Source organism: Pseudidiomarina woesei (assembly GCF_001418345.1).
GTDB lineage: Bacteria > Pseudomonadota > Gammaproteobacteria > Enterobacterales > Alteromonadaceae > Pseudidiomarina > Pseudidiomarina woesei.
Map to the genome: position 1 here is coordinate 115344 of NZ_LIPW01000003.1, position 57671 is coordinate 173014.

At 48.9% G+C, this 57671-nt stretch carries 48 protein-coding genes (2 of these 48 cut by a window edge); 16 read left to right on the top strand and 32 right to left on the bottom strand.

What is annotated here, in order from left to right:
- The 3 genes in view from ubiE to trmH are tightly spaced (at most 43 nt apart) and all read right to left on the bottom strand, a layout consistent with a single transcriptional unit that may run on beyond the window.
- Positions 1–700: the 5' portion of a bifunctional demethylmenaquinone methyltransferase/2-methoxy-6-polyprenyl-1,4-benzoquinol methylase UbiE gene (ubiE, locus tag ASC40_RS06345; RefSeq protein WP_055438952.1), read on the bottom strand. It extends 56 nt beyond the left edge of the window; only the first 700 of its 756 coding nucleotides appear in the window; its start codon is at positions 698–700; its stop codon lies off the left edge, out of view.
- Positions 701–743: 43 nt separating this feature from the next.
- Complete coding sequence (recG, locus tag ASC40_RS06350; RefSeq protein WP_055438953.1) at positions 744–2828, bottom strand: ATP-dependent DNA helicase RecG; 2085 nt, start codon at positions 2826–2828, stop codon at positions 744–746.
- Complete coding sequence (trmH, locus tag ASC40_RS06355) at positions 2825–3511, bottom strand: tRNA (guanosine(18)-2'-O)-methyltransferase TrmH (RefSeq protein ID WP_055438954.1); 687 nt, start codon at positions 3509–3511, stop codon at positions 2825–2827. Before trmH ends, recG begins: the two co-directional genes overlap by 4 nt.
- Before the next feature lie 46 nt (positions 3512–3557).
- On the opposite strand from trmH, the gene ASC40_RS06360 reads away from it, so the two are divergent.
- Entirely contained in the window at positions 3558–4190 is a 633-nt protein-coding gene (locus ASC40_RS06360; RefSeq protein ID WP_055438955.1) for a TIGR01621 family pseudouridine synthase, read from the top strand.
- Positions 4191–4293: 103 nt separating this feature from the next.
- Positions 4294–5586 carry a M20 family metallopeptidase gene (locus tag ASC40_RS06365; protein ID WP_055438956.1) on the top strand — a complete coding sequence of 431 codons (1293 nt, stop codon included), beginning with the start codon at positions 4294–4296 and terminating at the stop codon, positions 5584–5586.
- Here the strand turns inward: ASC40_RS06365 and ASC40_RS06370 are convergent.
- On the bottom strand, positions 5583–7232 hold the full coding sequence (locus tag ASC40_RS06370; protein ID WP_055438957.1) for a fatty acid--CoA ligase: 1650 nt from the start codon (positions 7230–7232) through the stop codon (positions 5583–5585). The two genes, ASC40_RS06365 and ASC40_RS06370, sit on opposite strands and share 4 nt — an antisense overlap.
- A gap of 36 nt (positions 7233–7268) precedes the next feature.
- Entirely contained in the window at positions 7269–8792 is a 1524-nt protein-coding gene (locus ASC40_RS06375) for a carbon-nitrogen hydrolase family protein (protein ID WP_055438958.1), read from the bottom strand.
- 134 nt (positions 8793–8926) lie between these two features.
- Between ASC40_RS06375 and ASC40_RS06380 the strand changes: the two genes are divergently transcribed.
- Positions 8927–10252, top strand: a complete 1326-nt coding sequence (locus tag ASC40_RS06380) for a Na+/H+ antiporter NhaC family protein (RefSeq protein WP_055438959.1) — start codon at positions 8927–8929, stop codon at positions 10250–10252.
- Here ASC40_RS06380 and ASC40_RS06385 read toward each other — a convergent pair.
- From ASC40_RS06385 to gmk, 4 genes are read right to left on the bottom strand one after another with little or no spacing between them, the layout of a single operon-like run.
- Complete coding sequence (locus ASC40_RS06385; RefSeq protein WP_055438960.1) at positions 10249–10641, bottom strand: RidA family protein; 393 nt, start codon at positions 10639–10641, stop codon at positions 10249–10251. The two genes, ASC40_RS06380 and ASC40_RS06385, sit on opposite strands and share 4 nt — an antisense overlap.
- Positions 10642–10657: 16 nt before the next feature.
- On the bottom strand, positions 10658–12772 hold the full coding sequence (gene spoT, locus ASC40_RS06390) for a bifunctional GTP diphosphokinase/guanosine-3',5'-bis pyrophosphate 3'-pyrophosphohydrolase (protein ID WP_055438961.1): 2115 nt from the start codon (positions 12770–12772) through the stop codon (positions 10658–10660).
- Positions 12773–12777: 5 nt separating this feature from the next.
- Entirely contained in the window at positions 12778–13053 is a 276-nt protein-coding gene (gene rpoZ, locus ASC40_RS06395; RefSeq protein WP_055438962.1) for a DNA-directed RNA polymerase subunit omega, read from the bottom strand.
- A 44-nt stretch (positions 13054–13097) separates the two neighbouring features.
- Entirely contained in the window at positions 13098–13739 is a 642-nt protein-coding gene (gene gmk, locus ASC40_RS06400) for a guanylate kinase (protein WP_055438963.1), read from the bottom strand.
- 127 nt (positions 13740–13866) lie between these two features.
- On the opposite strand from gmk, the gene ASC40_RS06405 reads away from it, so the two are divergent.
- Genes ASC40_RS06405 through ASC40_RS06420 form a run of 4 tightly spaced genes read left to right on the top strand, consistent with a single transcriptional unit; the run spans position 13867 to position 18573 of the window.
- Positions 13867–14460, top strand: a complete 594-nt coding sequence (locus ASC40_RS06405) for a LemA family protein (RefSeq protein ID WP_055438964.1) — start codon at positions 13867–13869, stop codon at positions 14458–14460.
- A gap of 15 nt (positions 14461–14475) precedes the next feature.
- The gene (locus ASC40_RS06410) at positions 14476–16122 is read left to right on the top strand and encodes a M48 family metallopeptidase (RefSeq protein ID WP_055438965.1); all 1647 of its coding nucleotides are present in this window, start codon (positions 14476–14478) and stop codon (positions 16120–16122) included.
- Positions 16123–16131: 9 nt separating this feature from the next.
- Positions 16132–17238 carry an NADH:flavin oxidoreductase gene (locus ASC40_RS06415; protein ID WP_055438966.1) on the top strand — a complete coding sequence of 369 codons (1107 nt, stop codon included), beginning with the start codon at positions 16132–16134 and terminating at the stop codon, positions 17236–17238.
- A gap of 3 nt (positions 17239–17241) precedes the next feature.
- A complete protein-coding gene (locus tag ASC40_RS06420) occupies positions 17242–18573 on the top strand; it encodes a DASH family cryptochrome (protein WP_055438967.1) in 1332 nt (443 codons plus the stop codon).
- 1 nt (position 18574) lies between these two features.
- On the opposite strand, the gene ASC40_RS06425 is transcribed toward ASC40_RS06420, so the two are convergent.
- From ASC40_RS06425 to ASC40_RS06450, 6 genes are all read right to left on the bottom strand, one after another.
- Positions 18575–19543, bottom strand: a complete 969-nt coding sequence (locus tag ASC40_RS06425; protein ID WP_055438968.1) for an alpha/beta hydrolase — start codon at positions 19541–19543, stop codon at positions 18575–18577.
- A 110-nt stretch (positions 19544–19653) separates the two neighbouring features.
- Positions 19654–20934 carry an O-acetylhomoserine aminocarboxypropyltransferase/cysteine synthase family protein gene (locus ASC40_RS06430; RefSeq protein WP_055439135.1) on the bottom strand — a complete coding sequence of 427 codons (1281 nt, stop codon included), beginning with the start codon at positions 20932–20934 and terminating at the stop codon, positions 19654–19656.
- A 102-nt stretch (positions 20935–21036) separates the two neighbouring features.
- Positions 21037–22080 carry a hypothetical protein gene (locus ASC40_RS06435; protein ID WP_055438969.1) on the bottom strand — a complete coding sequence of 348 codons (1044 nt, stop codon included), beginning with the start codon at positions 22078–22080 and terminating at the stop codon, positions 21037–21039.
- A complete protein-coding gene (locus ASC40_RS06440; protein ID WP_169782090.1) occupies positions 22071–22976 on the bottom strand; it encodes an alpha/beta fold hydrolase in 906 nt (301 codons plus the stop codon). The genes ASC40_RS06435 and ASC40_RS06440 overlap by 10 nt, the downstream gene beginning before the upstream one ends.
- 88 nt (positions 22977–23064) lie before the next feature.
- On the bottom strand, positions 23065–24513 hold the full coding sequence (locus ASC40_RS06445) for a GAF domain-containing protein (RefSeq protein WP_055438971.1): 1449 nt from the start codon (positions 24511–24513) through the stop codon (positions 23065–23067).
- The gene (locus tag ASC40_RS06450) at positions 24503–29005 is read right to left on the bottom strand and encodes an EAL domain-containing protein (RefSeq protein WP_055438972.1); all 4503 of its coding nucleotides are present in this window, start codon (positions 29003–29005) and stop codon (positions 24503–24505) included. The genes ASC40_RS06445 and ASC40_RS06450 overlap by 11 nt, the downstream gene beginning before the upstream one ends.
- Positions 29006–29114: 109 nt before the next feature.
- Here ASC40_RS06450 and ASC40_RS06455 point away from each other — a divergent pair, with 109 nt between their 5' ends.
- The 3 genes from ASC40_RS06455 to ASC40_RS06465 are packed head-to-tail and all read left to right on the top strand — an operon-like array spanning position 29115 to position 31574.
- Positions 29115–29600 (top strand): YajQ family cyclic di-GMP-binding protein, encoded by a 486-nt coding sequence (locus tag ASC40_RS06455; protein ID WP_055438973.1) that lies wholly within the window; start codon positions 29115–29117, stop codon positions 29598–29600.
- A 60-nt stretch (positions 29601–29660) separates the two neighbouring features.
- Positions 29661–30269: a class I SAM-dependent methyltransferase gene (locus ASC40_RS06460; protein ID WP_055438974.1), complete on the top strand. Its 609-nt coding sequence runs from the start codon at positions 29661–29663 to the stop codon at positions 30267–30269.
- Positions 30270–30284: 15 nt separating this feature from the next.
- Positions 30285–31574 carry an anti-phage deoxyguanosine triphosphatase gene (locus ASC40_RS06465; RefSeq protein WP_055438975.1) on the top strand — a complete coding sequence of 430 codons (1290 nt, stop codon included), beginning with the start codon at positions 30285–30287 and terminating at the stop codon, positions 31572–31574.
- Here ASC40_RS06465 and ASC40_RS06470 read toward each other — a convergent pair.
- From ASC40_RS06470 to ASC40_RS06480, 3 genes are read right to left on the bottom strand one after another with little or no spacing between them, the layout of a single operon-like run.
- The gene (locus ASC40_RS06470; protein ID WP_211256869.1) at positions 31560–34208 is read right to left on the bottom strand and encodes a bifunctional diguanylate cyclase/phosphodiesterase; all 2649 of its coding nucleotides are present in this window, start codon (positions 34206–34208) and stop codon (positions 31560–31562) included. The genes ASC40_RS06465 and ASC40_RS06470 overlap by 15 nt on opposite strands.
- On the bottom strand, positions 34184–34774 hold the full coding sequence (locus ASC40_RS06475) for a biliverdin-producing heme oxygenase (protein WP_055438976.1): 591 nt from the start codon (positions 34772–34774) through the stop codon (positions 34184–34186). Before ASC40_RS06475 ends, ASC40_RS06470 begins: the two co-directional genes overlap by 25 nt.
- A complete protein-coding gene (locus ASC40_RS06480) occupies positions 34764–35771 on the bottom strand; it encodes an MsnO8 family LLM class oxidoreductase (RefSeq protein WP_055438977.1) in 1008 nt (335 codons plus the stop codon). Before ASC40_RS06480 ends, ASC40_RS06475 begins: the two co-directional genes overlap by 11 nt.
- Positions 35772–35898: 127 nt before the next feature.
- On the opposite strand from ASC40_RS06480, the gene ASC40_RS06485 reads away from it, so the two are divergent.
- Positions 35899–36354, top strand: coding sequence for an EVE domain-containing protein (locus ASC40_RS06485; protein WP_055438978.1), 456 nt, complete (start codon positions 35899–35901; stop codon positions 36352–36354).
- Between the two features lie 80 nt (positions 36355–36434).
- Positions 36435–38585: a TonB-dependent receptor family protein gene (locus ASC40_RS06490; RefSeq protein ID WP_055438979.1), complete on the top strand. Its 2151-nt coding sequence runs from the start codon at positions 36435–36437 to the stop codon at positions 38583–38585.
- A 36-nt stretch (positions 38586–38621) separates the two neighbouring features.
- Here the strand turns inward: ASC40_RS06490 and ASC40_RS06495 are convergent, their stop codons facing one another.
- The 10 genes from ASC40_RS06495 to ASC40_RS06540 all read right to left on the bottom strand — a co-directional run bounded on the left by ASC40_RS06495 (position 38622) and on the right by ASC40_RS06540 (position 51261).
- Positions 38622–39917, bottom strand: a complete 1296-nt coding sequence (locus ASC40_RS06495) for an NAD(P)/FAD-dependent oxidoreductase (RefSeq protein ID WP_055438980.1) — start codon at positions 39915–39917, stop codon at positions 38622–38624.
- A 318-nt stretch (positions 39918–40235) separates the two neighbouring features.
- The gene (locus tag ASC40_RS06500) at positions 40236–41159 is read right to left on the bottom strand and encodes an alpha/beta fold hydrolase (RefSeq protein WP_055438981.1); all 924 of its coding nucleotides are present in this window, start codon (positions 41157–41159) and stop codon (positions 40236–40238) included.
- Positions 41156–42637, bottom strand: a complete 1482-nt coding sequence (locus tag ASC40_RS06505) for a flavin-containing monooxygenase (protein WP_055438982.1) — start codon at positions 42635–42637, stop codon at positions 41156–41158. Before ASC40_RS06505 ends, ASC40_RS06500 begins: the two co-directional genes overlap by 4 nt.
- A complete protein-coding gene (locus tag ASC40_RS06510) occupies positions 42638–43255 on the bottom strand; it encodes a glutathione S-transferase family protein (protein ID WP_055438983.1) in 618 nt (205 codons plus the stop codon).
- A 108-nt stretch (positions 43256–43363) separates the two neighbouring features.
- A complete protein-coding gene (locus ASC40_RS06515) occupies positions 43364–44470 on the bottom strand; it encodes a PepSY-associated TM helix domain-containing protein (RefSeq protein ID WP_055438984.1) in 1107 nt (368 codons plus the stop codon).
- A 13-nt stretch (positions 44471–44483) separates the two neighbouring features.
- Positions 44484–46640, bottom strand: coding sequence for a TonB-dependent siderophore receptor (locus ASC40_RS06520; protein WP_055438985.1), 2157 nt, complete (start codon positions 46638–46640; stop codon positions 44484–44486).
- 83 nt (positions 46641–46723) lie between these two features.
- Positions 46724–47599 (bottom strand): LysR family transcriptional regulator, encoded by an 876-nt coding sequence (locus ASC40_RS06525; protein ID WP_055438986.1) that lies wholly within the window; start codon positions 47597–47599, stop codon positions 46724–46726.
- Between the two features lie 60 nt (positions 47600–47659).
- Positions 47660–49822, bottom strand: coding sequence for a catalase/peroxidase HPI (gene katG / locus ASC40_RS06530; RefSeq protein WP_425415065.1), 2163 nt, complete (start codon positions 49820–49822; stop codon positions 47660–47662).
- Positions 49823–50060: 238 nt separating this feature from the next.
- Positions 50061–50534, bottom strand: coding sequence for a c-type cytochrome (locus tag ASC40_RS06535; protein WP_169782091.1), 474 nt, complete (start codon positions 50532–50534; stop codon positions 50061–50063).
- Positions 50497–51261 carry a nuclease-related domain-containing protein gene (locus ASC40_RS06540; protein WP_055438989.1) on the bottom strand — a complete coding sequence of 255 codons (765 nt, stop codon included), beginning with the start codon at positions 51259–51261 and terminating at the stop codon, positions 50497–50499. The genes ASC40_RS06535 and ASC40_RS06540 overlap by 38 nt, the downstream gene beginning before the upstream one ends.
- Before the next feature lie 176 nt (positions 51262–51437).
- Here ASC40_RS06540 and upp point away from each other — a divergent pair, with 176 nt between their 5' ends.
- Positions 51438–52067, top strand: a complete 630-nt coding sequence (gene upp / locus ASC40_RS06545) for a uracil phosphoribosyltransferase (protein ID WP_055438990.1) — start codon at positions 51438–51440, stop codon at positions 52065–52067.
- Here the strand turns inward: upp and yjjJ are convergent.
- Positions 52064–53413, bottom strand: coding sequence for a type II toxin-antitoxin system HipA family toxin YjjJ (gene yjjJ, locus ASC40_RS06550; protein WP_055438991.1), 1350 nt, complete (start codon positions 53411–53413; stop codon positions 52064–52066). The genes upp and yjjJ overlap by 4 nt on opposite strands.
- Positions 53414–53697: 284 nt before the next feature.
- Here yjjJ and mscL point away from each other — a divergent pair, with 284 nt between their 5' ends.
- On the top strand, positions 53698–54153 hold the full coding sequence (mscL, locus tag ASC40_RS06555) for a large-conductance mechanosensitive channel protein MscL (protein WP_281175479.1): 456 nt from the start codon (positions 53698–53700) through the stop codon (positions 54151–54153).
- On the opposite strand, the gene ASC40_RS06560 is transcribed toward mscL, so the two are convergent.
- From ASC40_RS06560 to ASC40_RS06570, 3 genes are all read right to left on the bottom strand, one after another.
- Entirely contained in the window at positions 54150–55373 is a 1224-nt protein-coding gene (locus ASC40_RS06560) for an alkaline phosphatase family protein (protein WP_055438993.1), read from the bottom strand. The two genes, mscL and ASC40_RS06560, sit on opposite strands and share 4 nt — an antisense overlap.
- 61 nt (positions 55374–55434) lie before the next feature.
- Positions 55435–56031: a class I SAM-dependent methyltransferase gene (locus ASC40_RS06565; RefSeq protein WP_055438994.1), complete on the bottom strand. Its 597-nt coding sequence runs from the start codon at positions 56029–56031 to the stop codon at positions 55435–55437.
- Positions 56028–56501: a YbjN domain-containing protein gene (locus tag ASC40_RS06570; protein ID WP_055438995.1), complete on the bottom strand. Its 474-nt coding sequence runs from the start codon at positions 56499–56501 to the stop codon at positions 56028–56030. The genes ASC40_RS06565 and ASC40_RS06570 overlap by 4 nt, the downstream gene beginning before the upstream one ends.
- A 137-nt stretch (positions 56502–56638) precedes the next feature.
- Between ASC40_RS06570 and ASC40_RS06575 the strand changes: the two genes are divergently transcribed.
- Entirely contained in the window at positions 56639–57433 is a 795-nt protein-coding gene (locus tag ASC40_RS06575; protein ID WP_055438996.1) for a DODA-type extradiol aromatic ring-opening family dioxygenase, read from the top strand.
- Positions 57420–57671 carry the 5' portion of a peptidylprolyl isomerase gene (locus ASC40_RS06580; protein WP_483826413.1) on the top strand. 66 nt of this gene lie beyond the right edge of the window, so 252 of the gene's 318 nt are visible here — the first part of the coding sequence; its start codon is at positions 57420–57422; the stop codon falls past the right edge of the window. The genes ASC40_RS06575 and ASC40_RS06580 overlap by 14 nt, the downstream gene beginning before the upstream one ends.

Below are 57671 nucleotides of genomic sequence, written 5' to 3' on the forward strand. Positions count from 1 at the left end.
TCACTTGATCATAACCCGCGTGTTCCATCATGCCTTTGAGCGTTTCTTGGTCTGGGTGCATGCGAATGGACTCGGCCAAATACTGGTAACTCTCGGCATCACCGGCAACCATCTGGCCCATTTTGGGCAAGACATTAAACGAGTAAAAATCATACGCTTGGTTGAGCAACGGCTGCACTGGTTTTGAGAACTCCAAGACTAATAAGCGTCCGCCTGGCTTAAGAACACGAAACATCGACTCAAGTGCTTTTTGCTTATCAGTAACATTACGTAAGCCAAACGCAATGGTAATAATGTCAAAGCTATCATCGGCAAACGGCAGCTCTTCGGCGTTCGCCTGCACATAGCGCACGTTGCCAACAATGCCACGATTACGCAATTTGTCGCGACCAACTTCCAGCATGGCGTCGTTTATATCCGCCAATACCACTTCGCCAGTTGGGCCCACACGTTTCGAAAACTGCGCGGTTAAGTCACCGGTACCGCCGGCAATGTCGAGCACCTTCATGCCCGTACGTACACCACTGCTGTCAATGGTATAACGCTTCCACAAACGGTGAATGCCAAATGACATTAAGTCATTCATGACGTCGTATTTTTGCGCCACTGAGTTAAAAACATTGGCAACGAGGTTTTGCTTTTCGTTTTTAGCAACCTGCTTGTAGCCAAAATCAATGGTGTCTTGGTTGTTATCTTTCATGGTTAAGCCTTTTTGCGCATGTGCGCGCTAGTGTACTACGAAATCATGCTTGGGCGTAGTGGTCTCGCCGCGGCAGCCAACGTTGTATGAGTGCGTCCGTAGTTTGCGGATAACGCTGCCACAATACCTGTGCCATATGCTGTACTTGGTCAACAAGGTGGGCGTGTTTCACTAAATCAGCCACTTTCATTTCTGTTAATCCGGTTTGTTTTTGGCCAAGTAACTCACCCGGCCCGCGCAGCTCCAAATCGCGCTGTGCAATGACAAACCCGTCACTGCTGTCGCGCAATACCGCCAAGCGTTGCGTGGCCGTTTTCGACAGCGGCGAATGGTACAACAACACACAATGGCTTGCTGCAGCACCGCGACCAACCCGACCTCGCAACTGGTGCAATTGCGCTAAACCCAAACGCTCGGGGTTTTCAATAATCATCAGGCTAGCATTAGGTACGTCAACACCCACCTCTATAACCGTGGTTGCCACCAACAAATCAAGTTGGTGCGCTTTGAAGGCGCTCATCACCGCTTCTTTTTCTTGGCTTTTCAAACGCCCATGCACCAAGCCAATGCGTAAATTCGGCAGAGCCTCTTGTAACTGTGTGGCGGTGTCTTCTGCCGCTTGGCACTGCAGTGCTTCTGACTCTTCAATCAAAGTACACACCCAATACGCTTGCAAACCCTGTTTGGTGCACACTTCATGAACCCGCTCAATGACCTGATCACGGCGCGTATCTGGAATCGCCACCGTGGTTACCGGCGTTCGCCCAGGCGGTAATTCGTCAATAATCGACGTAGCTAAGTCGGCATAAGCGGTCATCGCCAAGGTTCGTGGAATTGGCGTGGCCGTCATAATCAACTGGTGCGGCTGAAAGCCTTGGTCAATGCCTTTCTGCCGCAATTCTAAGCGCTGGTGCACACCAAAACGATGCTGTTCATCAATGATCACTAAAACTAAGTTTTTATAAGTCACTTCGGCCTGAAACAACGCGTGCGTGCCAACCACCAGCTGCACTTGCCCGGCAGCTATGGCCGCTAAATTCTCCGCCCGCTCTTTGGCTTTTTGTTTGCCTGCTAACCACCCCACCTGAATACCTAGCGGCTCGAGCCATTGACGAAAGGTTAAGGCGTGCTGTTCGGCCAAAATTTCGGTGGGGGCCATCAGCGCAACTTGGTACCCCTGCCCGATGGCTGTGAGCGCCGAAAGGGCTGCTACTAATGTCTTTCCTGAGCCGACGTCACCTTGTACCAAGCGCATCATAGGCATAGATTGCGCAAGGTCATGCTGAATTTCAGCCACCACCCGCTGCTGCGCGCCCGTAGGCTGAAATGGCAACTGCGCTAAAAACTCTTGCTGCAATTCATTGTTCACGGTTAACGCACGCGCTTGGTGGGCCTGCTTCAATGCACGTAACTTCAACAAGCTGAGTTGATGCGCCAGCAGCTCTTCTGCGGCTAAGCGCGTTTGTGCTAGGTGCGTACCTTCCATCAGCTGCTGCAAACTGACATCAAGCGGCGGCCGGTGCAAGGTACGAATAGCTTGCGCAAGACTAATTCCCCCCGGCTGCAACTCAGTGGGTAAGAGTTCTGGCAACGCTTGCTCATTCAAGTAGGTAAGCGCTTGCTCACTGAGCTTTCTAAGTAGAGCTTGCTGTACGCCTTCAGTGGCTGGGTAAACTGGGGTGAGCGCCTGTTCGCCTAACACCGGCGCCTCGCCCTCAATAATTTTGTATTCGGGGTGAATCATGTCTGGGCCGCTTAGCCCACGACGTGCTTCACCAAATAATTGCAGCCGTGTACCTTGCGCAAATTGCTTGAGCTGCGCTGCAGAAAATTGAAAGAAAACAAGATTAAGCACGCCGCTGGCATCACGCACCCGTACTTTGAGCATGCGCCGCCGACCATAGGCCACTTCGGCTTTCAGCACCTCGGCAATTACGGTGGCACTAGTGCCCGGTTGCAACGCGGCGATAGGGTAAATACGCGAACGGTCTTCATAACGCAGGGGCAGGTGCAGCAATACATCTTGCACATTCGCCAAACCGAGCTTTTCTTCAAGCTTGGTTTGTAGCTTTGGCCCAACACCTTTTAGGGCGCTAAGCGGAATGCGATGAAGGCCGTCCGTTGTCATCTTTTGGCACTCCGAATTTGCTGCCACCAAGTGTCATCAGCAGCAATTTGCCCATCGCTATCTAAGCTGGGGTACGGAATGTTGTTTAACCGGCACAAGCGCGCGAAAATGGGGTGTCCACCTTCAAACAACACGCGTTCACGTTCTTGCGCGCTTAAGGTCGGTTGTTGATACATTCCCGCCGCATCGCGCTGGCGTTGCGCTTCATACAAAATGACCGCCGCCGCAACCGAAACATTCAACGACTCGGCCATACCTACCATGGGAATAATAATTTCGTGATCAGCAGCGGCAATGGCTTCAGGAGTAACCCCACGACGCTCTTGGCCCATGATGATTGCAGTTGGTTTGGTGTAATCAATGGCGCGAAAATCAACGGCTTGGTCAGATAAGTTCGTCACCAAAATCTGCTTACCTTCGCGACGCAACTGCTCAATGCACGGGGTTAAGCCATCGTGATGATGTACTTTCACCCATTTTTCACTGCCTACGGCGGCGCCACGGGTGAGACGAAAATGGCGCTCATACCAAATGGCATGCACATCGTGAATACCCACCGCATCGGCGGTGCGCACCAAAGCAGCAAGGTTATGATTTTTGTGGACACTCTCTAAACACAACGTAAGATCGCTCTGGCGCTGGTCCAGAAGTTTAGAGATACGTGCGAAGCGTTCCGGCGACATGTACTATTCCAATTTAATATCTATCACTTAAGGCAAGTATAACGGCATGCGAGAGTTATCCATAGTGTTTAGCCACCCCGATTTTTATGTGCTGAATAAACCGGCCGGGGCGCCCATGCACGCGAATGATAACGAGCTGGGTGTGGTGCAGCAACTTAGTGAACAGTTTCATGAACCTCTGTGGCCAATACATCGGCTAGACACACCAACCTCGGGCGCTTTGCTTATTGGCCGCAATCAGCAAGCAGCGGCTACGTTAAGTAGCTTATTTGCGCACCGTACTATTCACAAAACATACCTTGCCATTTGTGCCGGTAAGCCGAAGAAAAAACAAGGACTTATTAGCGGAGACATGCAAAAAGTTCGACGCGGCAACTGGCGCTTGCTGCACAGCCAAGAAAACCCAGCGCAAACGCGCTTTACTAGTTCTTCATTAAAACCGGGCTATCGTTACTATGTGCTCAAACCGACCACAGGGCGCACCCACCAGCTACGGGTTGCTTTGAAAAGCATTGGCGTACCTATTTGTGGCGACACCCGCTACGGCGGCGAAAGTGCTGAGCACTTGCATTTGCATGCATGGAAACTACAGTTTGAATACGCCAATGAGCCGTTTGATATCACGGTGCCTTGGCCAACATATGAACACTTCGCCGATTTACCTTCCGACCCGAAATAACAACTAACGACCTTGGTCTAGCTTGGCAAATGGCGAAAAAAAACGGCATACTCAGGCAACAGTCGTTACGTTGTTTATCTATTCACGCAAAAAGGTAATCGCCATGAAATATTCTTTAGTCAGTTTGGCCCTTCTCGCTGCAACTAGTTTAACCACTGGTGCTGCGCAGGCCGAATCAACCGTTCGAATTAACGCCGAGCTAGAACAGAAAGTTATTGAATGGCGCCGCGACTTACACCAACACCCCGAGCTAAGTAATCGTGAATTTCGTACCGCAAAAGTTGTTGCCGAGCACCTTGAAGCGCTTGGCTTAGAAGTACAAACCGGCGTTGCACATACCGGTGTAGTGGGCTTACTTAAAGGCGCTAAACCCGGCCCCACCATTGCCTTGCGCGCTGATATGGATGCCCTGCCGGTAACCGAACTTACCGATGTGCCCTTTGCCTCGAAAGCCGTTTCAGAGTACCGCGGCAAAGAAGTTGGCGTCATGCATGCCTGCGGGCACGATTTGCATGTGGCTATGCTTATGGGCGCAGCGGAGCAGCTAACTGCCATGCGTGATCAACTGGCCGGCAACGTGGTATTTATTTTCCAACCCGCCGAAGAAGGCGCGCCAGCTGGCGAAGAAGGCGGTGCTGAACTCATGCTCAAAGAAGGCTTGTTCAAACAATACCAACCAAAAGCGGTATTCGGTATTCACGTGTGGTCGGCAGGCAATACTGGGCAAATTGGTTACCGCGAAGGCCCGCTCATGGCCTCGTCTGATCGCTTTGAAATTAATGTCAAAGGCCGCCAAACTCACGGCTCTCGCCCGTGGGGCGGAGTTGACCCAATTGTGGCCGCAGGCCAAATTATTAGCAACACGCAAAGCATTGTCTCGCGCCAAGTAGATATTACCAAAGCGCCCGCTGTGGTGAGCTTCGGTATTGTTGAAGGCGGCGTGCGCAACAACATTATTCCCGATGAAGTGTACTTGGAAGGCACCATTCGTAATTTCGACATGGGCAACCGCGCACAAATTTTTGAGAACCTAAAAACCACCGCAGAAATGACCGCCAAAGCTAGCGGCGCGGAAGCCCACGTGCACATTGACGAAGGCTACCCAGTAACCATTAACAACCCCGAGCTAACGCGCCAAATGCTCCCCACCATGCAGCGCGTAGCAGGTGCCGACAATGTGAAAGTAAACGCGCTCGTCACCGGTGCTGAAGACTTTTCATTTTACGCGCTTGAAGTACCCGGCTTGTTTGTGTTCTTAGGTATTACCCCTGAAGGGCAAAACCCAGCCGAAGCGCCAAGCAACCATTCGCCGTACTTTTATGCCGACGAAGATGCCTTAAAAACCGGCACCGAGCTTTATGTGAATTGGGTATTTGATTACGCTAAAGCCCATTAATTGGGCTTTAGCATTTCCCGAATCACTTTCTTATCAATTTTACCAACGCTGGTGCGTGGAATTTCATCCACAACTTTCACGGTGTCTGGCAAGTACCACTTTTCGATAAGGCCTTTGTCAATATACTGCTGCATGTGCGCAACCACGGCGTCGCGGTCCACCGAAGCGCCAGCGCGGGCGGTAACGATGGCGTGCGGGCGCTCGCCCCACTCGTCGTCAGGCAGGCCAATAACGGCAGCAAGTTCAATGTCAGGGTGTTTGCTGATTAAGTTTTCAATGTCGAGTGACGACACCCACTCGCCGCCCGTTTTAATAACGTCTTTAATGCGGTCGCGAATTTGCAGGGTATAGGTGCTATCAATGGTACCAACGTCACCGGTGTGCATCCAACCGTTAGCCCATAACTCTTCGCTTTTCTCAGGCTCGTTTAAGTAGCCCTGCGTTAGCCATGGTGTGCGTACCACTACTTCGCCCATGGCTTCACCGTCATGCGGTAAGAAACGGCCATTGCTGTCGATAATACGCATGTTCACGAATGGCACTGGGCGGCCGGTTTTAATGCGTTCGGCCACTTGTTGGTCGTGCGCGAATTCATCAGCGTTTAACGGCATCCAGGTGGTGCTTAGCAGCGGACAAGTTTCCGACATACCGTAGCCGGTGTAAATTTGAATGCCGCGTTCAAGCGCTGCGCTGGCAAGGCCTGCCGTTAAAGCGCTACCGCCAATAAGCACCTGCCAACCACTAAAATCAATGGCTTTGGCTTTTTCGCTACTGAGCACCATTTGCAATATCGTTGGTACGCAGTGCGAGAAGGTCACTTTCTCGGTCATAAACAACTTCAACAAGGTTGCTGGCTCGTAACGACCTGGGTACACCTGTTTTAAGCCCATCATGGTGGCCACATAAGGCACCCCCCATGCATGCACGTGGAACATTGGCGTAATGGGCATGTACACACTGGAGGCTTGCATTAGCTGCATGTTGTCATTCATTGACGTGGTCGCGGCCAGTGTCATGGTGTGTAGCACTAATTGGCGGTGTGAGAAGTACACGCCTTTTGGGTTGCCCGTGGTGCCGGTGGTGTAGAAGGTGGTGGCAATCGCGTTTTCATCAAAATCAGGGAAATCAAACTCTGGCAGCGCGCCTTTTAACAACGATTCATATTCGCCCATAGTTTTTAACGGCGCTTCTGCTGGGGTGTCACTATCGCTTAATTGCATATATTTTTCTACGGTAACTAGCTCATGTTTAACCTGGGCTAATAACGGCAGAAAATCATCATGAGCCAATACCAATTTGTCTTCGGCATGGTTCATGGTGTAAACAATTTGCTCAGGCGCCAAGCGCACGTTCACAGTGTGTAGTACCGCGCCAATCATGGGTATGGCGAAAAAACATTCCAAATAACGCGGGGTGTCCCAATCAAGCACGGCAACCACGTCACCAGCTTTCACGCCCGCTTCGGTGAGCACGTTAGCAAGCCGGCAAACTCGCTCATTAAACTCTTGGTAGCTATAACGTTTGCCGTTGTTACCGCCAACAATTTCGTTATCGCCGGCGTAGCGCTGGCTAGACAACAGCAATTGTTTAATTAACAGCGGATATTGGTACGCCTCTTCGGTTGGTTTAAGTAGTTTTACCGGCATAATGAATCCTTGTTGTTCTGTATTTTTATTTATTGGTTACCACTTACGCGTCACTTCATAAATATCGGTACGACGGTCTTTTAGGTTCGTTACCGAGCCTTCATGATGTAAATAACGTAGCTCGTCCAAGTTTAGATCGGAGAAAATAAGTTGTTCGGTATTTGGCGTGGTTTCGGCCAAAATTGCATCATAGGGGAAGGCAAAGTCCGACGGAGAAAACACCGCTGACTGCGCATATTGCACATCTAAGCTTTCCACTTGCGGTAAGTTACCCACACTGCCACAGGTGACCACATAACATTCGTTTTCAACCGCACGGGCTTGAGCACAGTGGCGGACGCGCAAATAGGCGTTGCGCGTGTCGGTCCAAAACGGTACGAACAAGATCTCGAGGCCTTCGTCGGCCATAAGGCGGCCCAGCTCTGGAAACTCGACGTCATAACAAATCAAAATACCCACTTTGCCCGCGTCGGTGTCAAACACCTGTACGTGGTCGCCACCTTCAATAACCCAATCGCGCTTTTCGTGCGGGGTGACATGAATTTTACGCTGCTCTTCTATGGTACCGTCGCGACGACACAAGTACGACACGTTATAAATCACATCGTCTTCGTTCAGTGGCATAGAACCGGTAATAATATTGATGTTGTAGCTAACCGCCATTTGTGACATTTCGCGCTTAAAGCGCTCAGTAAAGCCGGCCAAAAAGCGAATCGCGTCTTTTTGTTGGCTTTGGTCGGTGAGGCCCATTAATGGCGCATTGAAAAACTCAGGGAATACTGCAAAGTCGCTTTGATAGTTCGACATGGCGTCGACAAAGTACTCCACTTGGCGCAGCATTTCTTCTACTGAGTCAATTTCGCGCATTTGCCATTGCACAGCACCAATACGTACGTTACGAATGCGCGAGCCAAGAATGTTATCTGAAGGCTCATACAAAAAGTTATCCCACTCAAGCAAGGTAGCAAAGCCGACCGAACGCTTGTCTTCGGGTAGGTATTTACCAAGCAAACGCTTCACGGTGAAGTCGTTAGCTAACTGAAAGGTCAGAATAGGGTCATATATTTCACGGCGGTGTACCGCTTCAATATATTGGCCGGGGGTCATTTCGTCGGCGTATTTGTGAAAGTTCACAATACGCCCACCGGCTAAAATAGCCTTCAAATTAGACTGGCGGCATAGCTCTTTGCGAGCATCGTACAAACGTCGGCCTAAGCGAAAGCCGCGGTAGTCTGGGTGAATCAATACATCTAACCCGTAAATGGCATCGCCTTTGCGGTCATTTAATATATTCTCGCGGGCATCCATTAAGTCGTCATAGGTATGCGGGTTACTAAAGCGGGCGTATTTCACTTTCACCGTCAGCGCCACGCCAACCAACTGGCCATTGTCTTCTAAACAAATTTGGCCCTCTGGAAATTCTTTAATTAATTTTTGAATGGTGTGCTCGCCCCAAGCCCCGCCAATATCGGGGTAAACCTTGTCCATCAAGGCTTTTAATTGCGGGTAATCGTCGGTGCGAAGATTACGTAACTGTAAATGCAGATCATCCGGGCTCATAGACATCCTTTGTGCTTCTGTGTACAACTTGAGTTAAGGGCTTTATTTAAAGTAAGCGTTCTGCGCGGCGCTTGCAACGTCAACATAAGACATATAAACTTCTGGACGTCTAAATATAACTAGCAAGGAATTTTATGACTCAATCAGCCAGTGCCAAGGCGCTTCTGCCGCTTGGTTTATTTCTTACGCTGTTTCTCGGAACCGGGATCTACTTTCAGCTAGCCGGGGTCGATTACGCGTTTTATCAGCTTGCCAGCCCTGTGGCTATATTACCGGCCATTATTTTGGGTGTGCTGTTAAGCAAGCAGGCTTTTGAAGAACGTATTGATACCTTTGTAGCCGGCGTTGGCGAGCGCAATATTGTCACCATGTGCATGATTTACTTGCTGGCTGGGGCGTTCTCGACAGTTGCCGCGGCAACGGGCGGCGTTGATGCCATGGTCGCTTTAGGCTTGAATGTCATTCCGCCGCAATTTTTGCTACCTGGCTTATTTATCATTGCCGCAGTGGTATCAACTGCCATGGGTACATCAATGGGCACCTTGGCGGCATTAGCCCCAGTGGCATTGGGTTTAGGCCAAGCGGCAGAAATCGATCTTGCCCTACTGGCTGGGGTACTGGTGAGTGGCGCCATGTTTGGTGATAACTTGTCATTTATTTCCGATACCACCATTGCCGCGACCCGCACACAAGGTTGTGAAATGAGCGACAAATTCAAAGCCAACTTGAAAATTGCCTTGCCAGCTGCGGCGATAACGTTAATTTGGCTATTTACTTACAATACCGGCGCTGTACCACCTAAAATTCCTGAAGCTAACTTATGGTTAAGCCTGCCGTATTTTTTCATTATTGTGTTGGCTGTTTTGGGCTTGAACGTATTCGCGGTGCTTACGCTGGGTATTATTTTAGCCGCAGCCTTTGGCATGTTTACCGTTGGTTATGAGTGGGTAGCATTTAGCAAAGACATCTACGAAGGCTTTACCAGTATGCAAGAAATTTTCTTGCTGTCGTTACTTATTGGCGGCTTGTCGGCGCTTATTCGCCAGCAAGGCGGCTTGGCCTTCTTGGCCAACACAGTGGCTGGAGCAACCAAGCGTTTATTTAAGCACAAGCAACAGCGTGCCGCATTTGGTGTGGCGGCTCTAACCGGCTTAACTAACTTTGCCGTAGCGAACAACACGGTAACCATTTTGCTCTCTGGCGAAGTGAGTAAACAACTGGCTGAAGACGGTAACTTAGCGCCGCGTCAAAGCGCGAGCTTGCTAGATATTTTTGCTTGTGTGGTGCAAGGTGCGCTGCCTTATGGAGCGCAAGCATTACTTATGGGAGCTAGCTTCGGCTTATCGCCGCTAGATGTCAGTATTCACACTGGGTACTGTTTTATTTTGGCAGGGGTGGCCATTGCCATGATCATCTGGCGCAAGCCTTTAGAGGCCCGCACCAGCGAAGCAACAGCTTAGTTGGTGCTTGGCAGCTCCATAACACCATCAATTTCAATTTGCGCGCCCTTTGGCAACGCTTTCACGCCAATTGCGGCGCGCGCTGGGTATGGCGTACGGAAAAACTCCGCCATCACTTCGTTCACAACAGGAAAGTTGCCTAAATCAGTTAAATAAATCTGCACTTTGATCATGTCTTGCAATTCGCCACCCGCAGCTTCACAAACCGCGCTTAAGTTTTTAAACACTTGCACCGCCTGCGCACGAAACTCTTCACTAACAAATTCCATAGTTTCTGGTACTAACGGAATTTGGCCCGACAAATAAACCGTGGTGCCAATTTTTACCGCTTGTGAATAGGTGCCAATAGCGGCTGGGGCTTTTTCAGTGCTAATAATGACTTTTGACATAATGAATTCCTAAATATTACTTCCTTAGTCGCCAAACGCGTTGCACATTCGGCATTTTGCGAATGTGACGAATAACATCGGCGAGTTGTTTCCTGTCACGCACACTCAGTGCGATATCAATGTAATAAATACTGGCGTCAATCTCTTCGGTTTTCAGACCATGAATATTACACCCAGTTGAAGAAATTGAGGCCGTTAATTTCGCCAAAGCGCCTTGGTGGTTTTCAATTTCCACTCGCACTTCGGTGGTAAACTCTGCATCGGTGTTGGTTTCCCATTGCACGGGGAAATAACGACCTGGTTCGTCTTCGTAACCACGTACGTTTTTGCACTCTTTGCGGTGCACCACTAGGCCCTTACCAGGGCTAACGTGGGCAATAATGTCATCGCCAGGAATTGGCCGACAACACTTGGCAAAGCTCACCAACAAGCCTTCGGCACCTCGAATGGCTAGCGTGGTTTTCGGCGCGTTAACGGCTTGCTCATCTTTAATTTGTGCAAGCTCACCTAATAACCGTTTCGCAATAGCTACCGACATTAAGTTACCTAAGCCAATTTCTCGTAGTAACGTGGGCACGTCTTCTACTTTGACTTCTTTAAGCACGCGCTTAAAGTCGGCTGGTGGTATATCGTCGTAATTAATTGGCCCAAGTGCCGCGCGCAATAAACGCTCGCCTAAATGTTCCGCTTCGCGTGTTTCTTGGCCCTTTAAGTACTGGCGTATTTTCGCACGTGCTTTACCGGTTACCGCAAAATTCAACCAAGCAATATTGGGGCGTGAACCCGGTGCGGTTTTAATTTCAACGGTTTGCCCAGTTTCTAATGGCTTCGACAACGACGACACGCGGTGATTGACCCGCGCGCCAATACAGGTGTTACCAATGTCCGTGTGCACCGCGTAGGCAAAATCAACCGGCGTTGCGCCTTGTGGCAACTCAATAATGCGCCCTTCTGGCGTGAACACATAAATTTCTTCTGGGAACAGTTCTGACTTCACATTTTCAATGAACTCAAAGGCATTGCCGGTACTTTGTTGCAGTTCTAGTAGGCTTTGCATCCAACGGCGGGCGCGCACTTGCGCGGTGGTGCCGGAATTGTCATCGGCTTTATACAGCCAATGCGCCGCAACCCCACGGTCAGCCATTAGGTTCATTTCTTCGGTACGAATTTGCACTTCAACCGGTATACCGTGTGGGCCTTTCAGCGAGGTATGCAACGACTGATAACCGTTTGATTTCGGAATTGCAATATAGTCTTTGAAGCGGGTTTCAATTGGCTTGTACAAATTATGCAGCGCACCAAGTACCCGGTAGCAGGTGTCTAGTTCATCAACAATCACCCGAAACGCGTAAATATCCATCACCTGTTCGAAGCGCAATTCTTTGTGCTTCATTTTTTGGTAAATACTGTACAAGTGCTTTTCACGCCCAATTACTCGAGCTTTAATGCCAACTTCGTGCAAACGTTTTTCAATTTCTTGCTGCACTCGCTCAACCAACTCGCGACGGTTGCCGCGCGCCCGCTTCACCTCAGACTCGAGTAACTTCGCGCGCCATGGGTGCAAGGCATGAAAACCAAGCAGTTCCAGCTCGTTTTTAATGTCATGAATACCTAAACGGTGCGCCAAGGGTGCATAAATTTCGAGCGTCTCACGCGCAATGCGGCGTTTTTTATCGGGCCGCAAGTGACTAATGGTGCGCATGTTATGCGTGCGGTCGGCCAATTTAATCAAAATAACGCGAATATCCTGCACCATCGCCATAATCATTTTGCGATAGTTTTCAGTTTGCAGTTCTTCTTTGGAATTAAATTGCAGTTTGTCGAGTTTAGACACGCCTTCCACCAACTCGGCTACGGTCGAGCCAAATTGTTCAGCCAGATCTTCTTGGGTGTATTCGGTGTCTTCAATTACATCATGCAGCAAGGCTGCCATGATGGTTTCATGATCAAGGCGCATGTCGGCCAGCAAGCCGGCGACAGCGACAGGGTGGGTAATATAAGGTTCGCCGCTATGGCGCTTTTGATGTTTGTGGCCATCGGCGGCCAATTTGAAGGCCGCAGCAGCTCGCTCCACCTGTTCGGGTGGCAAATACTCAGCTAGCTGTTGCCGAAGGCCTTCAAACAAATACACCCGATTTACTCAAGCCCACGAATTGCGTCAACAGCCGCCATTTCTTCAGCGTCTCTTTGCGCCATTTCAGTACGCTCTTCAGCGTCAAGGCGCTTCGCATCAATGTGACCACCTTCAATTTCGCGTAAAGCGACAACGGTTGCCTTTTCATTGTTTTTCCAAGGCACCAATGAATCTTTACCTTGCGTGGCCAATTGACGAGCACGACGTGCTGCAACAAGCACTAAATCAAAACGGTTGCCGATACGATCAACAGCATCTTCTACGGTTACGCGAGCCATGTTTACTCCAACTATGTGCAAAACGGGTCAGGAATTATACGGATTTACCCGTCATTCGCCAAGAGATCTTTGATTTTTGCGGCGTGCCGCACTTGTTGTAATCCTACCTTAAGGCGCTGGGCAAACACAATATGCTCTAGTTGAGCCAAGGTTTGCTCAAATTTATCGTTCACCAGCAGGTAGTTAAACTCATGATAATGCGACATTTCGGCTTGCGCTTTAGCCATACGGCTGGCAATGACTTCTTCGCTGTCTTGGCCGCGGGCACGCAAACGTTGCTCTAAAGCCTCAAGGCTTGGCGGGACAATAAAAATTGACTGAGTTTGTGGGTTCGCTTCGCGTACTTGCCGCGCGCCTTGCCAATCAATGTCTAAAAATACGTCTATGCCCTGGGCAAGGGTTTGCTCAATGTAGACGCGTGAGGTGCCATAGTAATTACCAAACACGTGAGCCCACTCATAAAACTCATTGTTTTCAATTTTTGCTTTAAATTCAGCTTCACTTAAAAAGTGATAATGCACACCATCAATTTCACCTGGGCGCGGGGCACGGGTGGTACATGAAACCGACACTTGCATGCTGTCATTGCTATGGCGCTCAAGCAAAGCTCGGATTAAACTGGATTTACCGGCCCCACTGGGCGCGGCCAATATAAATAAATTGCCACTGGCGATTGGTGCTGTCATGAATGCTTACATTGATTGGCTTGCTAATAACGCGCAAGCATAGCATGTTGAACAACTAAATAACTAGATCGAATACGCCATACCGGCCGTCAGCACACTATAAATAGAACACACATGGAGAAACGCGATGACTACTAGCTGGATTATTATCATTGTTATTGCCGTATTGCTTGTTTACTTGATCAGTATTTACAACAAACTGGTTCGTTTACGGAATCAATTTCAGAATGCTTTTGCGCAAATTGAGGTTCAGCTAAAACGTCGCTATGACCTCATTCCCAACTTAGTAGAAACCGCTAAAGCCTACTTAAAACACGAGCGCGAAACTCTTGAGGCTGTTATTGCGGCACGTAATCAAGCTGCCGCAGCGTTACCAGCGGCCGCGCAAGACCCAACTAATGCCGGCGCCATGCAACAGCTGGGCGGCGCTGAGTCTGCTCTAGGTAGCGCGCTAGGCCGTTTAAATGTGGTTATGGAAGCCTATCCAGACTTAAAGGGTAATCAAAACATGATGCAGGTAAGCGAAGAGCTCACCAGCACCGAGAACCGCGTGGCGTTTTCACGCCAAGCCTTCAACGACGCAGTCATGACCTACAATACCTATAAGCAGTCGTTCCCACCGGTCATGTTTGCGAGCTTTTTTGGTCACAGCAAAGACGCTTCATTGCTAGAATTTGCCGACAGCGCTGAAATTCAGGCAGCTCCGAAAGTTAATTTTTAACGCAGGTTAACAACCATGGTTAACTTTTTTGAACACCAACAGCAGGCCAAGCGCAATACCGGCCTGTTGGTGGTGCTATTTAGCATTGCCTTCTTGTTAATTGTCGGGTTGGTTGGCGCCATAGCGGCTGCCGTGTTTGGCGGTATTTCGGTGAGTCAAAACGGCAGCTATGTGTTTAGCTGGCAACCTATTTTATGGGTAGCGGCTTTCGTTGGCGGCGGCATTCTCATGGCCATGTTCGTGAAATGGCTAAGCCTTAAACCAGGTGGCCATGTGGTGGCTGAAAGTTTAGGCGGCGTGCGCATTGCACCCGACTCAACTGACCCGCTTGAACGCCGCATATTAAATGTGGTGGAAGAAATGGCCATTGCCGCCAACATGCCGGTGCCCGCAGTATATTTACTACCAAACGAGGGCAATATTAATGCCTTTGCAGCCGGCTACGAAAGCAAAGACGCAGTTATTGGGCTAACGCGTGGCGCCGTGGAAACGTTTTCACGTGAGCAGCTACAAGCCGTGGTGGCCCACGAGTTCAGCCATATTCTGAATGGCGACATGCGGTTAAACATTCGTTTAATTGCGGCGCTAGCCGGCATTTTATTGATTGCGCATGTGGGCCGTATGTTCTTGCATTCAGCACGTTTTAGCAGCTCGCGCCGCAAAGGCAATGGCAACGCGCTGCCACTCGTTGGGTTGGGGCTAATTATTGTTGGCTACATAGGGGTGTTTTTCGGTAACATCATTAAAGCTGCGGTAAGCCGCCAACGCGAGTACCTTGCGGACGCCGCAGCCGTGCAATTTACGCGTAACCCCGAGGCGTTGTCTGGTGCCTTGCAGCAAATTGGCGCGCGCCAACATGGCAGCCGCGTGCAACATGCCAACGCTGACGAAACCGCCCATTTGTTTTTTGGTCAGGCGTTAAGTTCTTGGTTTACCCTATTAGCCACCCATCCACCGCTAGAAAAGCGCATTAAACGCATTCAACCGAGTTGGAATGGCCGTTATCCGCGCCCCCAACAGGCCCGCGTGCAGTCTCTGCAAGAACAACAAGCCAACCAACCGCAGCCCAATGCTTTAAGCCGTTTAGCTATGTTAGCCCTACCGGCATTACTACTTGACAGGGTACGTTCGCCGCAACAAGCACCGCAGTTTATTCGTGATCTTGTGGTGGGCCAAATGGTTGGTGAAAAACATCTCGAGTTAGCAGCATTGTCACCAGCACAGCAACTAGCGTTAGTAGAACTAGCTATTCCTGCGCTACGCGTTGCCAAAGACTCGGCTCGCTTGGCGTTACTGAATGACTTAGAACAACTAAGCCACAGCGACGACTTGTTTCATTGGTGCCTGTATCAGCTACTCGCACGCCAACTTACTGACGGTAAACGCTTTTCGGCCACCCTCGACAATGCGGAAGCCTTTGCAGTCACGGTGGTGGCTTTAAAACGTTCTGAAGCTGGCGAAAAGATTGACCTGTTGCAGTTAGAACAAGCACTGAATACCTGCAAAAAATGGGCGCCTCGTGCCAAGCAGCCTTTGATCGAAAAATGGGTTGAAACCGTAACTGAAGATAACCATATATCAGATAACGAACGTAAACTGGTTGCTACTTTATGCGCGTGCATTGAAGAGCCGCTGCCAGACGACATGCTACAAAATAGTTAAGGAGTCATTTTGTCTACTGATTTAAGCCCATTATTAAAGCCTTTTGAATGTAAGTCGCTGAAACTTCGCAACCGCGTTGTTATGGCACCCATGACCCGCAGCTTCTCGCCAGGCAACGTGCCGAACGAAGCCGTGGTAAAGTACTATCAGCGCCGTGCTGAAGGTGAAATTGGACTGATCATTACCGAAGGCGTGGAAATTAATCATGCCGGTGCGAGTGGTTTCCCGAACGTGCCGAAAATTTTTGGTGAAACGGCTATGGCTGGCTGGAAGCGTGTGGTCGACGCAGTGCATGCAGCCGGCGGGCAAATTATTCCGCAGTTGTGGCACGTGGGTGCAGTGCGCAAACCAGAAGACGAAAATGCCGCGCCAGCCTATAGCCCGTCGGGTTTATTTGCCCCAGGTAAAGCCAGCGGCGTCGCCATGACCAAAGCTGACATCGATGAAGTTATCGCCGCGTTTGCTGAGTCCGCACGCCAGTCGCAAGAAGCAGGCTTTGATGGTGTTGAAATTCACGGTGCCCATGGCTATTTAATTGATCAGTTCTTGTGGGAAGGCACCAATGTTCGTGACGACGAATACGGCGGTTCTTTAGAAAACCGTGCTCGCTTTGCTTGTGAAATTGTTCGCGCCGTGCGTGCAGCGGTTGGTGAAGACTTTGCGATTGTGTTCCGTTTTTCGCAGTGGAAGCAGCAAGCGTATGAAGCCAAATTAGCTGAGTCACCAGAACAGCTGAAACAGCTACTCGACTTATTAGTTGAAGCCGGCGTCGATATTTTCCACGCCTCAACACGCCGCTTCTGGGAGCCCGAGTTTGAAGGTTCAAGTTTGAATCTAGCAGGCTGGACACAGAAGCTAACTGGCAAGCCAGCTATTTCGGTAGGTAGTGTCGGCTTAACCGAAGACTTTATTAGCGGCACCTTTGCTTCAGACAAACCGGCTGTTGAAAAGTCTGGCATTGATGAGTTGGTACAACGCATGGCCAACAACGAGTTTGACCTTATTGCCGTGGGCCGTGCCTTGTTGCAAGACCCACAATGGCTGCAAAAAATGCGCGACGGTAACGAAGCGGATATTCAGGCGTTTAGCAAGGCATCATTAAAAGAGCTGGTATAAACCATGCATCAGCATCGGGTGGGGTTAGTTTGGTTTGAAAATGACTTGCGAATTGACGACCACCCGCTGCTGTGTCGTGCTGCAGCGCAATGCCAACAGTTAATTCTGCTGTACTGTGTAAACCCTAAGTGGTTTAAACCAAACCGCTATGGCTTGCGCAGCATGGGGCCAGCTCGGCAACAATTTCTTGAACAGAGCTTACACCAGCTAGATACGCAGCTAGCAACCTATGGCCAGCGACTTATTGTTAGTGACCAACCACCGCTTGAAACCGTCGCACGTATCATCGCGCAATATGGCATTGATGCAATTTATCGCTCTGAAAACAGTGGCTTCTACGAGCGCCAGTATTTGTCGATTGTGCGCCAGCGTTATCCGTTTTTGCACTATGCAGAAACCGAGACGCAGACGCTTTTTGATGCACAGCAGTTAACAAACGCACTTGCCCCTTTTCCCGCTAGCTTCTCAAAGTTTCGTAAATTAGCTGAGCCCATCACTATTCCTAGTTGTTGTGCGCGCCCTTCACAATTACCGCCACCGCCAAAGCAATTTCCGCCTAGCTATTGCCACTATCCTAAACCAGTTGCTGAGCCGCAACCTAGCCAATTTCATGGTGGTTGCGCGGCAGGTATCGATCATGTAAAGGGCTACTTTAATAGCACTCAAGCACAACACTACAAACAAACGCGCAACGCGTTAGACGAATTTGTACACTCAACCAAATTTTCACCTTGGTTAGCGTTAGGCTGCGTTTCGCCGCGACAAGTTATGTCGTTACTCAACCAACACGAGCAAACTTTTGGGGCGAATGACAGCACCTATTGGATTTACTTCGAACTACTCTGGCGCGAATACTTTCAGCATTATGCAAGGCATTATGATGCGCTGTTGTTCAGCGCTGAAGGCATTAATAAGCAACGCCCTCGAACGAGCTTTTATGCGGCGCGCTTTAAAAAATGGTGCCAAGGCAATACACCTTACCCTATCGTTAATGCCTGTATGAAACAGCTCAATGCAACGGGCTATATGTCGAATCGAGGTCGTCAGCTTGTTGCCAGCTGCTTTGTTCATGAACTACAACTTGATTGGCGTTACGGCGCTGCCTATTTCGAGCAACAACTCATTGATTACGACGTGGCCGCTAATTGGGGAAATTGGCAATACTTAGCCGGCGTAGGAGCCGACCCAAGGGGGCAGCGGTGGTTTGATTTAACCAAACAAACTGCCATTTATGACCCACAGCATAAGTTTATCAAAAAGTGGCAAGGCGATGTCTTCGACAATGAGTTAGATAACGTCGACATAGTTGACTGGCCGATAGATACTCAACCTTAATTTATCGGCGGCGTTGCAACCAAGGGTATAAATACTCGTGCATTTTAGGGTCCATAATCGCCATCAGAAAGTGATGACGGTCGGGAATCTCTTTCACCTCAACATAGCGTGACGCCAGTGGTTGAAAATAACTAAAGGGGGCAACGCTATCACGCTCACTGGCAAGCACTAAGGTTGGTACTTTAAGCGGCGGTAATATTTGGTGCAGATCAAGCGCTTCGGCTTCAATATCATTGTTCACCAGAGTATTGCGCGCACCCTCACGAATTGACTCTTCGGATATGATCTTAACCGCTGTTTTATTGGTCATTTTAGTCACTTCGTATACCGCGTCTTCAAATTGGCGCATGGGGGCTAACAACACCAAACCACTAATATCATTACGTTGGCGCGCAACGTGCACCGCCGCAACAGCGCCCATGGAATATCCTGTAATAAATAGTGGGTGAGGCCGCTCACGCCCTGGTAACGAGTTAATCAAGGTATCGATCATTTCAACGTCGTTGACGGCAAGCCCAGGCTGCTCATGCGATGACTCACCATGCCCTTTTAGGTCTGGAATAATCACGTGAAAGCCAATAAAACGATAGTATTCAGCCAAGAAAAACATGGTTTCTTTGTTGCCGCCATAACCATGCAGCATAATCATAGTGCCGCGACGAACTTCGGGAATCTGCTGGCGATTTAAATCAAGTGCGTACTCTTTGGTGGCGTCTTCAAAAACTGCGGTAAACTTAAAGCTCTGGTCTTGCCGCTCAGCGGTTGATGGCGCATAAATGTATTTTGTGCAACCGCCTAAATGCGGCAAGCAAAACTCACGAAATTGGCCACCAGCGTCAGTGATAATTTCTGGCATATTTGCCGGCATACCCATAGGTTCAACGCGGCTAGAAAGCTTGTGCTCTACGTATGTTGCACAACCTTGTAATAACACAGCGGCGAAAACAACCAAACCTAACTTGCGATACATCGGACAACTCCATTGCATTCATCTGACAATTGACATAGTTGCCCGATAATATCACTTCTTTACCAAACGCCAACAGTCTTTACGTTGCGTGAAGACGTTGCGCGAAAACGTTACGTTAGCGCTTGCTCAAGATCAGCCAAAATATCATCAATATGCTCAATACCTACGCACAACCGAATGGCTTCTGGCTTAACCCCAACGCTTGCTTGTTCTTCAGCACTAAGTTGGCGGTGGGTGGTAGACGCTGGGTGACACGCTAGCGACTTAGTATCACCAATATTCACCAGGCGCTTAAACAGTTGCAATTGATCATAGAATTTCACGCCAGCTTGGTAACCGCCCTTTATACCGAAGGTGATTAACGAGGCTGGTAGCCCACCGTCAATATGCTTCTGGGCAAGCGCATAATGTGGGTGATTTTCGCTGCCTGCATAATTCACCCAGTCTACTTGTGGGTGCTGCTGCAAATAGCTCACTACTTTGGCGGTATTTTCACAGTGGCGTTCAATACGTAAAGGCAATGTTTCAAGCCCCTGCAAAATCAAGAATGCATTAAAGGGCGATAACGCCGCGCCGGTATTACGCAATGCCACTGTACGCACACGGGCAATAAACGCGGCTGCTTCAAAAGCTTCGGTGTATACCACACCATGATACGCCGGCTCTGGTTGACTAAACTGCGGAAACTTATCGGCATGTTTGGTCCAATCAAATTTGCCGCTATCGACAATAATACCGCCAATAGTGGTGCCATGGCCGCCAATGTATTTCGTTAGCGAGTGCACCACAATATGAGCGCCATGCTCAAAGGGCCGGCACAATATTGGCGTTGCCACGGTATTATCAACCACCAATGGAATACCGGCTTGCTCGGCTACAGCCGCCAACCCTTTGATATCAGCAATATTACCGGCTGGATTGCCAATGGTTTCGCAATACAGCGCTTTGGTATTGGCGTCAATTAACTCGGCTAAGTCTTCAGGTTTGTCGCTTTTAGCAAAGCGCACATCAATGCCTAACGCGGGTAGTTGATGGGCAAACAACGTATAGGTGCCACCATAAATTTGTGGTGTGGTTACAATATTGTCACCGCTTTTGGCCAAGGTAATAAGCGCGTAATGAATTGCCGCCATACCCGACGCCACAGCCAAACTTGCCACGCCCCCCTCAAGCGCCGCCAAACGTTGTTCAAGCACGTCGTTTGTGGGATTCATAATGCGCGAATAAATATTCCCGGGCACCGCCAAGTCAAATAAGTCCGCGCCATGTTGGGCGTTATCAAAAGCAAAGGCGGCGGTTTGATAAATGGGAACGGCCACCGACTTGGTGGTAGGGTCAGCGTTGTAGCCATGGTGAATGGCTAATGTGGCTGGGTGCTTCGCTACTGTCATGAAAACCTCACTTGCGTCTGAGTATTTTAATTTTAGATTTAAAAACGTATAGATGTTTAGACGTCCATAATAATCAAACCAACCCATGACGCAAGTATTTTTTTACAGTTGCTTTAATAACTCCAAAATATCGCTGTGCACACCCGCTGCGGTTACCTCCGGCCCGGCACCAGGCCCCTGAATAACCAAAGGGTTAGCATTATATTGTTGGCTGCGAATAATAAAATTAGCATTGCCCGGTGGTAAGTGCGCGTAAGCTGACTGCTGATCAATAGGCTGAAGTTGCGCCTTGGCGATTATTTTCCCTTCAGCTGTTTTTTGTACCGAGCCAATGTAACAAAACTGCGTTGCGTGTGGATGTTCACGCAAACGCCATTGCTCAAATTCCGCATCAAAGACCCGCGCTTCGCGCCAAAAATGGCTGAGTGAACAGCCCCGCAAGCTAGTAGGCACTAAATTATGCAGCTGAATATCTGCTAGTTGTAACTCCCAGCCCGCATCACGCGCCAAAATAAGTAACTTTCGCGCCACATCCATGCCGCTCAAGTCAAGCCGCGGGTCGGGCTCGGTTAAGTGCTGCGCCGCAGCTTTTTGCAGCCAAATTGAGAGCTTATCACCCGGCCGATACTGCTGAAAAATCCATGACAGTGAGCCAGAAAAGTTACCTTCCATCACTTCAATAGTGTCATGGCAGTCTAGGCGCTCGCGCACCGCCTTTTGTATCGGTAACCCAGCGCCCACGGTGGTATTATAAAGCCAGTGGCGCTTATGCTCGAATAACGCACTGCGTACTTCACGGTAAAAGTCTGGGTGACTAGAACCGGCATATTTGTTCGCACTAATTATATGGGCGCCAGCAGCTATCCATTGTGGGTACGCTCGGCTAACGTCTTTTGAGGCTGTTAGGTCAAGCACAACTAGGTGGGAAAACTCACGCAAGCCCATCTTAATAGCTGCAGTAAGCGCGGCAATAACGTCTTGTTTGACTTGCTCAGCGCGCCAATTGTTAGGTAGCGGCCAGCGCCAAAATTGTTTTGAATTTGCCGCGCCATAAACCTGAACTCCCGCTGGCAAGCGCTGGGCATAGTCGCGCAACCAAGTTCCGCCAATGCTACCAAGCCCAACCACAATAATTGCTAATGACATGATTGCTCCAAAAAATGACTTAAGGTGGCGGCATAGGCTGTAGTGTTTTTAATAAAGCCGTCATGGCCATATGACGACGCAAAAATATGACAGCCTCGGCAATCGGGTAGCCCATCAGCAAACTCTTCAAGCACACTTGGTGGCACTAACTGATCACTGTCAAAACCGATGAGTAAGGTAGGCTGCTCAATGTGGTACGGCTCAATACGATAGCTATCAAGGGCGGGGCCGAACACTTCAAACAATTGCCGCGCTCGTGGCAACGAGCGCTGTACGGTGCGTAACCCGCGGCTTTCAATATAAGCAACGGCGTCATGCGGGTCGGGGTAAAATTGGTCCATACCATCGGCACTGCGGTAGCTCAACATGGCCAATGCGCGTGCCAACTGCACACCGCGTTCGGGTTGCTGCGCAGCTTCGCCTAGGCGCACAAATTCACGCTGTAATGCACGCAGCATAACCGCCTGCGCTGTCGGCCTGTGGGCCGCACCAATAATAGCCAAGCGCTCAATATTCAAGGCCTTATCTTGGGCCAGCTCTAACGCCACTAAGCCACCGTAAGAGCCGCCCACCACGGCATGAAACTCAAGCAGGCTATGTTGTTGAAGCGCATAAGAAATTAGCGCAGCTTGCTCGGCAATACTGGTTGGTAATGGGCTAACTTCAGACTCACCGGTGCCGCCAGCGTAGTCCACTTGCACTAACTGGTAGGTATCCAAATTTATTGCATCTGCAAGGCCTTGCCACCAGCCGGTGCCGTTTTCATTAATAGCATCACGATCACCAGAAATACCACCGAGTACCAATATGCGTGGCGCCGACGAGTTTAAATCACCGTCCACAACCGACAGTACTAGCTCGCCGCCAGCTACCTTGCTGCGTAATATTCGATTCATAAAAAAGCCCTCATGGCTAAACATGAGGGCTAATGTAACGAGTTTACCTGCAAATATCAATATAGACGTTTAGATGTCTATACTAATATTAAAATTCATTTAAAAGTAACCGCATTTTCATTAATTTTATGCGTGTGTTCTCGTCCCACGGCGAGCTGAACGAGTAACGTGTTTCAATCCACTTTTCAAATGACCGGCGCGGTGAAATAGGCATATCAGGATTATCAGACTCTAAAGGCTTGTCTGGGCGCCCACCCCAAGCTACTTGATATAACTCGGCGTTACGACACAAAAACAGCTGTGCATGCGGCTCTGCTTGATTACTACTGCGCAAGGCAGCAACGCCCGCTACTTGGCTCAGTTCAACTACCGGCAAATCTTCTAACAGGTTGTCTGTTATCCAAACTAAGTCGTCGCGAGTTTTCATAAATTCAACCACAGTATCAATGGCGTGGTCTTCTAATGCGGCGCCAAAACTTAATTGCTGTAACGGCGTTTTCAATACCACGCCGTCGGCATTAAATTCACTCATAAGCCAATTCGCAAGTTCTTCCCACAAATTTTCGGCATCACTTAAATTACCGAACCGCTCACTAAAATATTGAAACTGCGACTGCAAACGGTCATGCAGGTTCATACGTTGCTGAGTACGATACTCGCGTAATAAAAAGTTATAGCGCTCAACAATGTCGTTAATGTGATCAAGCACATTAAACGGCAATTGTTTGGCTTGTCGATCATGAATTGACAACAACGCGAGCAAATCATCCTTACCGGCAATAGACCAAGACACCGAAGAGCGCACGCCCATATTGTTCATATAGTGAATATGCACTGGCGACACGCTGCGCAGTACGGCATGGGTTAAGTCAGGCACACTGTTATCACGGCCTACTAACGCGACCGACTCAACTTTGGCATCAAAAATACAGCGCCATGGGTTTTTTAAATAAAGCGCACGAGCTATTTGTGGAATGTCACTCGCAGGAAATCGTAACTGCAAGTAGCTACCTAAGCTAGCTCGCGCACACGACTCGGCCAAAACTTCACCATCACCTGAGGGCAAAAAATGATAATAAATAGTACGCTCAAAACCAGTCAGTTCGGCAATATAGTCCACTAATGTTTGCCGAACTTGTTTTAGGTCGTCGTCGTTAGCTATTGTGTTGGGCAACACACTAAGCGCCGAGCGTAAATTTGGGGCTGAATAACTGGGGAGCAACTCCATGGCAACGTGATCATGCCCAACAGGATTTAACACCACATCAAGTTCTTGCTGGCCATTGGTTAGCTCACCCGCAAACCACAGAGTTTCGCCCTCAAATTGGCGAAATAAATTCCACAGCACATCGGGCAACCCTTGCCCTACACTTGCCGTGCTTAATTCAGGATAGAAATCATTTACCTGCTGCGACACATGGGTAATTTGACCCAGTTTATTGGCAACAATCATGGCGCCGTATGCCTGAATGGCTCCACTTAAATGCAACTGTTCACGTTCACACGCAGCAATGAAACCTCGTTGTTCAGCATTCATGTTGACTTCCTTGTTGTAGGCGTTTAACAAAGTTTTCTGTGCTTAATGGCCGCGCTAAGTAATAGCCCTGCGCGTAGTCGCAGCCCTCTTGTTGCAACCATTTAAGTTGCTGTTTGGTTTCCACACCTTCAGCTACGGTGCGTATATCAAGCGCTCTGGCCATAGCTAAAATGGCGCGCGAAATGGCTTCATCGTTGTTCTCAAGACCAAGGCCGTCAACAAACGACTTATCAATTTTCAATTCCGCTAACGGCAAGCGCTTCAAATAGCTCATGGACGAATAACCCGTACCAAAGTCATCAATACTTAATTGAATACCCGCGTTGCGCAGCCGTTCGATATTGCCAAGTTCAGAGTTTCGCTGTGACACTAAAGTACGTTCTGTTAATTCTAGCTGAATCATTAACGACTTCACCTGATATTGGTCTAGCAAGCGCAAAATTAAGTCCACATAACTTTCGTGCTGAAAGCTTTTCGGCGACACATTAAGTGCCATAACAGGGTAATCAATACCGTCTTTTTGCCAACGTGCTAGCTGCCGTATCAGTGCAGTTGCCACGTAAAAATCCACATCAACAATTAAATTACTTTGCTCGGCAACTGCAATAAAGTCAGCCGGACTTACTTGCCCTAACTTCGGATCTTTCCAGCGCAATAATGCCTCTGCGCCAATAATTTGGTTAGGGTTCTGCACTGAAAACTTCGGCTGGTATTCCAGGTATAACTGTTCTTTTTGTAGTGCTTCGCGCAATGCGTTTTCCATGCTGGCGTGGCGCATTAGCTGCGACTGCAACTCTTCTTTGTACACTTCGTAACGATTGCGGCCGTTTTCTTTAGCACGATACATTGCTGTATCTGCAGCCTTAACTAAAGTTGTCGTATCAAGACCATCGGTTGGGAAAAACGCAATACCAATACTGGCGCTCATAAAATGCTTACGCCGGCTCACCACAAAAGGCTGGCTCATCACATCAAGAGTTTGTCGTGCAATACGTTCTGCAGCAGCCATGGTGCAGTCGGCAATAACCACGGTAAACTCATCGCCACCAAGGCGCGCAACGGTGTCGGTTTCGCGCGCAACCGTTTTTAATCGCTCGGCTGCTTGAATCAACAAATCATCACCAGCGTCATGCCCTAACGTGTCGTTCAAGTTTTTAAAGTTATCCAAATCGATAAACAATAAGCCGACTTCGGTGTGATGCCGTTTGCCTAGCTCAATAGCGTGTTCAAGGCGGTCATGAAACAGCGTGCGATTTGGTAGCCCTGTCAAACTATCATGGGTGGCCAAATACTCGGCTTTACGTTGCGACTCTTTTAAGTTGGAAATATCAGCAAACACCGCAACAAACGCCAACTGTTCAGAGTCGCCAGCTTGAATGCGATTCACCGTAAGCCATACCGCTAAAGAGTCGGTTTCACTGCGGCCAATCGCCACTTCACCCTGCCAAAACCCTTCGGTTTCAAGCTGACTACGCAAATTATCGGGGCCATCATGTTCACGCCCAAGCCGCAACAAATTCCAAAAACAGGTGTCTTTTGCTTGTTCTTCGCTACGGCCAGTTAGTTTTTCAAACGCACTATTTACCGTTTGAATCAGTGCGTTTTCATCCATAACCACAATGGCCTCACCGGCTTGCTCGTAAACGCGCGCAGCAATTTGCAGCTGCTGCTCTGCTTTTTTGCGCAGAGTAATATCTTCAGCCTCGTTAATAAGTGCATAAGCTTTGCCTTTGTCATTGGTTAACGCTTGATGCACCATGCGATAAATCCGCGTATTGCCCTCACTATCAGTGTAGCTGTGCTCACATATTTGCGGTTTGCGCGTTCGTACCGCACGCAAATCGTGCTCCCATACCGAGCTGGCAAAATCATGGGCAAACACATCAAAATCGGTTTGTTCCAAAACTCTGTCTTCACCGCACTGAAAGGCCTCAACGAAGCGTGGATTCACATAAGAGTACTTACCCGATAAATCTTTCATGGCCAAAATAATGGTGGTGTTGGCCATAATCTGACTAAGTTGCTGTTGCGACTCTCGCAACTGTTGTTGTGCGTGAGTAATGTCAGTAACGTCCACTAACGTCACCAGCACCGCATACACCTCCCCCGCATTGTTTAGTCCCGGCGTTACCGTTACCTGCACAACGGTGTCGCCGTCACGCACGACGGTGCTTTGGGTGTCGGACTCAGTAAAGGCTTTTTCGAACAATGTGTTGGTGTCGTGACTCAAATAGCTCGGCAGTTTTAGTTTAGCAAAATCACGACCAATCGAATGACCACGCAAATTCAGTAGCCGCTGCGCTTGTGCGTTAAAACGTAGCAATTTGCCTTGCGCATCAAGCACTAGTAACGGAAATTCTAAAGCGTCGTAAACATGCTCATATTCATCGTTGAGCGCCACTAACTCGGCGGTTTTAACATTCAGCTCTTGGTTTAAACTTATGAGTTCTTCGTTGGTGGCTTGCAGCTCTTCGTTGGCCGCCTCAAGTTCTTCATTGGTCGCTTGCAACTCTTCGTTTGACGCTTGGGTTTCTTCATTTAAAGACTGCATCTCTTCATTCGAAGTCGCCATTTCTTCCAGCATGGTTTGCAGCTGCTCTCGGGTGGCATTGAGTTCATCACGTAGCACGCTGTCTTTTACTTCGTCGCCACTTAATAAAACTTCAGCTTGCGTTTTCGCCGAAGGTAAAAATGCCGGTAAAACAACGACGGCTAAATGCAATTGACTTTCTTCATAAACTGGAATTAGCAAAAACTGCCAATATTCGCCTTTAATGGCTTGCACAGAGCCAAACACGCCGCTCCCGTCCCAGTCCAGTTCGTTCATGAGTGAAACGAGCTCGTCTTTAAATGGCTTAATCACTGCGCCAGCAATGCCTGCATTGGCATTGTTCAGTTTCTTTTCATTAAAAAAGCGGCCAACATCGCCTAGGCTACGAATCACTGTGCCGTCACGGCGGCAAATAACCATGGCAGAACGCATTTGCAATAACAGCTGTTGCAGCAACGCAAAATTATTCTTGGTTGGACTATTCTCAACCGTTTGATCGGGTAATTGACGGCTCGTTTTGGTGTTTATAACTGAGGCAGTCGTCTGCTCAGACTTCCCGTACAACCGGTCACGACGGTTCACCACATGAAACAACTCTTCAGCTTGGGCAATACTTTCCGAACGCCCAAGAAACAGCATGCCATGAGACGCCAAAGCAAAATGGAACCGCTGTAATACTTTACGTTGTAGCTTTGGCTCGAAATAAATAAGTACATTGCGGCAAGTCACAAAATCAACGCGCATAAACGGCGGGTCGGTGACCAAATTATGCCGTGCAAATACCACCATATCGCGAATTTTTTTGGTTATCTCAAGGTGCTGGCTGGTTTGCTTAAAATATTTCTCAATCATGCGGCTTGGCACTTCGGCCAGCGCACCAATAGAATAAACACCTCGACGCGCTACGTGCAGCGCTTCTTCATCTAAATCGGTGGCGAATACTTGTACCTGCAAAGGCCTGTTATGTTTAGCCGTAGCTTCAGCAATCAGCATCGCCACCGAGTACGCTTCTTCACCAGTGGCACAGCCTGCCACCCAAACCCGCAAGTCATTTTTTTCAGGGTTCTCTTCTAGGTGTTGCAATAGTGATTGGTTGAAACTTTCAAAAGCTTCTTTGTCACGAAAGAACGCGGTTACTGATATCAGAATTTCACTGGCTAACGCTGATAATTCATCGGGCTGTTCGCTTATCAGTTTTATATAGTCACTGACACGCCCTGCACAACTAGCCACAACCCGGCGCCGAATGCGTCGCTGCATTGTGCCCGACTTGTAACCGCTAAAGTCCATATTCATGGCTTCACTAAGCATGGCAACAATTTGCCGCATTTGGTTTTCCGCAATGGTTTCGCTGGTGTCGGTATGTATAGTGACAATGTTAGGCATTTGCTTAGCTATGTCTTTGGGGCTCAACACCATATTTGCACAGCCCGCATCAATAGCTGATTGCGGCATGCCTGGGTACTTCGCTGTTTCTGGCTTTTGTGCAATAGTAACACCGCCTTCAGCCTGAATAGCGCGCAATCCAGCGGTGCCATCGCTACCAGTGCCAGAAAGCACTACACCAATGGCTAGGTCATGCATTTCTTTGGCTAGCGTGGTAAAAAATTGATTAATAGAGGGCTTCGGCGACACCTCTGGAGTGACTGGCGTAAGCTCTATACGGCCATCTCTAAAAATGGCATTGCTGTTGGCAGGAACCACATAAATAGTTCCTTCGCGTGGTTTCGTTGCACGTTGTAAGCCAATCACGGGCAAGTCAGTTTCACGCGATAATATTTCAGGCATCATGCTTTTATGGCTCGGCGACAAATGTTGCAGCACCACAAAGCAAGCTGGAATACGCGCATCCAAATGACGAATTAGTTCACTGACAGCTTCTAGCCCACCGGCTGATGCACCAATACCCACCACTAAGGTATGATTTGCTCGCGCACTCATGCGTTGTCCTTATTGCTTCGTTATTATATTTACGTGCGTTCCATTCGTTTAGCCTACACTGATTTTAGTATAAGCTATGCATAAAATTAACACGGAGTGACTCACAACCATGCCTAGTTTCGATATTGTTTCTGAAATAGATAAAGTTGAACTTAAAAACGCGGTGGACAATGCCACTCGCGAACTCACCACTCGCTTCGACTTTCGTGGCGTTGAAGCCACCATAGAGCTTAAAGACTTAACCGTGACACTCACGTCTGAGTCTGACTTTCAAGTGCGCCAGCTGCAAGATATTTTCAATAACCATTGTGCCAAACGAAACATAAGCTTAGCGGGTATTGATATGCCTGATGAGCCAACACACAGCGGTAAGCTTTATAGTATGGCTTTAACCTTTAAGCAAGGTATTGACCAGCCTCTCGCCAAAGAAATTACAAAAAAAATAAAAGACAGCAAAATCAAAGTACAATCGTCTATTCAAGGTGACAAAGTACGGGTGACCGGTAAAAAGCGTGACGACTTACAACAAACCATAGCACTACTGCGTCAATCAGACATAGAGCTACCGTTGCAGTTTGAAAACTTCCGCGACTAGGTTATGTCGGCGTCTATATGCCCGTTGTGCCACAGTGCTAACACCTCGCTGCTTAATACTATGCAGCGAGGCCCGTTAGCCGGCCGCGAATATTGGCATTGCCCAAACTGCCAACTTATTCACGTACCGCAGCGCTTTTTGCTAAATACAGCGGCTGAAAAAGCCGTTTATGATTTGCATGAAAATAATCCGGATGACCTAGGCTATAAAACTTTCTTGTCGCGTTTATTCACGCCATTAACTGCTCAGTTGCCTGTAGCAAGCCAGGGGTTAGATTTTGGCTGTGGCCCAACCCCAGTGTTAGCCGACATGTTTCGAAATGCCGGGTTTGGCTGCGCCACGTTCGATATTTTTTACGACAATCAGCCAGCCACACTGCAACAGCAGTACGACTTTATTGTGTCGACCGAAGTTGTTGAGCATTTAGCTGCACCAGCAAAGGTTTTTCAGCAATTGTTGGCCTGTTTAAAACCTAACGCACTGCTGGGCATCATGACTCAGCGCTGGGACACTTTCGAGCGCTTTAAACAATGGACGTACCGTAACGACCCAACTCATATTTGTTTCTTTCATGAACAAACGTTTCAGTGGTTGGCACAAAAGTTTGGCTTACAGCTGACTATTTACCCGCGAGATGTGGTAATTTTTCAACAATCTAGTTCAGGTTAATACAGGAACCAACACATGACGGAACATTGGCACCAACGCCGCTCAGGTGGCCCTTCAAATCGGCCTGGGGATTTACGCACACCGTGGCAACGAGATCGCGCGCGAGTGCTGCACTCTGCCGCCTTCCGTCGATTGCAGTCGAAAACCCAAATCATGAACGTTGGTGAAAATGATTTCTACCGCACGCGTTTAACTCACAGTTTAGAAGCGGCGCAAATTGGTGCGTCGTTAATTAATCAGTTACAACACGTAAGCAGCGCCGAGCACGCCGAATTATTGCCTGATTTAAACCTCATGGAAACCCTGTGTTTAGCCCATGACATTGGTCACCCGCCTTTTGGTCATGGCGGTGAGGCTGCGTTGCATTTCAAAATGTTGGGCTCTGGCGGCTTTGAAGGCAACGGCCAAACCTTTCGTATTGTTGGTAAACTTGAAGCGTACCACCCCGAACACGGCATGGACTTAACCCGTCGCTCGCTGTTGGGATTGCTGAAATACCCCGTGCTTATGCCTGCGCTGACAGCCCCAGAACATCTGAGCAAACCCGGTAGCTTGGCCCAATGGAAGCCAGCCAAAGCACTGTTTGCTTGCGATTCCGACCTGCTTGACTGGGTATTGCAACCCTTAAGCGACAGCGACCGTGAGTTATTTCAGCAAGTCGACACCCTCAGCCAAGCTCCGTGGCAAAAGTCGAAATACAAAGCGCTTGATGCGTCACTAATGGAGCTAGCAGACGATATAGCCTACGGAGTGCATGATCTAGAAGACGCGGTGGTAACCGGCACGTTAAGCGAAAGCCAATGGCATGCGCATGTAGATAACGTCATTAGTGCCTTACCTAAGGAATTAGCCGAACTGATGCAAAAACTGGGGCAACAGTTGTTTGGCCGCGAGCACCATCAGCGCAAAAATGCGATTGGTGCGTTGGTGAATATTTTTGTCACTGCTGTGCGCCTTGAAGAAGTGCTGCCACAAGCGCAAGAGCCGTTAATACGCTTTAATGCAACCTTGCCAACGGACGAGGCATTTTTACTGAAAAGCCTGAAAGACGTGGTATTTGAACACGTGATAAACGAACCCTCTATTCAGCAGCTACGGTACCGCAGCCAAAATATGCTGCTTGATTTATTCACCGCGCTGCACACCGAACCGCTACGTTTGCTGCCGCGTAACACCCGTGAGCGTTGGCAAAAAGCGCACCAAGAACAAGGTCAAGCTGCCGCCGACCGTATTCTGTGTGACTACGTAGCTGGCATGACAGACGACTACGCCGAACGCATGTACCGTAACTTATTTGTGGTTTAACCAATCAATGAGCTCGGCGATAGGCAAGGGCCGACAGAACAAGTAGCCCTGCATGAAGTCACAGGCATAATTGATCAGGTAATCGCGTTCGTCTGCGGTTTCAACGCCTTCGGCCACAACCGCCATGCCAAGCTCAGCAGCCATGGTCAACACGCCACGGGTAATAGCCGCATTGCGGCTGTTGTTGTGAATGTTTTGCACAAAAATACGGTCAATTTTAAGCTTCTGGGCCGGAATAATATTTAAGTAACTTAAACTGGCATAACCAGTTCCAAAGTCATCTAGAGCAATTTCAATGCCCATGTCACGTAGCTTACTCATCGTTGTCAACGACACGTTAGCGTCGCGTAGCAATACGTTTTCGGTTATTTCCGCAACCAGTTGGCCGGGTTTAATACCATGCTCACGAACCACCTGCTCAACCGACTGTAAAAAGTCTTCACGGTAAAACTGCATGGGTGAAAAATTCACGCTCACTTGACCAACACCGTGCTCACGCAACTTCGGTAAATCACGACAGGCTTGCTCTAGCACCCAGCGGCCTATGGTCACAATTTGACCGGTACGTTCGGCTAGCGGAATAAATTCAGCCGGCGAAATATACCCCTGTTCTGGGTGTTTCCAACGTACCAATGCTTCTGCCGCCACCACCGCGCCAGCGTTATTGACGATCGGCTGATAAAAAACCTCAAACTGCTGTTTTGCAATGGCTTCTTGCATCTGGGTGCGCAACGTTAACTGTTGTTGCGTACCTAAATCGAGCTCCGGCGAAAACCATTGATAGGTGCCACTACCAAGGCGCTTCGCTTCGTACATGGCCACATCGGCAAACTGAATCAGCTCATTGGGGTGACTGGTAGGTACATCGCTACTGGCAATACCAATCGCCGCCGACAGCGTCACCTCAGCGTCTTCATACACGAAAGGCGTGTCAAACTGCGCCAAAATGGTTTTAACTAGCGCCACCACATCGGCCGGCTCTGTCGCGCTTTGCACCACCGCAACAAATTCATCGCCACCAAAGCGCGCTAACATGTCGTGCTCAGGAATAACCGAGCGCAAGCGTTGCGCGGTTTGTTGTAAAATATGGTCTCCACACTCGTGGCCTAAACTGTCATTAACCGGCTTAAAGCCGTCAAGGTCAATAAACAGTACATAAACCAATTTAGCTTCTTGCTGACTTAGCTTATACAAATAGGTTTCTATCGAGGCGCGGTTGGCAAGCCCAGTTAAAACGTCGTGCGACGCTTGGTAGGCCAGTTTATCTTCGTGCGCAATACGCGCAGAGATATCACTTTGCAAACCCACATAGTGCGTTACTTCGCCTTGATTATCGCGCACCGGCGAAATAATCAGTTCGTTCCAAAACGGGGTGCCGTCTTTGCGGTAATTTCGAACAGTGCAGCGCACTTCGCGCTGTTCGCGCAGCGCTTCGGCAATTTGTTTGGTGGTTATTGGATTGGTGTCTGGGCCCTGCAGCAAAGCACAGCTGCGGCCTAGCATTTCTTCAGCCTGATACCCAGTTATTGTAGTAAACGCAGGGTTTACATAAATAACCGGAAAGCCTTGCTTACGGGCATCACTAATCACCACGCCGTTCGTACTGGCTTCAACGCTGCGATTAAGAATTTGCAAACGCTCTTCATATTCCCTTTGTTGCGACACGTTCTTAGCAATACCATGTACACCTGTAATCTCACCATCGATAATTATTGGCATATTGGTAATTTCAATGCGCTGCAGTTGCCCGCGTTGATTCAGAACGCCAATTTCATAATGTTGCGGTTCGCCGCGCTTGGTCGCTTCAAAGTGTTCGCGTGTGCGCTGCTTGTCTTCCTCAAGCACAACCGCATCATAGGGTTGCCCCACCATTTGTTCAGCTTTAAATTCAATCAACCGCTCGGCCGCCGCATTTAAGCTCATGAAGCGCCCTTCAAGGTCTAACGTAAATACCGCCTCAGGGTTGTGATCAAACAGTGACAGTGTGTGTTGTTCACTGCGCTCACGCTCAAACCGATCACGATGCTGTGTTATTACCAACGAAATTAATTCACGGCTGCGCTCTATTAGCTTCATGTCCGATTCACTCGGCGTTTTCGCTAACTTTGAATACAGCGCGAAGGTGCCTAGTAATTGGTTGTCGGCCGAAAAAATTGGAAACGACCAGGCTGCTTTCAGCTGGTATTCGTTTATAAGAGGGACAAAAGCTTCAAAGCGTGGGTCATCGTGCATGTTGGCAACAATAACCGAAGTGCGCAGGGCAGCTGCTGTACCACAAGCTCCCACACCGTCGGCAATAGGTAAATTTTTCAACGCTTGGCTAAACGCCTTGGGCAAACCGCCAACGGCTTCCGCATTAAGTACCCCCAATATGGGGTCGGCAATCATTACCGACGCAAAGCTGTCTTTCACCTGATATTCAGCTAATTCACAAATATCAACCAGTTTTTCAGCTAACGGGCGGTTTTGCGCTAATGCACGTAGGGTGTCGTATTCAGCGTCTATAAATTCACGCACAAACGATTGTTGATAAGCGGCGTAACGTTTTGCTCGCCACGCCACAACAAACACTACGCCTGCCATTAGCATCAATACTGCGATAAAAGCTATTAACACCCACTCGCCGTTTGGCATACTGTTTCTCGCTGCGCGTTGTTCATCACCTTGATGTACCACCGAAACACGGTTTCGGCGGCAACTTTACAGTCACTATATTCGCTAATTGCTAAATTTTCGAGCAGTTTTAAAGTGGGGGGCCAATGCGCTGCGCCATTGGCTTCAGTGAAGTAGCGGCAGGGTAAATGTGGGCTTGTATGCTGCAAACGCCGCGCAATATGGGCCGAGCCCAAACGTGCGCCGTTCAGCACGTATAACATGCCCGCTAAAGTGCCTTCAGAAGGTGCTAGCTTAAGCTCTAGTTCTAGCGGAAGCTGCAATGGGGTAACCTGAAGTTGTTGCAAATCAGTCTCTAGCGCCGACAGCCGTGGGCCCAAATCTATATTCGTTGCGAACGTTGGCAGCAAGTGCGTCAGCTGCTGCTCAAGCGTACTTTGCAACGGGTGCAACCAAGCCAAGGTATTCGCATACGCCGCTGCGGTTAGCTCTGCCTGTAACAACAACGCCATCATTGGGTGATGATCTAACTCTTGGTGCAGTGCATGAGTACTCTCACGCAATGCGGTTAATAGTTCATGACTCAAATTGCACCCCTTGTGCTAATTCAAAGCTGCGCAAACGCGCGCGGTGATCATAGGCATGACAAGTCAACATAACTTCGCTCACGCCGGTAGCAGCTACAAAATCACGCAAGTATTGATGAACTTGTTCTGCGGTGCCACTAGCCGTGTATTTTAAGGCATGATTCGCCGCGGCTAAGGCCATGGGGTCAACCTGCTGCTCAATATTATCTAAAGGTGCAGGCAAGGGCCCAGGGTTACCTTGGCGCAACGCAATAAACTGCTGTTGCATCGAGCTTTTTAAGCGTTTTGCAGCTTGCTCTGTGTCTGCTGCGAATACGTTAACCGCAGCCATAGCATAGGGCTTGTCGAGATATTTCGACGGTTTAAAATCATTGCGGTAAGCTTCAAGTGCTAGTTGCAAATAGTCAGGCGCAAAGTGCGAAGCAAACGCATACGGCAGACCTAAACGCGCCGCTAACTGAGCACCAAATAAGCTGGAACCTAGAATCCACACTGGCACCTGCGAGCCCATACCCGGCACCGCTTTAATTTTTTGTTCGGGCTTGGGGTCATCAAGGTACATCAGCAGCTCTTGCACGTCGGCCGGAAAACCATCCGCACTGTCGTAGGTGCGCCGCAATGCGCGCAGCGTCGCGCCGTCGGTTCCCGGTGCACGCCCTAAGCCTAAATCAACCCGGTTCGGGTACAATGCCGCCAAGGTACCAAACTGCTCAGCGGCGACAAGCGGCGCATGATTAGGCAGCATAATACCGCCGGCGCCAATACGAATATGTTGTGTTTGGCTACCTATATAAGCTAACGCAACCGCAGTTGCGGCGCTTGCGATACCCGTCATGTTATGGTGCTCGGCCATCCAAAAACGGTGGTAGCCCCAACCTTCAACGTGCCGCGCCAAATCGGCCGAGTTTAACAACGACTGCCGCGCATCACTGCCAGCCGTTATTGGCGCGAGATCAAGTACCGACAGTTTCACGTTATTCGCAGCTTCTAACATCATGACTCCTTGAATAGTGGCTAACGCAAACAGTCGTCAACTGCGCGTAATTTGCGTACCATGCTATCAAATTTTCAGCTTGTTTACTTGCTCATACAACTTATTCGAAACGTATAAAAGGACGACCGCTATGCAGTATTGGCTTATGAAAACCGAACCCGATGAATGCAGTATTGATGACTTTGCCACCAAGCCCGACCAAGTGATTCGCTGGGACGGTGTGCGCAATTATCAAGCGCGTAATTTTATGCGCAATATGGCCATTGGCGATGAGGTTTTTATTTACCACTCAAGCTGCGCAAAAATTGGCATTGTTGGTGTTGTTCGAGTCACTCGCACAGCCTACCCCGACCCCACCCAATTCGACGCCGAGTCACCCTACGTTGACAAACGTAGCAAACCAGACAACTCGCGCTGGGATGCTGTCGATTTACAGTTTGTGCGCAAATTTGCACGAATTATCAGCCTAGATGAACTTAAGAAGTTAACTGAATTAACTGACAACCCACTGGTACAAAAAGGCAATCGTTTAAGCGTTATACCTTTTTCAAAAGTTGAGCGAGACAGTATTTTAGCGAAAGTTTGAGCGAACCACTTGTAAATGCGAATAGTTTGCATTTATACTCCATCCCCTAAATTTTGAGTTCGACTTTTGGGGGAAATTCGATGCAACGTTCTATCTTAGCAACCGCTCTGCTTACGGCACTAGGGTTGCAACTGTCTGTCGCGCATGCTGACACTGCAGAAACAAATAACAGCGACGACAATATTGACGAAGTGCTACAAATTATTGGTAGCAAGCAAGACGCGCAAAAGCTGCCAGGCTCAAGTGCAGTCGTTGACGCAGAGCAAATAACCATTGAAGCCAATACCGACATTAACCAGTTATTAAAAACTGTACCGGGCGTATATATTCGCGAAGAAGACGGCCAAGGCCTGCGCCCGAACATTGGTATTCGTGCTGCCTCTGGCGGCCGCAGTAGCAAGGTTACCCTTATGGAAGACGGCGTATTAATTGCACCACTGCCTTACGTAGACCCAGCTGCCTACTATTTTCCAGAAGCCTACCGCATGCACACCATCGAAGTACTTAAAGGTGCACCGCTACTGCGTTACGGCCCACAAACTACGGGCGGCGTGATCAACATGATCACCACCCCAATTCCGCAACAAAACAGCGGCAAAATCACCACCAAATTTGGCGAGCACAACAGCCAAGATATTCATGCCTACTATGGCGGCCGTTCAGGTGATTTTGGCTTCTTAATTGACACCGTACAGCGCAGCAGCGATGGCTTCAAAGACATTGACCGCAGCAACCGCGATTCCGGTTTTGATATTGAAGATTATTTGGTAAAGCTTAGCTGGACTGGTGAGCGCCAAAGCCTCTTGGCTAAGCTGCAGTACTCAGAACAAGTTTCTAACGAAACCTACGCTGGTTTAACCGACAAAGATTTTGCTGAAAATCCGAACCGTCGTTATGGCTTGTCTGAAATTGACCAAATGGACAACCAACACAAGAGCTTCTCGTTAACCTATAGCCTTGATTTAACAGAAGCATCACGTTTAAGCGCCATTGCATATCGTAATGAATACCACCGTGACTGGTTTAAAACCAGCACCAGTTCATTTATTAATGCCGCCAATGCGGGAGACGCTCAAGCCCAGGCCATTTTGGACGGTGAGCTTGACGTTCAAGACTTAATCTATACCCACGGTGATCGTACTTATGAGTCGTACGGTATTGAGTTGAATGTCACCACTTTATTGGCAGACCATACCCTAAACGTGGGCGTACGCGACCACAATGATTCACTAGACCGTTATCAGCCAAAAGAAGTGTACGACCAAATTAACGGCAGCTTGGTATTTGACCGTATTATTGCGCCAACCGGCGGTGACAACCGCTTAGAAGGCGGCGACGCACTGAGCTTGTGGATTACCGACGCATGGCAAGTCACCGACGCTTTATTGGTCAACTTAGCACTGCGCTATGAAGACGTGGACACCTATCGTCAACAGTTCGCCACGCCAGAGCGTTCTGACACGCCAAGCTACCGTTCTAACAACACCCAAGAGTGGTTACCGGGCGCGTCGTTTACTTATGACCTAAACAACAACTGGCAGGTACTTGCCGGTGTGCATCGTGGCTTCTCACCTATTGGTGGCGGCGCAACAGAAACTGACGAACCAGAAACCAGCACCAACTACGAAGCGGGTGTACGTTACAGCAACGACTGGTTTGTTGAAGCACTTGCTTTTAGAAGTGACTTTAACAACCAAGCCGAAGTATGCTCGTTGGCTAACCCATGCAGCAACGGTGCAACCTCAGGTTCATTTGTGACCGGTGAAGCGGTTGTACAAGGCGTAGAATTCCAAGCGGGCTACGAGTGGCAAACTGGTGAATTTAGCTTGCCTGTAAACTTCAACTACACCTTCAGTGATGCTGAAATTAGCGCCACAAACCCAGTGACAGGCGTGCAGAAAGGCGACCGCTTAGCAGATATTCCAGAGCACACCATGAGTTTACGTGTAGGTGTTGAGCATGACTCAGGTTGGAACCAGTACGTGGTCGCCAAATACATGGACGAAACCTGCGTACAAGTTGGCTGTAACAACAACACGAACGCCTTTAGCTACACTGATTCAGTATTCGTGGTGGACTTCATTAGCCGCTACCCACTGAGCAATCAAGCTACTGTATTTGTGAAAGTAGACAACCTATTTGATCAGCAGCGTATTGTGTCACGCACGCCGCATGGCGCGCGTCCGAACAAACCGCAAACTGTGTCATTAGGCTTAGAGTACAGCTTCTAAGTACACACCCAGTGCACTGGGCCTGCTACACAAGGCTCAGTGCAGTTTTAAGCGGGGTTTTAGACGGCGGTTCAGCCGCTGCACCAGAATGAACAAAAACGTTTTAAAGTAACCATGCACAGCCACTTGGTGCATGCGGTACAAGCTTTTGTACATAATACGCGCCAGCCAACCTTCAACCATCATTGCGCCGCGAGTTAAGTTGCCCATTAAGCTACCCACCGCCGAGTAACTAGACAACGACACCAACGAACCATGATCTCGGTACTCAAAGTCACACAGGGGCTGCTGCTTGATCATACTGACAATGTTAGCAAACGCACAGTCTGCCATTTGGTGCGCCGCTTGAGCGCGCGGCGGCACGCGCGAACCATCGCTACGAGTTACCGCGGCACAATCGCCAATTGCAAAAATATGGCTGTCGGTTGTGCTTTGAAGTGTTGGCATGACTTGAATTTGATTTGCACGGTTGGTTTCAAAGTGACCTAATTTTGCCAAAAATTCAGGTGCCTTTACGCCCGCCGCCCAAACTTTAATCGTGGCTTCAATAAGCTCACCTGACTGCGTCACCAAGCCTTGCTCATTCACTTCTACCACTGGCGTTTCTGCCAACACCTTCACACCTAAATTAGTGAGTTCTTGCTGGGCCGCAGCAGCAATGCGCTCAGGTAAAGCTGGCAAAATACGCGGCCCCGCCTCAACCAAGGTAATTTGCAATTGACTCAGCTCAAAATCAGAAAACCCGTAAGCACGAATCAATTCTGCTGACTTATATAACTCAGCGGAAAGTTCAACACCGGTGGCACCGCCGCCAACAATGGCCACCTTAAGCGGGCGTGGGTATTTCTCAGCCTGTAACGACAAGAAGGTGTTCATAAGCTGATGATGAAAACGTGTGGCCTGCTTGACACTATCAAGGAAGAAACAATGGTCTTGCGCACCTTTGGTGCCAAAGTCGTTGGTTACTGAGCCAATTGCCAGCACCAAATAAGTAAATGGAATTTCCCGCGCGGCAACAATTTGTCGCCCTTGGTCGTCTTTAATGGCGGCCAGTTTAATCACGCGTTGTTCGTTATCAATACCGCAGAGTTCGCCGGGAAGAAAATTAAAACCGGCATGCGCAGCTTGAACTCGGTAATCTACGCCGTCAATGTCGGCATCAAGTGCACCCGCGGCAACCTCGTGAAGTAGGGGCTTCCATACGTGGGTCAAATTTCTATCGATTAAGGTGACAGAAACCTGTTGATTTCGCTTAAATTTTTTACCTAACTTGGTAACAAGTTCTAAACCACCCGCACCACCACCAACAACGACAATATGTTGCGTTTCCATAACCGTATTTGTACACCACCAACTTGAAGAATATCGGCGAATTATACGCCGGTGCTGGCCAGTACACTAGCATTTCGACCAGGTTCTTTACTGCGATATAACGCGTCGTCCGCAACCTGACGCGGGTCAAGTGCCAGTGCCAAGGGGTTCGCAGTAATCATTTCAAAGTCGTTTCCGCAGGGTTTACACACCGAAAACGGATTCAATGACTTACTCCATAACTGGCGAAAAAAACAATTAATTCGTCGTTATTAAAAGGCGCGTGTGTCAACGCCATGCTTCCATTTTTGATAGTCTAATATGTCTAGCACAAGCAATCTAAAAAACAAACTCTGACACTAACGCAGCTGACGCCTCGGGTACTTCAACCATAGGCATATGGCCTATACCCTCAAACACCACTAATTCACTATCGGCAATACCGTCATGCCATACCGGCGCAGCTGTAGGGCTCAAAATTTGGTCTTTGTCGCCCCAGACTATCAGCGTCGGTACCTTAATTAAGCCCAAGCGATTGTCCAACTGATCATTAAAGCGAAAGTCATTGGCAATATGTTGATAAGCCTGCTTGTTCTGCATGTAGCGCTCGGCCATGCCACGCAACACAAATTCAGGGGCAAACGGCGGTTGCTCCATGGTTAACCGATAAAACGCTAAAAACTCAGCGGTGGTGTCTATTTCAAATGGCGAATTACCTTCGGCAAACATGGCTTCTGTAACACTGGGTATTGGTGGGGTAACCCCGGCTGGGTTAAACAACACAACGGCGCGGGTTTGCATGGGGTACATAATGGCAAAATTGGCGGCAATCATACCGCCCATTGAGTTACCAACAATAGTGGCTTGCTGCACTGCTAACACATTCATGAGTTGCTTTACGCGTTCAGCTTGTGCGGCAGCTGTGTAGGACCATCCGCTGTAATAGCCAGTTTCGCCATGCCCTGCCAAGTCGGGTATAACCACATGAACGTTATCGCCCAAATGCTTAGCAAAGCGCAGCCACAGTTCTTTCGAGGCTGTATAGCCGTGCAACAAAATCACGGTATTTTCACCAGTTGGCTCCCCGAGTTGATAGGTAGCCATGGGCATTTCCTCAAGCTCTACCCATACTTTGTCAAACCCGTAAAGTTTAGCTTCGGTAACCGCTGTAACGTCATACACCGCCAAGCCAAAACGTGGGTGCATACTGGCTAACCAAAAAGCACACCCCAGCGCTAATAAGCTGAAAATTAATTTTTTCATCGGTTTTCATCCTTGCCACGGATAAGTACATGATGCTGAGGTTTAAACCGCGTTGCCATTATTCGATAAACAAAACTAAACCCCGGAAACATTGCAATGACATGGCCACTTTTGCTTTTATACCAACTATTACAACCGCCGCTGTGCCATACGGTTTTGCGCATTTCTCGGTGTATCATGTTGGTATAATTAGCTTCCGCTTGCGCTGTTACCTCAATAGGCTTCTGCTGTTCACGCGCATAGTTAATCGCCTGCATAATGTATTTCATTTGTGACTCAATCACGAAAATAGCGGACGTATGACCAATGCCCGTATTAGGCCCAGTAACTAAAAATAGATTAGGAAACTGCGGTAAAGTGGTGCCTAAATACGCCCGCGGAAACTCGTGCCAAGCCTCCTGTAAATGCTTACCACCGCGACCTATCAGCTCATAACCTACGGCGCCATCTGTCGCGTCAAAGCCAGTAGAATAAACAATCAAATCAAGATCAATCTGCTGGCCTTGGGTGGTTTGAATACCGCGATCATTTATTTCGGCAATACTATCTTCACGACTGTGCAAAGTAACGTGCGGTTGGCTTAGCGCCGGGTACAAGGTGTTAGAAACAATAATACGCTTACAGCCAATGGTGTAGTCTGGCGTTAATTTCGCCCGCAGTTCGGCATTAGGCACTTGTGTTCGTAGGTGCTTAAGCGCCGGGCGTTGGGCAAAAAAGCGCATCAGCCCATGCGCGTATTTAAACGCAAACACCCGCCACTCAAGTGCCCAATAAATAGTTCTTCGCAACGATTGATAAACCCAACGCTTGCCAAGCCAGCGCCGTACGCGCGGCGAGAATACTCGGTCTGGGCGCGGTAACACCCAGTGCGGTGAGCGCTGGAACACATGCAGTTGGCTAACTTCGGGCGTAATGGTCGGAATAACTTGCGCCGCGCTAGCGCCGCTGCCAATCACCGCAACACGCTTGTCCCGGTAGTCATAATCATGGTTCCAATGGTTTGTATGAAAACTTTCACCTTGGAACCGTTCGCGCCCAGGAAAATCAGGAATAACCGGGTTGCTGAGCGGCCCTTGCGCGCTCACTACAAAGCGCGCCTGCACCTGTTCGCCACGGTCACTGGTGAGCAGCCAATGCAAATTTTCGTCGCACCAACGCACGTGCGCAACGTTAAAATTTAGTCGCGCTTTGTTACGCAAGCCATACTTATCAATCACTTGGTTGGTATAGGCTTCAAGCTCGGGCTGGGTGGCAAACATTTGCGACCACGGGTAGGGCTCTTGAGTTAGTGAATATAACGGCGACTGCACATCAACTTGCGCTCCGGGGTAACTATTTTGGCACCAAGTGCCGCCCATAAACGCGCGGCGCTCAAGCATGACAAAGTCGGTTATGCCCTGCTTTAATAGGTTAATCGCCGTACTTTGGCCGCCAAAACCTGTGCCAATTATGGCAACTTCAACGATCTGCTGCGCCATTTATACCTTCGCCGATGGCCGTTCGCTGATACGGTCAAACCATGCTTGCAGGTGCGTTTGCTCATCAGCAATACGTAACTTCACCACGCGGGCAAAACTGACGGTGCAAAACGCATTAATATCGGCAGCGGTGAACTTATCACCTAATAAATAAGGCTTATCTGCTAGTTGCTCATTCAAAAACACAAAGAACTTCTCGGCAGCGCCGTAACAGTCTTGGCCATACTCAGGAAAACAATTCATGCGGTCTTTGAAGTAGCCAGACGTGTGCTGAAAACACATGCCAACGGGGGTCATTAAATAGAAATCTATCCACCGTAGCCATTGTTCAATAACAGCTTGCTCTTTAGCAGAGTCACCCAATAATGCGGGGGCTTCGGGGTGTGAAGCTTCAACATAACGGCAAATGGCCATGGTTTCTGCCAGTGCGGTGCCGTCATCAAGTACCGCCACCGGTACTTTTTTCATGGGGTTCATGGCAACAAATTCAGACGTTAAGTTTTCGCCCTTGGCAATATCAATTTGCACAAACTCAACCTGATCAAGCAGGCCTTTTTCTGCTAAAAACATACGCACTCGGCGAGGATTAGGCGCAGTTGCGGTTTCGTAAATTTTCATAGTGTTTCCTGTGTGTTCTATACGTTATTTTTGACGTGTGAAGTTGTATAGAACACACAATGAAACAAGTTGTTAACGAACGCAACTACTAACCTTGCGCGCTGTTAACTATCGCCGCCGAGTACGCTTTTTACGACGCTGCCACCAAATGTAGGTACCCGTTATTGAAAGCAGCAATGGCAGCACCCCAACCAGGCTCCAAATGACCTTCACTGGTAAGCCACCAAAGGTGCCAAAGTGCAACCGCCGGAAGCTATCTAAAGTTTTAGCGCCCGCCCCCTGTTCGTTAAGGTTATAAGTGCTTAAATAAGCGCCCGTCATGGGGTCATAATTGGACACACTGCCATAGTTGCTTAATAACGGATTCGCCGTTGGCGCACGACCAAATACGGTAAACGGTAATTCGGGCTCAAACGGAAATAACAAGTACGTTGGCTTAAAACCCTCTATTTGTTTCGTACTGTCCAGCACCAATTCGTCAATATTTAAATCAGTGGCGTACAAGCGGTCGGTCATGACGTGGTGCTCTGCACCGTCAGCATGCTCTACCCACTCTTCGTAAAAAATAAGAATGTTGTAATACCCCCCCGTAATGGCAAGCACGAGCAGCACCGGCGAAGCAAAGGTACCGGCCATTTTGTGCAAGTCACTAAACACAGCGAGCATGCGTTGGTTCCAGCGCAGGGTAAACAAGCGCGCCCAAAAGCGGCGGTAAATTATCAGCCCCGAAATACCCATAAACAGCAAAAACACAGACAATATCAAGCCTATAATCAGGCCCAAATGCTCCGGCAAATACTGTAAGTCATTCAACATGAGCGTGTAATGCAATTCAACCAGCCAGTCAGTTATATAATGCCCCGACTCGGTTGGTTGGCTTAATAGCTCGCCGGTATAAGGGTTCAAATGTGCCTTGAACCATTCGTCCGTGCCCTTTTTGATCATGAAAATACGATCAGCTTCGTCATGCCCTGCTGGGAATATTTCCCAACTACCAAATTCATAACCAGGCAACTGCTGTTGCACGCTGGCGGTCAATTCATTCAATGATTTACGCGGCTGTTCGGTGGGCTCAAGTGCAGCCACCTCCGGTAGCAATAGGCTATCAATTTCTTTTTTGAACACCAAAATGCTGCCGGTAAGGCAAATAACAAGAAAGGGGATCATACAAATGATCCCCGCCCAACCATGCCATTTATGGATAGTCTTTCGCATTGTTGGTTAAACCTTAAAAGTTCCAGCGAACCGTTGCTGAATAGTTACGTGGCGCACCGTAATAACCTTGCGTTGGCCACAGCAAACTATTGATGTATTTCTTGTCCAACACGTTATTGGCGTTCACCGTTAAGCTAACGGCATCGGTAAACTGGTAGCTGGCCATGAGGTTCAAACGGCCATAAGCCTCTTGGGTGGTCACGATAGTTTCGCCAGCGTTGGCGTAGCTATTACCTACCACGCCCTGCACGCGCGAAATTGTGTCTTGCCAGTTAAAGCTCGCGCCTACTTTTAGCTGCTCAAGCGCGGCTGGGCGATAAGTTAAAGACGCGCGGAACAAGTTTTCTGGCGTATAGTCTTCCACAGTACGGTCGCCGTCTACCTCAAACGAAGTTGCCGCAATACTACCTTGCAAACCTTCGGCAAGCTCGCCCGACAGCTCAACTTCAATACCTTGGCTAGATACTCCTTCAGCGGCTCTATATACCGGCTCAGGGGCATTGGTGTTGGGGTTAGTGACGGTACCGTCACCCACCGCTAGGTTTTTCTGTTTCACATGAAAAAACGCAGCTGACAGCAACGCACCGCCGTTCGCTAATTCGGTTTTAAAACCAATTTCTGAGTTCTCACCGGTTAACGCAGGCAAGCGCTCAAAATTACGGTCGCGCAGGTTTTGCGCTTGGAAGGTTTCGGTGTACGACGCATAAACCGTGGTGCTTGGCGTGACATTATGGGTAACCCCAACATAAGGAATAAATTGGCCTTCGTCGCGTGACTGGTCAACTCCGTATTGCAAACCTTCTGTCGTGAATTCGTTGTAACGGCCACCTAACAATAGCTTGGTGTCTAACGACAAACTTAAGCGCGCTTGGGCGTAAATCGCTTTTTGCGTATTTTCAATATCGCTACCGGCTAAGCCGTCTGTAAACTCTGGAAATGGTGTGTTGCCGTTCCAGTCTTCAAGGGCTGGCATGGCCGGAAACCCGTTGCCAGTATGAAAGTCATACAAAGACATTTCATCAAAATTCAATGTCGCATAGTTGGCACCAACCACAACCTCATGCTCTAAGCTACCCGTTATAAAGCGACCACTGGCATAAAGGTCAAAGCTGTCTTGGCTGTCATCAAAGTCAAATTCACTACCATAGCCTAACAAGCCCAAGCCAGTTTCAGGGTCTAAGCCGGTCGCAGGGTCTGGTAAATAAGTATAAAACAGATAACTATCTTCGTCGGTGCGCACGCGATTGTAGGCAAAGCGCAAATTCCAGTTATCAGAAAGTACCGTTTCCACGTCCACAAAGCTGCGGCTTTCACTCACATTCCACTGCGACCAGTCAGCCGCAATATTGGTGGAACTATCAAAGTTAGTTGGCGTGCCGTCGCCATAATGTAAGGTTAACGCACCCCACATGTTGCCGTCAGTGTCACTTCGGTGTTCGCTGTGGCCAAGGGTAATTAAGGTGTTTGCCGTAGGCGCGTAATCAATCACACCGTAGAAAAGCTGCGAGTTATTTTGGTAGCGATCTAAGTACGACTCGCGGTCGTCGCCAACGAGCACCACACGCCCCCGAACAGAGTCACTAAGCGCGCCAGTAAAATCACCTTCTAAACGTTTACCAGACCAAGAGCTCAGCGAGGCAACAACAGAGCCTTGGGCTTCTGATTTCGGCCGCTTACGTACCATGTTTACCGTGGCAGAAGGGCTACCAACACCGGTCATCACGCCATTGGCACCATGTACCACTTCAATACGCTCGTATAAGGCTGAGTCCATGCGGCCGTGGCTGTTGCTGTTAACTAGCGGCAAACCTAAGCCGTCTACTTGAAAATTACTTAATTCAAAGCCGCGCGAGGTGTAGTAGGTGCGGTCAGTTTCTACTTGTTCCACATTAATTGTGGCTGAATTTTCTAAAGCAGTATTAATGTCGGTTAGGCCGAAATCGCGAATACGCTCTTGGGTTATAACCGTAACCGTTTGCGGGGTTTCTTTAATTGAAATATCAATTTTGGTCGCTGATTTTTGGTCGCCAGCAAGGTAACCGCTTTGCTGTTCGCCACGAATTTGCAGACGTTCAATCGCCTCGGTCGTTTGCGGTTCTAACGCTGCAGCCTGAGCAACAGGAACTCCCACCGCAATAAACACACAGGTAATCGCTGAAAATTTATTCACGTTCGCACCCCTAAATAGAATTAATTTTGCTTAGGGTTGCGATCCTAATGTAAATGCGAACAATTCTCAATACTGTTTTTTATTTATTCTGTAAAATACCGCACATGCCCAATAAAACTGCGGGCCACAGGCCCTAATGTCTGAGCGTCACGAAAATTCAAAAACAAACTTAAGGTGCGCGTTGCCCCGCGCGTAAGCTGAATGGGCGTCAACACACCATATTGCAATGACTCGGCAATAGCCGTTTTGGGCAGCCAGGCGAAGCCCAAATTTTTCTGAATTAATTCAATAGAAGTTGCCATATGGCTCACCGTCCAGCGTTGCTCTGAGCCAAGCCAGCCAACATCAATTTGGCGCTCTTGCCCCGAGTCACGCAGCACTATTTGGCGATATTGCTTGAGATCTTCCGGTGTGACGTTGTGCTTTTGTGCTAACGGATGCTTGGCACCACACACTGCCATAAACTCCATTTGACACAGGTCTTCACTTAACTCATTGGCGAGGGTAAACGGCGACAAAGCAATTTCTGCCACACCTTTGTTAAGTAGCTCGTTGGCGCCGTTTAAGATGGTTTCAATAACCTCTATGTGAACCAAAGGAAACTCTTTTGACACTTCGGCAAGGGCTTGATACAGCACTGACTTGGGAAAGGCTTCGTCCACGGCAATTGCAAGGCGCGACTCAACCCCTTGCTTAAGGTTTTTGGCCACGTTCTCAAAGCGCTCGGTTTCTGCCAGCAAGTAGGTAATGCGGCGCAGTAACTGCTGCCCAGCAGGTGTAATTTGTGTCTTTCTACCTTGCACTTCTATTAGTTGCACGCCCAGTTGTTCTTCCAGTTTATTCACCGCGTGGTGCACGGTTGACTGGCTTTTATGCACGTGGTCTGCCGCTTGCTGAAAGCCGCCAAAGTCGGCCACAGCTTTAAACATTCGCCACTGTTCTATGGTTGAGCGTGCCACCTGTGGTTTCTCCAAAAATAAAGGGAGCCGAAGCTCCCTTTATACTATTGATGTGATTGCTTACTCAAGGTCAAAGCGGTCAAGACGCATTACTTTTACCCATGCGTCGACAAAGTCCTGCACAAACTTTTCGTCTGAGTCACTTTGCGCATAAAACTCAGCGATAGCGCGCAACTCAGAGTTTGAACCGAAGATTAAGTCAACCGGTGTCGCGGTGTACTTCAGTTCACCTGAACTACGATCACGGCCTTCGTACACACCCTCTTGATTTTTCGAAGGCGCCCACTCGGTGCTCATGTCTAACAAGTTCACGAAGAAGTCATTGGTTAACTGGCCAGGGCGACTGGTGAATACGCCGTGCTTGCCACCACCATAGTTGGCGTTCAGAGCACGCATACCACCGACCAACGCTGTCATTTCTGGCACCGTTAGGGTGAGCAAATCTGCACGCTCAACCAGAGCTTCAGCCGGTGACATGTTAACGTCTTTTGTGTAGTAGTTGCGGAAGCCATCGGCCTTCGGCTCTAACACGTCAAACGAGTCGTCAGTCCACTTTTGTGTGGTGTCATTACGGCCAGGCGCAAATGGCACAGTTACTGTATAGCCCGCGTCTTTTGCTGCTTTTTCGATTGCTGCAGCACCGCCAAGCACAATGGTGTCAGCTAATGACACGCGCTTGCCTTTTGGTAACGAGCGATTGAAATCCTTTTGCACTTTTTCAAGCGTACGCAAGGTTTTCTGCAGCTCTTTCGGGTTATTCACTGCCCAGTCTTTCTGTGGTGCCAAGGCAATGCGGGCACCATTTGCCCCACCGCGCATATCGGTACCACGGAAGCTTGCCGCAGAGGCCCATGCAGTGCGCACCAACTCAGACACAGACAAGCCTGAATCTAAGATCTTTGTCTTCAAGTTGGCCACATCGCGGTCATTAATAAGCGTGTAGTCAATTTCAGGAATCGGATCTTGCCAAATCAACGGCTCTTTTGGCGAGGTATCCACAATGTAACGAGCTCGTGGCCCCATATCACGGTGCGTTAACTTAAACCAAGCTTTGGCAAATGCTAACTCAAACTCCTCCGGATTTTCATGGAAGCGTTTTGAAATTTTGCGATACTCAGGGTCGAACTTCAGCGACAAGTCAGTGGTAAACATGATTGGCGCATGACGCTTGCCCGGAATATGTGCATCCGGCACCAAGTTCGACGCTTGTCCGTCTTTTGGAATCCACTGAATAGCACCAGCCGGGCTGCGGGTTTGCTCCCACTCAAAACCAAATAAGTTATCAAAATACTGGGTGGTCCAAGCAATTGGATTCACCGACCATGCGCCTTCTAAACCAGAAGTAATGGTGTCTTCCGAGTGGCCTTTACCGCATTTGTTTTTCCAGCCAAGACCTTGTTCTTCAATCGGCGCGCCCGCAGGGTCTGCACCTAAACACTCGTCAGGCTTGTGCGCACCATGTGCTTTACCAAAGGTATGGCCACCAGCAATAAGCGCGACCGTTTCTTCGTCGTTCATGGCCATACGACCAAAAGTATCGCGAATATCTTTAGCCGCCAACAATGGATCTGGGTTACCGTTCGGACCTTCCGGGTTCACGTAAATCAAACCCATTTGTACCGCCGCCAGTGGGCGCTCAAGCTCACGGTCACCACTATAACGCTCGTCAGCCAACCACTCTTTTTCCGGGCCCCAGTATACGGTATCTGGTTCCCAGTCATCTTCACGGCCAGCCGCAAAGCCATAAGTTTTGAAGCCCATAGACTCTAGCGCCACGTTACCGGTAAGCACCATTAAGTCTGCCCACGACAAGCTATTGCCGTATTTTTGCTTAATTGGCCACAACAAACGGCGTGCCTTGTCTAAGCTGACGTTGTCTGGCCAACTGTTCAGCGGTTCAAAGCGTTGCTGACCGCCACCGGCACCACCGCGACCATCGTGAATACGGTAGGTACCAGCACCGTGCCAAGCCATACGAATAAAGAACGGCCCATAATGGCCATAGTCAGCAGGCCACCAGTCTTGCGAACTGGTCATTAAGGCTTCGATATCTTTTTTAACGGCATCAAAATCGACTTGTTTTACCGCTTCCGCGTAGTCGAATTCAGCCATGGGGTTTGAACTTACATCGTGATCACGAAGTGGAGTTAGATCGAGTTGATCAGGCCACCAAAACATTTTTGATTTAGCGTCTGTTGCCATCGCGCCAGACGAAAAAGCCATCGTTACCGCAAGTGCAGCAGCCGACAGCACGGGAAGTGTGCGTTTTAACATGTGATATACCCTCTTCTGTGGACATGCAACTGTCGTTGAGACCTATATAGGAATAGTCGATCACAGAAAAAAACGCATAACCAAAAAAACAGATTAAATTAATCGAAAAACCGATTAAAACAGGCGGTTATCTCCGTATACCACAGCATTTAAGGCCTGCAGAAATGTAACAAAAAAGATGTATGTTCTAAGGGGTTTTCATGTATTCAATCAAAGCATGACGGTCATCAGCCTTTGGCAAACCCAAAAACGGCATGCACATGTCGGGCACCATTTGTTGTGGCTTTGTTAACCACTCGTTTAACACTGGCTCTGTCCAAACAATATCTAGTTGCTGCACCTCTTCGGTAAACATATAGCCTTCAACTGTGGCAATCTTTCGCCCCAGTAAACCGGCTAAGTGCGGCCCAAAAAACTGACTTTTATTAGGGTCCATACTATGACACGCCGAACAGCGATACTTAAATACCTTAGCACCTTTGGCGATGACTTCGGGCGACGCCTGCACTTGCGATTTTACGTCACCAAAAGGCGACGGCGTTTCATGAAAAGCGCTACACCCAACCACAAAAAAAATAAACATAAACAACATATAACGCATGGCCACCTCTATCACTTCTTCGCTAGGTAGTTCGAACATAGCGACTGAGATGATAAGCACACATATGCACCTCATCATCGCGCAACTGTGATTTTGCCTTACCGATATAATTTGGCAAGACCAATGGGTTTAGTACAGAAACATTGGCCTTTCTACCTAACTCGGTGGTTTTAACATACCAGCCAGGAAACACCACAATTCCGCGCACATTAAATCGCTTACCTGTCGACTCAAAAAGTTGCTTATGTAACCAACCGCTTGCTGCTTTTACTTGCGTCAAAGCATCACTTTGAATGGGCTGTCCACCCCGTAGTATTTGTTTTCCGTTGTAAAACAACACTGACTTGTGTTTATCACTTTTCGACATTGTTTTTGTTTCAATAACATAAACGCCAGAGCGGTGAATGACGACATGATCAAGATTAAAGTTTTCACCTTCAATATCATGAAATACTTGCGCGCCATCTAAACGTAGTCGCTCCAAAAATTGACCAACTGCTTTTTCTCCCATAAGCCCAAGTTTTATTTTTTTGGCTTCTCTAAAGCCTTGAAAAATGCGTGCTACGCTAAACCCCATAAAAGGCAGTATTAATAGTGTCCAAAAATATGGATTCACTTGACCTCCCGTAACATAGGGTAACCAAATAAAAAAAGCTGACAGCAGCAGAATCACGATAACCATATAATGGAAAATTATCTTGTCCATGCCTACGTCAACTAAACGGCGATGCAGCGATTCGCCGGGGTTCCGAAGCGGACTTGCTTTTAGTGGAGATATCTTGGCCATGCTTTTATTATCCCTAATGTATTCATGAGTAATTAATACCCTGAACCCTGATCAAAGTCTAATTCCAAAATTAGGTTAGCGCCTGACAAGTCTCAACTTTCTGATAAACTACGAATACCGAACAGCGTAGCGCACCAACAGCGCAGCGCACGAATCACGAAACACGGAAGCCCCATATGCCACTACACGTTATCAAACACCCACTGGTACAACACAAACTTGGCCTGATGCGCGAAGCGGACATTTCCACCAAAAGCTTCCGTGAACTCACCAACGAGCTAGGTAATTTACTTACTTATGAGGCCACCAGCGACTTTGAACTTGAGCCAAATACCATTACCAGTTGGAGCGGCGATGCCATTGAAGTGCAAAAGCTTAAGGGTAAAAAAGTGACTGTGGTGCCTATCTTGCGGGCAGGCATTGGCATGCTAGACGGCGTATTAGACCTAATTCCGAGTGCGAAAGTGAGCGTGGTTGGCTTGTACCGTGACGAAGAAACGCTAGAGCCAGTTCCGTATTTTCAGAAGCTGGTGAAAGACATTGACCAACGCATTGCGCTGGTTATTGACCCCATGCTGGCAACCGGCGGCACCATGGTAGCCACCATTGATATGCTGAAGCAAAAAGGCTGCGAACAAATTCGCGTGCTGGTTCTGGTTGCCGCGCCCGAAGGTGTGGATAAAGTACTCGAAGCCCACCCAGACGTGCACATTTATGCGGCCGCGCTTGACTCGCACTTGAATGAACACGGCTATATTGTGCCGGGCTTAGGTGACGCTGGGGATAAAATTTTCGGTACCCGCTAAGCCATACGGTTAATGGTTTCCGCAAATGCTTGCACGACCGCATACTGCTGCCTTGCAATCTCGCGGAAACCTTCGCTTATCGAGCTGTCGTTAATGACCGCCGGCCAAAACTCGTGCGCCATGGCTAGTGCCGCTAGCCAATGCACTTGGCGCACGTATGAATTTAACTTTGGCCGATACACATCATTTTTCATGTCGCCTGACGTGTTCGGTGCATAGTGCATAGGCAGCATGTCGTATACCGGCGCTAACTGATAAGGGCGTCGCCCCTCATGCAACACCGACAAATTACCCAAGTGCATGTCGGTATTACCAATAAGTTGGCCAAATGCCCAAGCAATTGTTGCTTGCAACTGCGCTTGTTCACTTACCACATTCTCTGCACACAGTGCCGCCGTGAGTTCCGGCCAAGATGTTTGGCCCTGCCCGACAAATTCAAGATCAAGACTTTGCAGTGAAACGACACCAACACGGCCTCGCGGCGGAATGCGATCAAAACGCTGTGACTGCATAAATACGCGGTTGGCCGTTTCAAAACTGGTATTGTGCGCCGCAATGGCCGGCTGCACAGCATTCATCGCTCTGGCTGCATGAGCCTCCGCGAATAGCAAGTCAGCCCAGCGCCTAGCGACAATATTTTCAGCATTGGCGTTCGACTGGCGCGCATGTAGTCGCCCCGAAAATTTTATAATACTTGGCTGCTTGTTCACCGTCGCAAGCAACTTAGGCTGCTCCCCTTTTGCCGACGAATCAAAGTGCTCACCAGCGGCAATTGCGTCAGCCCGTGCTGCAATTGCTGTGCGATTTAGGCTAGCGCTCGGTTGCGACTCAAGCCATTGTTGATAGGCGTATTCACCAATAAGCAAATTACCAACATGCTCAGCAGGTTCATTAATCAACACCCGCAAAACATCGTCTTCTTGCCATTTAATTGGGTCAGCTTGAGTCACCACGCCTCGCAATACAAGGCTTTGAGCATAAATACGACCCAAAAACCCTTGCGGACGCATATCACTCATCCACCAAGGTAGCGACATATAATGTCGCCACTCAGTGTCGTTTGCGGCACGCTGGTATTTCACCACGTAGCTTTGCTCAGGGAATACGGGTGTCAGTGTCGCGAATTGTTCGGCATGCCCTTGTCGGTTAACACGATAAATAGGAATGTGCTGGTTCGGTACACCTGCAATTGTTCGCGCCGCATACCACAAGGTGCTGCGCCCCGCGGCCGCTTTGATAACTTGATCACCAAGTTTATTTAGCTGCCGACTCATGGTTGAAACATTCACACCAAAGCGCAAGGCCAAGTTTTTTGCTGACTCAGGCCCCGCGCGAAGTGTAATCAAAATGTTTCTAGATGTTATACCCATCACTCAACCATTTGTGGGAAATCACTTTAAAAGAACAATTAATAATAAATATTGCACAACAAAATGCATTCGTAAAATTTATTTTATTACCATATTTTTCATTTGTTTATATTAATCACAAAGAAAGCATGCAAGTGAATACGCAATAAAAAATTAAAACGTTTATTTTTATAAATAACTTATTATAAATAGTTATTCTAGAAAACTTAAGCTATAACTAACTTGCGACTGCCCACACGGGGTGAGCAGCGCCACACGAGATGACCACTATGTTGAACGAATTCAAAAAGTTTGCGTTAAAAGGCAACGTCGTAGATATGGCTGTGGGTATTATCATTGGCGGTGCGTTTGGCACCATTGTGAAAAGCTTTGTGGCCGACATTATAATGCCGCCTATTGGCTTAATGTTAGGCGGTGTTGATTTTACCGACATGTTTGTGGTGTTGCGCGCCGGCATTGAAAACCCTGGCCCCTATGTGGCACTTGCTGACGCTCAAGCGGCCGGTGCCGTCACGCTTAATTACGGGGTATTTATTACCAACACCATTAGCTTCATTATTGTGGCATTTGCGGTGTTCTGGTTGGTAAAAGGCATGAACAGCTTGCGCACTAAAGAAGAACCCGCACCGGTGACCACCAAAGACTGCCCGCACTGTTGCACCAGCATTCCATTAGCGGCCAAGCGCTGCCCAGCGTGCACCTCAGAGTTAAGCTAATCTTGCTTAAGTAGCGGCGCCAGCACCTTGGCGTCGCCATCTATTGGACTAAGAAGTTCTAGCCCCAATAACTGCGCCATAAACGGGTAAATATGAATATTGCTAAAGCGCTGCAGTGGCGCTTTTGCTTTTATGGCTGGCCCAGCGGCTATGAAAATACCATCCATGTCGCGATTCGAGTGATAGCCGTGCGTGCCGCCATCTTTGCGCTTTTCCGGTGGGCGGCTAGTGAAAATGGCCGGCGCTTTGGTGCCTAAAATAATGGCCGGCTTACGCGCCGTTTCTGTCACGCCTAATTGCGCTAGCTGCGCCTCTGTTTCTAACCAATATTGACCGTTTTTGGCGGCCTGTAAGCGTTGCTTTAAAACGTTTATTTGCTCTGTGGTGGTGCTTTCGTGCGCATAAATCATTAGGCGCGTGGCACCGTTCACCACTTCAAATAACTGCTCATCTATATTGAACGCTGAATAATCAATCATCGCTTCGGCTTTAATTTGCGACATACCATGATCCGACACCAAAATAAGATTTACCGGCTCATCAACTTCGGTTTGCAGCCGCTGCCAAAGCTCGCCAATTAATTGGTCGACATGCTGCACCGCCTTACCTACTTGCGGTGCCTCAGGCCCAAAGCGATGACCCATAGTGTCAACTACCGAAAAGTAGCCCGTGACTAAACGCGGGCGTGCCGCTTTGGGCAGCTTTAACCACTGCACAATTTGATCAATGCGCTGACGGTTCGGCGTGGGCGTGCTGTATTTGTAGTAATAGCTGGCGGTACGGCCATTAATACGTGCCTCAGACTCAGGCCAGAAAAACGTGGCGGCTTTAACCCCCTGAAACTCAGCTAAGTTCCAGATTGGCAGGGTGGTTAACCAGGTGCTGTCTTGAACACCATCGCCCATTTTGTAGTGTTGCTTACGCTCAGTGTCATAAAAGTTATTGTCCACAATACCGTGATTTGATGGGTACTGGCCGGTCACAATCGATAAATGGTTAGGAAACGTCTTTGACGGGTAAACTGGAATAAGCCCTTCAGCGCGTATGCCTTGCTGGGCAATTTTCGCAATGTTCGGGGCGCCGTGCAGCTCAATGTAGTCGTGGCGAAAACCGTCAATTGAGATAAGCACAACCGTTTGCTCGCTGTTGGGTTGCGCTGTGTTTGCTGTCGCAACACCCGTTACAAAAAGCGTAAGGAAAATAGCCCCAAAATACCGCATGTGAAATACTCTAACTGTGTAAATTTGTCAGCGATATTACCACAACATTGTGACCTGTTGGTTACTCAGGCAGCCGGCGGAACACTAATGTTTGCCAACTGACATCTTGACGGGCTAGCTTATCGCTGGCGGCGCTATTTAAGTGCAACTGCAAGCTGTTCGTTGCCGCTTCGTGAATAAGCCAATCGGCATCTAACTCATAGGCCGTTCGGCCATCGTCAAAGTTGCCAAAGCGCAAAGTAATTACGGTGAAACCATTTGGTTTTAACAGCTGTTTAATGCTTTTTAGCGCTTTTTTCTGTTGATTTCGGTCAAGGTGCATCCACACCGCACTAATAAGCAGCAAGTCATAGCGCTGATTCAGCTTTAAACGCCGCAGCTCCGGCAGCTTGTCATCAAGCCAAATAATTTCCGATGACTTTTGTTGGCCTAGTTTGCGCAGCTTATCGGCCGGCTCAACCGCCGTCACATGAAAACCTTGATGGTGCATAGCCAATGCGTCGCGCCCCGAACCCGCACCAATATCGACGATACTCGCGCCGCGCGGCAGCAATTGCAGCACCGGCAACCAGTCGGCGTGCACTTGCTCAAAGGTTAAACTGTCATATTGCGACGCAAGTTTGTCGGCATTGGTGTGATAAAACGCGATATTTTTCATTCGTTGCTGTCCGCTTCAGCTAATAATCGGTACAACATATCCACTGCGTCGGCTGTTGCTTCACAAATTCTTGCAATGGTTGCTACCCCAAGCTTTTGCCCTTCTTCTTCAATCGGCAACGCGTACAAAAACACCACATCGTCACTGTCGTCAACCGAAAAGCCGCTGAATTTCACTTGGTTATTCACATGGTTGGTGAACTCCAATAGCCTTTCGCGGTTAGGCAAGCTCATAAGGGGGCTTACCGGAGAAAGTACGTGCTCGAACAAAGGTAGGGCAACGAAAAAATAGGCAACAGACCCGGCTTCTGCCAAGCACAACTGAATAGGAATGCCTTGGTTACCGTCTTGATCAATGTAACCTTCTGTCGCTACACCAATAACAACGCGGTCATCAAACTCGTCGGGAACTTGGTGGGAAATTCCATTTTCATCCAAAGCCTGTATTAATTCGTCTACCGTCATCGCCATAGCTGCCCCCTTCATGATTTACATACGGTAGCGGTGGTGGCCCAGTAACTCAACAAAAACTTTACTTAAGCGGCGCAATGCGCGCTACACTCGAATTTCTCTCTCAGTGACTGTAAGCTCAGAGCAAGGAGACGACTATGAAACAAATTCTATATATTGCACACGGCGGCGGGCCGATGCCATTGCTGGGCGACAAAAGCCACGAGCAAATGAACCAAGCATTGCGCGAAGCAGCACAAACTATGCCAAAGCCAAAAGCCATATTGGTCATTAGTGCCCACTGGGAAACCGACGTGCCGCACGTAACCACAGCAACGAAGCCAGAACTCATTTACGACTACTACGGCTTTCCACCGGAGTCGTACAGCATTCAATACCCTGCTGCGGGTGAACCCGAGCTTGCCGCGCAAGTACTGGGCGCCATTACCGGCGCTGGCATTGAAGCCGTGGGCGACCCCAAACGAGGTTTTGACCACGGCATGTTTATTCCGCTAAAACTCATGTACCCAGAAGCCGACATTCCCTGCGTGCAACTGTCACTCATGAACAATTTAGACGCTGCCGCACACATTCAACTTGGCCAAGCATTGCAAGCGCTTGATTACGACAACCTGCTGATTATTGGCTCGGGTTTTTCGTTTCATAATATGAAAGCATTTTTTAGCCCTGGTGATCATCAAGCCGACAGCAAAAACGCCGCGTTTCAGGCCTGGCTAGAACTGGTTTGCAGCGACACCGAGCTCACCGAAGCCGAGCGCCGGCGCATGCTCAGCAACTGGGCCGAAGCCCCGCACGCACGTTTTTGTCACCCGCGCGAAGAACATTTGCTACCCTTACAGGTGTGTTACGGTGCTGCCGGCCGCGCCTGCGACAAGGCCACCACCGTGTATGCGTTGAACAAAGAGTCACGCATGTTTTATTGGCAAATTTAGCCGTTTTAACCCACAGGAAACCGTTATGGCACGCGCACATGCCCTACATATTTTGGTGAAAACCCGCGAAGAAGCAGAAAAATTAAAGCAACAACTGGCCAACGGTAAAAAATTCGGCGAGCTTGCGCGTAAGCACTCACTTTGCCCCTCAGGCAAGAAAGGCGGAGACTTAGGTGAGTTTGGTCGCGGCCAAATGGTCGCTGAATTCGACAAAGTGGTGTTTGGCAAGCCCACGCTA

Bases quoted from the DNA above. Each gene is read 5' to 3' on its own strand.
- ASC40_RS06410 (WP_055438965.1), top strand. From the start codon at position 14,476: ATGGTTAACTTTTTTGAACACCAACAGCAGGCCAAGCGCAATACCGGC.
- ASC40_RS06575 (WP_055438996.1), top strand. From the start codon at position 56,639: ATGAAACAAATTCTATATATTGCACACGGCGGCGGGCCGATGCCATTG.
- ASC40_RS06430 (WP_055439135.1), bottom strand. From the start codon at position 20,934: ATGACAGTAGCGAAGCACCCAGCCACATTAGCCATTCACCATGGCTAC.
- ASC40_RS06450 (WP_055438972.1), bottom strand. From the start codon at position 29,005: ATGAGTGCGCGAGCAAATCATACCTTAGTGGTGGGTATTGGTGCATCA.
- upp (WP_055438990.1), top strand. From the start codon at position 51,438: ATGCCACTACACGTTATCAAACACCCACTGGTACAACACAAACTTGGC.
- katG (WP_425415065.1), bottom strand. From the start codon at position 49,822: ATGGCTTTTTCGTCTGGCGCGATGGCAACAGACGCTAAATCAAAAATG.
- ASC40_RS06405 (WP_055438964.1), top strand. From the start codon at position 13,867: ATGACTACTAGCTGGATTATTATCATTGTTATTGCCGTATTGCTTGTT.
- ASC40_RS06490 (WP_055438979.1), top strand. From the start codon at position 36,435: ATGCAACGTTCTATCTTAGCAACCGCTCTGCTTACGGCACTAGGGTTG.
- ASC40_RS06495 (WP_055438980.1), bottom strand. From the start codon at position 39,917: ATGGAAACGCAACATATTGTCGTTGTTGGTGGTGGTGCGGGTGGTTTA.
- ASC40_RS06425 (WP_055438968.1), bottom strand. From the start codon at position 19,543: ATGTATCGCAAGTTAGGTTTGGTTGTTTTCGCCGCTGTGTTATTACAA.
- ASC40_RS06385 (WP_055438960.1), bottom strand. From the start codon at position 10,641: ATGTCAAAAGTCATTATTAGCACTGAAAAAGCCCCAGCCGCTATTGGC.
- ASC40_RS06370 (WP_055438957.1), bottom strand. From the start codon at position 7,232: ATGCCGGTAAAACTACTTAAACCAACCGAAGAGGCGTACCAATATCCG.
- ASC40_RS06470 (WP_211256869.1), bottom strand. From the start codon at position 34,208: ATGCCAAACGGCGAGTGGGTGTTAATAGCTTTTATCGCAGTATTGATG.
- ASC40_RS06465 (WP_055438975.1), top strand. From the start codon at position 30,285: ATGACGGAACATTGGCACCAACGCCGCTCAGGTGGCCCTTCAAATCGG.
- mscL (WP_281175479.1), top strand. From the start codon at position 53,698: ATGACCACTATGTTGAACGAATTCAAAAAGTTTGCGTTAAAAGGCAAC.
- ASC40_RS06570 (WP_055438995.1), bottom strand. From the start codon at position 56,501: ATGGCGATGACGGTAGACGAATTAATACAGGCTTTGGATGAAAATGGA.
- rpoZ (WP_055438962.1), bottom strand. From the start codon at position 13,053: ATGGCTCGCGTAACCGTAGAAGATGCTGTTGATCGTATCGGCAACCGT.
- gmk (WP_055438963.1), bottom strand. From the start codon at position 13,739: ATGACAGCACCAATCGCCAGTGGCAATTTATTTATATTGGCCGCGCCC.
- ASC40_RS06540 (WP_055438989.1), bottom strand. From the start codon at position 51,261: ATGGCCAAGATATCTCCACTAAAAGCAAGTCCGCTTCGGAACCCCGGC.
- ASC40_RS06480 (WP_055438977.1), bottom strand. From the start codon at position 35,771: ATGATGTTAGAAGCTGCGAATAACGTGAAACTGTCGGTACTTGATCTC.
- trmH (WP_055438954.1), bottom strand. From the start codon at position 3,511: ATGTCGCCGGAACGCTTCGCACGTATCTCTAAACTTCTGGACCAGCGC.
- ASC40_RS06505 (WP_055438982.1), bottom strand. From the start codon at position 42,637: ATGGCGCAGCAGATCGTTGAAGTTGCCATAATTGGCACAGGTTTTGGC.
- ASC40_RS06510 (WP_055438983.1), bottom strand. From the start codon at position 43,255: ATGAAAATTTACGAAACCGCAACTGCGCCTAATCCTCGCCGAGTGCGT.
- ASC40_RS06560 (WP_055438993.1), bottom strand. From the start codon at position 55,373: ATGCGGTATTTTGGGGCTATTTTCCTTACGCTTTTTGTAACGGGTGTT.
- ASC40_RS06420 (WP_055438967.1), top strand. From the start codon at position 17,242: ATGCATCAGCATCGGGTGGGGTTAGTTTGGTTTGAAAATGACTTGCGA.
- ASC40_RS06515 (WP_055438984.1), bottom strand. From the start codon at position 44,470: ATGCGAAAGACTATCCATAAATGGCATGGTTGGGCGGGGATCATTTGT.
- ASC40_RS06445 (WP_055438971.1), bottom strand. From the start codon at position 24,513: ATGAATGCTGAACAACGAGGTTTCATTGCTGCGTGTGAACGTGAACAG.
- ASC40_RS06565 (WP_055438994.1), bottom strand. From the start codon at position 56,031: ATGAAAAATATCGCGTTTTATCACACCAATGCCGACAAACTTGCGTCG.
- recG (WP_055438953.1), bottom strand. From the start codon at position 2,828: ATGACAACGGACGGCCTTCATCGCATTCCGCTTAGCGCCCTAAAAGGT.
- ASC40_RS06485 (WP_055438978.1), top strand. From the start codon at position 35,899: ATGCAGTATTGGCTTATGAAAACCGAACCCGATGAATGCAGTATTGAT.
- ASC40_RS06500 (WP_055438981.1), bottom strand. From the start codon at position 41,159: ATGAAAAAATTAATTTTCAGCTTATTAGCGCTGGGGTGTGCTTTTTGG.
- ASC40_RS06380 (WP_055438959.1), top strand. From the start codon at position 8,927: ATGACTCAATCAGCCAGTGCCAAGGCGCTTCTGCCGCTTGGTTTATTT.
- ASC40_RS06435 (WP_055438969.1), bottom strand. From the start codon at position 22,080: ATGTCATTAGCAATTATTGTGGTTGGGCTTGGTAGCATTGGCGGAACT.
- ASC40_RS06440 (WP_169782090.1), bottom strand. From the start codon at position 22,976: ATGAATCGAATATTACGCAGCAAGGTAGCTGGCGGCGAGCTAGTACTG.
- ASC40_RS06455 (WP_055438973.1), top strand. From the start codon at position 29,115: ATGCCTAGTTTCGATATTGTTTCTGAAATAGATAAAGTTGAACTTAAA.
- ASC40_RS06365 (WP_055438956.1), top strand. From the start codon at position 4,294: ATGAAATATTCTTTAGTCAGTTTGGCCCTTCTCGCTGCAACTAGTTTA.
- ASC40_RS06360 (WP_055438955.1), top strand. From the start codon at position 3,558: ATGCGAGAGTTATCCATAGTGTTTAGCCACCCCGATTTTTATGTGCTG.
- ASC40_RS06375 (WP_055438958.1), bottom strand. From the start codon at position 8,792: ATGAGCCCGGATGATCTGCATTTACAGTTACGTAATCTTCGCACCGAC.
- ASC40_RS06460 (WP_055438974.1), top strand. From the start codon at position 29,661: ATGCAGCGAGGCCCGTTAGCCGGCCGCGAATATTGGCATTGCCCAAAC.